The organism is Cryobacterium lyxosi (assembly GCF_004403345.1).
In the GTDB taxonomy this organism is placed as follows: domain Bacteria; phylum Actinomycetota; class Actinomycetes; order Actinomycetales; family Microbacteriaceae; genus Cryobacterium; species Cryobacterium lyxosi.
The window spans coordinates 1-57,671 of record NZ_SOGT01000018.1; the positions used below are offsets into that span (position 1 = coordinate 1).

Below are 57,671 nucleotides of genomic sequence, written 5' to 3' on the forward strand. Positions count from 1 at the left end.
GAGAGGGAAACGCCCGGTCACATTCCGAACCCGGAAGCTAAGACTCTCAGCGCCGATGGTACTGCAGGGGGGACCCTGTGGGAGAGTAGGACACCGCCGGACTTAACTTAGAAACACCAGAAAAGCCATCCCTCACGGGATGACTTTTCTGCGTTAACAACCACCCCGGGTGGTTGTTATGCGTTAACCGAACAGAAGAGGCCACGCACACTGTGCGTGGCCTCTTCTCGTTCAGGTACTAGCGGCGGCGGAGGCCGTCCAGGGCTACGGCAAGCACGTCGTCCGCGAGGTGACCGGCGTCTTCGGGGCCCTCGGGGCGATACCACTCGGCGATCGAATTGACCATGCCGAAGAGCAGGCGCGTGACGACGCGCGGGTCGATGTCGCTGCGCAATGAGCCCTCATCACGGGCTTCGATGACCAGGGCAGAGACCGCTCGGTCAAAGGCGCGGCGACGGGTGAGCGCCAAGCGCTCGACTTCCGTGTTACCACGCACACGCAGCAGGAGGGTGACATACGGTAGCCGAGATGTCAAAATGCGCACGGCCCCCCGAAGCACGTAGGCCAGGCGGTCAATCGCACTACCGGTCAGCGCGCCAGACTCGAGCAGCACGCCCTCGAGACCGTTGAGGGCTTCATCGAGGGCAAGCTGGAGCACTTCGTCCTTGGAGGTGAAGTGGTGATAGATAGCAGCCTTCGACAGGGCCAGCCGCGTCGCGAGCACTCCCATCGAGGTCGCGTCGTAACCGAATTCGTTGAACGCGGTCACGGCGATCTCAAGAATGGCGCGCTGGTCATAGCCGGGGCGGCCGCGTTTAGGTGGGTGTACGTCAGGCATAGGACTTGAGTCTCTCACGCAGGCGTACCGACCATGTCCGGCTAGCGCAGATCGTAGACGCGTTTGTGCTTTCCGGCACTGCGCGGCAGGGTGCCGGGTTCGACTATAAGCACGTTCACGCTCGATCCGATCCGATCCTTGATCAGGGCAATGAGCAACGCACGCGCAATGGCGGATGAGGCATCATTGGCATGCTCGTGTCGTTCGATGCGTACGGTGAGCTCGTCCATGCGCGACGGTCGCGTCAACTCGAGTACGAAGTGCGGGGAGAGGTGCTCGATTCCGAGAACGATCTCCTCGATCTGGGTCGGGAACAGGTTTACCCCGCGCAGAATGATCATGTCGTCGTTGCGGCCGGTGATCTTTTCCATCCGGCGCATTCCCGGCCGCGCGGTGCCGGGCAGTAATCGAGTCAGGTCGCGGGTGCGGTAGCGGATGACCGGAAAGGCCTCCTTGGTCAGCGACGTGAAGACGAGCTCGCCGGTTTCTCCATCGGGCAGGCTGTGTCCGGTGTCACCATTGATGATCTCGGGCAGAAAGTGATCTTCCCAAAGGTGTGGGCCGTCCTTGGACTCGATGCACTCATTGCCGACACCAGGCCCCATGACCTCGCTGAGGCCATAGATGTCGAGCGCATCGAAATCGAGGCGGTCCTCAAGTTCCAGACGCATTTGATTGGTCCACGGCTCTGCACCGAGCACGCCGGCCTTCAGGCTCGAGCGGCGTGGATCAAGACCGGCAGCAACCATGGCGTCGGTGATCGTGAGTAGGTAGCTGGGCGTTGACAGGATGACGTCGGGCTCGAAGTCGGTGATCATCTGGACCTGCTTGTTGGTCTGGCCGCCCGACATAGGAATGACGCAAGCGCCCAGCGCTTCAATGCCGGCATGGGCGCCGAGCCCGCCCGTGAACAAACCGTAGCCGTAGGCGTTGTGCACCTTCATTCCCGGGCGCACGCCAGACGCACGCAGGCTGCGGGCTACCAGACCAGCCCACATAGCGAGGTCGTTCTTGGTGTACCCGACCACGGTCGGCAGGCCGGTTGTCCCTGACGATGTGTGAATGCGCGCGACCCGGTCCATCGGTACCGCGAACATGCCGAAGGGGTAGGAGATCCGCAGGTCGTCTTTGGTGGTGAAGGGCAAGAGCGAGATATCTTCCAAGCTGCGAATGTCGCCGGGGTGCACACCGGCAGCATCAAATTTGCGCGTATAGAGGGGCACATTCTCGTAGGCGTGCCGCACGGTGTTCTGTAACCGAATCAGTTGCAGCGCGCGGATTTCGCCCTGGGACATCCGCTCGGCCGCGTCGAGTTCGTCGAGTGCCGGTGCGTGCAGACGGGTCTTAGTCAGCGTTGACATGGTGCCTTCCGGAAGGGTTAGAGGTGACTGCTGTCGGGAACGGGCAAGTTGGTGGTGCGGCTGTGACCGCGAAATTCGGCGATGGTCACGTCGTTGTCCACGGTGATCCGGACGTCATAGATGCCGCTGCGGCCGCTCTTCACGCGCAGCAGTGCGGTCGCGGTGAGATTCTGGCCGCTCGTGGTCGGCGCCAGAAATGTGATGTCAGCACCAGCGGCCAACGTGACGTGGTGCGAATCATTGCAGGCAATGGCGAACGCCGTGTCGGCGAGGGCGAACACGAAACCGCCGTGGGTCACATCAAACCCATTGAGCATGTCGTCACGTACGACCATGGATACCACCGAGTAGCCGGGTTCGTTTTGGTGCACGATCATTCCCAGAGAAGCGGATGCCCGGTCGCGCTTCATCATCGCCTGGCTGCCGACAGAGCGCGATTCCGTCATTCGGTTCTCCTCGTTGAGTGGCCGTTTCGGTCGGGGTTGCCCGGCCGATAATGTGACTATATACTAACTGAACGATCGGTCGGTAATAAATCGCGCATCCGTGCCCGACATTGCCAGCGTGCGCCACTTTAGCGCCGTCCGCTTGTGCACGAAACCAACCACGATCACCGCAGTCAACGCAGACCAGGAGCCGATGATGACAAGCACCATCACGCCCGATACGAGCGCAACCGCCGATATCAGCGTCGAAGAGCAGCAGTTCAACGACTTGATCGAAGCCGACTCGCGCATCGAACCGCGCGATTGGATGCCTGAGGGGTACCGTAAGTCACTCGTGCGCCAGATCTCGCAGCACGCACACTCGGAGATCATCGGCATGCAGCCCGAGTCGAACTGGATCACTCGCGCCCCGAGCCTCAAGCGCAAAGCCATTCTCATGGCCAAGGTGCAAGACGAAGCCGGCCACGGCCTCTACCTCTATTCCGCCGCGCAGACCCTCGGCGCCACCCGCGATGACATGACGGATGCCCTCATCGCCGGCAAGGCGCGTTACTCGTCGATCTTCAATTACCCGACGCCGACCTGGGCAGACATGGGCTCGATCGGATGGCTGGTCGACGGTGCCGCTATCTGCAACCAAGTGCCCCTCTGCCGTGCCTCGTATGGTCCCTACGGTCGTGCGATGGTGCGCATCTGCAAGGAAGAATCTTTCCACCAGCGTCAGGGCTTCGAAATTCTGCTTGAACTTATGGCCGGTACCCAGGAGCAGCGCCAGATGGCCCAGGAGTCGGTCAACCGGTGGTACTGGCCCGCGCTCATGATGTTCGGGCCGCCCGACGATGACTCGCCCAACTCCGCGCAGTCCATGGCGTGGAAGATCAAGCGTCACTCCAATGACGAACTGCGCCAGCGCTTCGTGAACATGCTCGTTCCCCAGGCGGCCGTGCTCGGCGTCACCCTGCCCGACCCCGACCTGCACTTCAACGAGCAAACCCAGCAGTGGGATCTTGGTGAGATCGACTGGACCGAGTTTCACGAGGTGCTCGCCGGTCGCGGCCCGAACAACGCCCAGCGTCTACAGCGTCGACGCGACGCCCACGATGACGGCGCGTGGGTGCGCGAAGCCGCCGCAGCCTATGCCATTAAACAAACCGCCCGCAAACAGTTTGCACGAACCGAAGAAATGGCATCCAAATGACCACTCCCGGCGATTCCGCTGCTGAAATCTGGCCCCTCTGGGAGGTCTTCGTTCGCTCCAACCGCGGCCTCAGCCACGTACACGTTGGCTCCCTGCACGCTCCCGACGAAACCCTCGCCGTGCGCAATGCCCGTGACCTGTACACCCGCCGCAATGAGGGCGTCTCGGTCTGGGTCGTTCCCGCCGCCGCCATCACCACGAGTGATCCAGACGCCAAGGGCGCCTTCTTCGAATCATCCGCCGGCAAGAACTACCGCCACGCGAGCTACTACTCCAAGAGTGAAGGCGTGAAGCACCTATGAACGACGACACTGTGAACATTGACAGCGCCGGAGCGGATGCCGACGACCACGGTCACGTCGCCGTCGCTGTCACCACCCTCGACGCTGAACTCATCGAGGGCACGTCGAACGCGACACCCGACATCGCGGAGTACGCCCTGTGGCTCGGCGATGACGCGCTGGTCCTGGCCCAGCAGCTTGGCGCCTGGATCTCCCGCGCACCCGAGCTTGAAGAAGACGTCGCCCTCGGCAACGTCGCCCTCGACCTGATCGGCCACGCCCGGTCCCTGCTGCACTACGCCGGAACGGCGACGAACCGTACCGAAGATGACCTCGCCTACTGGCGTACCGAGCCCGATTTTCGGTCGCTGCACATCGTCGAGCAGCCCAACGGTGACTTCGCACACACGATCGCACGCCAGTTCGTCGTGTCCCACTACTTGTTCGAGCTGTACAGCCGGCTGCGGGCATCCGCTGATGAAACGCTTGCCGCGATCGCCGCCAAGGCAGTGAAAGAGGTCGACTACCACCGCGACCACGCGACCCAGTGGGTGCTGCGCCTGGCGCAGGGCACCGACGAATCGCGTCGCCGAATGATCACCGCCCTGTCCGACCTGTGGCCCTACGTCGACGAGATCTTCCGGGACGAACCACTCATCGACCGCCTCGAAGGAATCGCGGTGCGCCCGTCGAGCCTGCGCCCCGCTTTCGACGCCGCCATCGCACCGGTGTTCGCCGAAGTCGAAGTCGAACTCCCCAGCGGATTCGTCGCCTCGGGCGGAGGCCGCATCGGGAAACATTCCGAACACCTCGCCTTTCTCCTCGCCGAGATGCAGGTACTCACCCGCGCCCACCCCGGAGCATCATGGTGACCGCTGCCGCGCACGAGGCGATCTCGCGCCCGCGTCCCATCGACGCGGCTTCGCTCGCCGCCTGGACGATCGCCGCGCAGGTCGTCGACCCCGAGATTCCGGTACTCACCATCGAAGACCTCGGTGTGCTGCGGTCGGTCAGGGTCACCCGCGATACTGTCGCGGTGACCCTGACGCCGACCTACAGCGGATGCCCCGCCATGGACGCCATGCGCGACGACGTCCTGGCGGTGCTTGTGAGCGCTGGCTACGAGAATGTGTCGGTGCGGCTCGTACTCAGCCCGGCCTGGACCACCGACTGGATGAGCGAGATCGGTATGAATAAACTCCGCGAATACGGCATCGCCGCCCCAACCGGGCACGCGACCGTGCGTGGTTCCGGCCCAGCCGGCCCCATTCGTCTGAAAATGGCCGTCAAGTGCCCGCGCTGCTCTTCACTCAACACCCGCGAGCTCGCGCACTTCGGTTCCACCTCCTGCAAGTCCCTCTACGAATGCCGAGACTGCCTCGAGCCGTTCGACTACTTCAAGGTGCTCTAATGGCCGCAACACGTCTCGAATCCACCACGCAGACTGCCACGACTCTGGCGCCGGTCAAGCACCGCGCCCGCTTTCACACCCTGACGGTGGCTGAAGTGCGCCCGCTCACGGCCGACAGCGTCGAAGTCACTTTCCTCGTCCCCCCCAAACTGCAGGGCGCGTTCAACTACCTGCCCGGCCAGCATCTCGCCCTGCGCGCCACGATTGACGGTAAGGAGCTGCGTCGCAGCTATTCGATCTGCCGACCGGAGACATCCGGCCAGATCAGTGTCGCGATCAAACGCGACCTTGGCGGCGCGTTCTCCACCTGGGCCAACAGCGAGCTGCATGCCGGAGACACACTCGACGTGATGAGCCCGCAGGGCAGCTTCGTTTCCACCCTGCAGGGCCGAAGCCATAAGCACATCGTCGGAGTGGCCGCTGGTTCGGGAATCACCCCGCTCATGGCGCTCGCGCACACCGTGCTCGCTGCCTCACCGACGTCGATGTTCACCCTCGTGTACACCAACCGCACCGCGCTCGACGTGATGTTCCTCGACGAACTTGCCGAGCTCAAGGACCGTTACCCAGCCCGTCTCGCGCTCTACCACGTGCTCTCTCGCGAGCAGCGCTCATCCTCGTTGCTCTCCGGCCGCATCGATGAGGAGAAATTTCGGCGCATGCTCGACACGATCCTGCGCCCCGCTACGGTCGATGAGTGGTTTCTGTGTGGTCCGTTCGAATTGGTGCAGCTCTGCCGCGACACGCTCGAGAGTACCGGCGTGGATCGGTCCCACGTGCGCTTCGAGCTGTTCACCACCGGCGAACCCTCGGCCGCACACGGTGACCGCGGTCGGCCGGTCATCATCGGCACGGGGGACAAGACTTACCAGATCGAGTTCACACTCGACGGCCAGAGCAACACGGTCACCACCCCGGTAAACGCGAACGAGAGCATTCTGAATGCTGCCCTGCGGGTGCGGCCCGACGTTCCCTTCGCCTGCGCCGGAGGTGTCTGCGGAACCTGCCGCGCCAAACTGGTCAGCGGCGACGTCACCATGACCGAGAACTACGCGCTCGAGCCAGAAGAACTCGCTCGCGGCTATGTCCTGACCTGCCAGTCGCATCCGACCACCGACACCGTCGTCGTCGACTATGACACGTGACAGCCCAGCATCTGACAGCCCAGCATCTGACAGCCCGACATTCAACAGCGTAGAAAGCGGATGCCGTGATTGAGCTCTCAATAGACAACGACGTCGCCCACATGGTGCTGAACGCGCCCGACAAACTCAACGCCCTCGATGAGGCCGCAATCGTCGAACTCGACGCGGCTTACCAGGAGGCTGAGCGGGCTGGCGTGCGCGCACTCGTACTGAGCGGCGTGGGCCGGGCCTTCTGCGCCGGCCGCGATATCGCGGCGGTCGACCCGGGCACCGATGACGTACTCGGCTACCTCGATGATCTGGTCACCCCGCTGCTGCAGCGCATGAGCAGGTTTCCGGCACCGACCTTCGCGGCCGCCCACGGCGCGTGTCTTGGAGTGGGCCTCGGCCTGCTCATCGCCACCGACGTCGTCTATGTCGCCGATACCGCCAAGATCGGGTCACCGTTCGCCAACCTCGGTGCCACCCTCGATTCGGGTGGACACGCCCTCTTCGTCGAACGCCTCGGCGCGCACCGCACACTCGATCTGATCTACAGCGGACGCCTTATGTCTGGAGCCGAGGCCGTCGCCGGCGGCCTGTTCAGCCAGGTTTTTGCAGCGGCGGAGCTGAACGCGGCGACCGAGCAGGCAGCCGCGCGCGCGGCATCCGGCGCCACTCAGGCTTTTCTTGCGAGCAAGGCGCTCGTGCAGTCGCTGCGCGACGAACGCCTTGGACTCTGGCAGAGCATGAGCGACGAGAGCGCCGCCCAGGCGGCGCTCTGCGCCACGGGCGATTATCGCGAGGGTTTCGCCGCGTTCCAACAAAAGCGCCAGCCCGCCTTCACCGGGCGCGCCTGTCCCTCCCCGCACTGAACCGAAAAATAATGCCGACGGCCCGCTCGATCCACGATGACTTGCCGACCGTGGTCGATCACTAGCTTCCACCAGTCTTTTTGCAAGGTCTGTCAGTTATTCTGAAAGAGGATGCTCGAAAAAAGTCACCCTGGACGATACCGGAGAGGGGCCGTCATGCACACACGCTGGGCCCGCTTCGCACGCGGCTGGATCGTTGCCGTGCTTTCGACCTTTGCCGCAGCCCTGTCGCACACACTCGGTGGTGACTCAGCACCCGGTCTGCTGGCGGTCGTCGTATCGCTCGCCTTCGCCGGCATGGTGTGCGTCGCTCTCTCGGGTCGTACCCTGTCATTCTGGCGTGGTGCCGCATCCGTGCTGATCAGCCAGCTCATCTTTCACGGACTGTTTTCACTCGGCGCACCCGGTGGCACGCTCGGCGCCGAGGCCCTCGCCGCGTCGGGTACCCACCAGCATGCGGCGCTGCCCGGTCTGATCGGCCCGCTCGCGCCGGGCGGGGGCGCTGATATCACGCATGACGGTGCGACCATGTGGGGCGCCCACCTCGGAGCCGCCATCATCACTATTCTGGTGCTGCGTTCTGGGGAGCGCGCGTTCTGGGGCCTCGTCGAAAGCGTTCGCGTGGGCGTGCGTACCCTGTACGTGCCCGCACCGTTGGTCGTGCCGGTCGCGGCACCGCTTCGCATCGGGCACGAGGCGCCGGTGTTCGCGCCGCGCGATCTGGTTCTCGTGTTATCGGCCATGCGGCATCGTGGCCCGCCGTCCAGCGCGTTCTTTGCCTGACACAGCCACGAACCAGACCATTTTCCCCGCCGCACCGAACGAATAACACGGTCCGCTCCGGCCCCGTTCGGTTGGCGCCGGGCACCCCACGCTAAAGGATAATCATGAAGTTCACGACCCCTCGCGGTGCCGCCCCCACACCGGCCGCCCCCACACCGGCCGCCACCGCCCAACGCAAGCAGTCGGTCTAGCACCGTGCGCGCCAACACGACGCCCGACGAAGCGACAGCCCCCCTCCATCGAACTGTGCACCAGAAGTCGACCCGCCGGCAGACTGCTTCGGCCACTCGCCGCGCGGCCCGAGCCGTGTTCGCGGTCGTCGTAGCTGCAGCGGCCCTGGGCTGGGGCGCGGCCCCGGCATCCGCTCACAACAGCGTCGTCGGTTCCTCACCGGCGGCCGACGCGGTGGTGACCGAGCAGCCCGGTGTGCTCTCGGTCACCACGAGTGACCAGTTGCTCGATCTCGGCGCATCCGGCTCAGGGGCCGCGATGGTCGTCACCGGGCCGGCCAGTGCGCCACTGTTCTACGGTGACGGGTGCGCAACGGTCTCCGGTGCCACGATCGAAACCGCGGCGCAGCTCGGTGCGGCCGGGCAATACACGGTGATCTGGCAGGCGGTCTCCACCGACGGCCACTCGATCTCAGACGAGTTCACTTTCGACTGGAAGCCAGCCCCGGGCCAGTCACTCGCCGACGGTGCGACCGCGGCTGCCTCGTGCGGGATCGAAGCGGATGCCGCCACAACGGACGTCACCGCGGACACCGGATCGAGTGCCTCCAGCGACAGCGCCCTCCCGACCATCGCCTGGATCGGCGGAGCCTTCGGCGCGGTCCTGCTCGCTGGCGCAGTGACCCTGCTCGTCCTGCGCCGCACACGCCGTAGCTGACCCACTAGGCAGCGGGTAAATGCGTGCTTCAGGTACCGCGAAGCACCCAGTTACCCGCTGTCGCGGATCGGATTGGCGCGGGGGAACGTGTCAGGGGGGCCGGGTAAAGTTATGCAGGTGAGTTGGAACGCTGAGCTGCCCGGAAACCCCGACGACGTTGAACCACCCAGTGACTTCGATGGCCCGAGCGACTTCAACGGCCCGAGCGACTTCGACGGCCCGAGCGACTCCGATGCCCCCGACGATTACGACGCTCCGCCGCCAGAGTCGGACCGGGAGTACGCTGGCAGCCAGTTTGTCGGGCGGCAGCCGGCCAAACCAGCCGTGGCACCCGCTTCGAGCCAACGCAGGGGGGCAGCGGCCACCCGGTCCGCCTTCCCGGTTCGCGCAGCGACTCGCAAGTTCGCCACCGCAGCCGAAGCCCTGCACACCGTGTTCGGCTACGACTCGTTTCGCGGCGACCAGGCCGAGATCATTGCACAGGTCGTCGACGGCAAGGACGCAGTCGTGCTCATGCCCACCGGCGGCGGCAAGAGCCTGTGTTACCAAATTCCCGCGCTCGTGCGACCCGGCACCGGCATCGTCGTCTCACCCCTCATCGCCCTGATGCAAGACCAGGTGGATGCCCTCACTGCCGTGGGTGTGCGCGCCGAGTTCCTCAATTCCAGCCAGGATTCGCAGACTCGCAACCAGGTCGAACGCGACTACCTGAATGGTGACCTCGACCTGCTCTACGTCGCCCCGGAGCGGCTGTCGAACGAGGCTACCAAGCAGCTGCTCGAGCGCGGTACCATCGCCCTGTTCGCCATCGACGAGGCCCACTGCGTGTCGCAGTGGGGACACGATTTTCGGCCGGACTACCTCGCGCTCAGCGAACTCGCCGACCGCTGGCCGGGCGTGCCGCGCATCGCCCTCACCGCCACCGCGACGGACGCCACGCACCAGGAAATCACGACCCGCCTGCAGATGGGCAACGCCAAGCATTTCGTGGCGAGCTTCGACCGGCCCAATATTCAGTACCGCATCGTCGGTAAGGCCGAGGTGCGCAAGCAACTGTTGTCCTTCCTCAAGACGGAGCACCCCGGCGACGCCGGAATCGTCTACGCGCTCAGCCGCAAGACGGTCGACCAGACCGCCGAGTTTCTGCGTCAGAACGGCGTCAATGCGCTGCCGTATCACGCCGGGCTCGACGCAGGACTGCGCGCCAGCACCCAGTCCCGGTTCCTTCGCGAAGAGGGCGTCGTCATCGTGGCCACGATCGCGTTCGGTATGGGGATCGACAAGCCCGACGTGCGCTTCGTCGCCCACATCGACCTGCCCAAATCGGTCGAGGGCTACTACCAGGAGACCGGTCGAGCCGGCCGCGACGGCGCCCCGGCCACGGCCTGGCTCGCCTACGGCCTGCAAGACGTCGTGCAACAGCGTCGCATGATCGACGAATCGCCGGGCGACCTCGGCCATCGGCGCAAACTCTCCGCCCACCTCGACGCCATGCTCGCCCTCTGCGAAACCGTGCACTGCCGCCGCGTCAACCTGCTGCGCTACTTCGGCCAGACCAGCGAACCCTGCGGCAACTGCGACACCTGCCTGGAACCGCCCGAAGCCTGGGACGGCACCATCCCCGCCCAGAAACTGCTTTCCACCATCGTTCGCCTGCACCGCGAACGCAACCAGAAGTTCGGCGCCGGCCACCTCATTGACATCCTCCGCGGCAAAGAAACCCCCCGCGCCACCCAATACCGGCATACCGAACTAAGTACCTGGGGCCTTGGCGCCGATCTCAGCGACCAGGCCTGGCGTGGCGTCGTGCGCCAAATGCTGGCCCAAGGGCTGCTCGCTACCTCCGGAGAATACGGAACCCTCGTGCTGACGGATGCCGCCGCCGAAGTTCTGGGGGGCAGTCGCGATGTGCGACTGCGGCGCGAACCCGACCGCCCCGCACGTTCCAGCGCCGCCCGCCGCCCGAGCGCAGCGAAAGTCGCGGCCGCCGACCTCAGCACGGCCCAGGAGACCCTGTTCGAGGCGCTGCGGGTGTGGCGTTCGGCCGAGTCAAAGGAGCAGGGCGTTCCCGCCTACATAGTCTTCGGTGACGCTACCCTCATCGCTGTGGCCGCAGCAGGCCCCACCACGCTCGCCGCGCTCGACGGCATCACCGGTATCGGTGCTAAGAAACTCGAAGCCTACGGCGCAGCCCTGCTCGAGGTCGTCGCGACTTCCGCGTGATCGTAACGGTGCGCTATTTGTGTGGGAGCGCAGGTGTGCGCGGCTCCATGTTGTAGTAAACCTACAAAACGGATGCCGAGGGCGGCAGCTCTCGTTGTTGCCCCCGCACCGCGCGTTTCACGACCACGACCATGCGGCCCTAACGTTGCGATCATCACTTTCGCGCGAACAGTTAGGACCACCCATGGTTGACACGAAACAGCGCTCCAGCACCCGATCGATGAGCCTCGATCCCAGCCTCGATCCCAGCGTCGACACGGGACCCATCAAGTCCATCGGTGATCCGACCGCCCCCGCAGTCAACGTCGAACAACTCGGGCGCCAGCTGCTCGGCACCTGGGCTGACGTGCGCCTCGCCGCCCGAGAAGTGACCGCGCGCCCCGATATGCAGCGCATCGAGGGCCTCTCCATGGCTGACCACCGACTGCGCGTTCTCGAGCAGCTCAAGGTACTCGCAGCCAACGGCCACGTACTGCGCGCCTTTCCCAAGCACCTGGGCGGTCAGGACGACCACGGTGGAAACATTGCGGGCTTTGAAGAACTCGTCATTGCCGACCCGAGTCTGCAGATCAAGGGCGGCGTTCAGTGGGGCCTGTTCGGCGCCGCTGTGCTGCACCTCGGCACCAAGCCGCATCACGATAAGTACCTTCCCGGCATCATGGACCTGAGCGTGCCGGGCGCGTTCGCCATGACCGAAATCGGTCACGGCTCCGACGTGGCGAGCATCGCGACCACCGCGACCTTCGACGCCGCCACCGGCGAGTTCGTGGTCAACACCCCGTTTCGCGCTGCCTGGAAGGATTACCTCGGCAACGCCGCGAAGGACGGCATCGCCGCCGTCTTGTTCGCGCAACTCATCACCCAGGGCGTCAACCACGGTGTGCACGCCTTTTATTTGCCGATTCGCGATGAAAACGGGGACTTTCTGCCCGGTGTCGGCGGTGAGGACGACGGTTTGAAGGGGGGCCTCAACGGCATCGACAATGGTCGCCTGCACTTTACCGACGTGCGTATCCCGCGTGAAAACCTGCTCAACCGGTACGGCGACGTCGCCCGGGACGGCACCTACTCCAGCCCGATATCAAGCCCCGGGCGTCGTTTCTTCACGATGCTGGGCACACTGGTGCAGGGTCGTGTATCGCTCGACGGGGCCGCCACCGCGGCATCCGCTCTGGCCCTGACCATCGCAATCACCTATGGAAGCCAGCGTCGGCAGTTCACCGCCGGCAGCGACACTGACGAGGAGGTCATCCTCGACTACCAGCGGCACCAGCGCCGGTTGTTTCCGCGCCTTGCCACGACGTACGCCCAGACCTTCGCACACGACGAATTTCTGGTGAAGTTCGACGACGTGTTCAGCGGCAAGGCCGACACCGACGATGACCGGCAAGACCTCGAGACCCTCGCTGCCGCGCTCAAGCCACTCTCCACCTGGCACGCGCTCGACACCCTGCAGGAAGCCCGTGAAGCCTGCGGCGGCGCCGGCTTCATGGCCGAGAACCGCCTCGTGGGGCTGCGCGCCGACCTCGACATCTTCGCGACCTTCGAGGGCGACAATAACGTGCTGCTGCAGCTCGTCGCCAAGCGTCTGCTCACCGATTACAGCCGTAAATTCGCCACAGCGGATGCCGGCGCCCTCGCCCGCTACGTCGTGCAGCACGCCGCTGGTCGCGCCTACCACGGCACAGGCCTCCGCACTCTCGGCCAGTCCGTTGCCGACCGTGGATCAACGGCCCGCTCGGTCGGCGCCCTCCGCGAGAGTGATGTGCAGCGCGAGCTGCTCACCGATCGGGTCGAGAGCATGATCGGTGAGGTCGCCGGCAAGCTGCGCGGTGCTACCAAACTACCAAAGAAGCAGGCCGCCGACCTGTTCAACGCACACCAGAACGAGCTCATCGAAGCAGCACGTGCCCATGGCGAACTACTGCAGTGGGAGTCGTTCACCCGGGCGCTCGACGCCACAGCGGATGCCGGCACCAAGCAGGTGCTCACCTGGCTGCGCGACCTGTTCGGCCTCGGCCTGGTCGAGAAGAATTTGGCCTGGTACCTCATTCACGGTCGTCTCTCTGCCCAGCGGGCCCAGGCCGTAACGGCCTACATCGACCGGCTGATCGCGCGCATCCGTCCGCATGCCCTCGATCTCGTCGACGCGTTCGGCTATTCGCCAGATCACCTGCGGGCTACGATCGCGAGCGGTATCGAGCGTGAACGCCAGAACGAGGCGCGCGACTACTACGCCGACCGGCGGGCGTCGGGGGCCGCTCCCGCACCCGAAAAGTCGGTCAAACGGTAGGGCAGGGCGCGTCGTACTCAGGTACGACACCGGTGGCGCAGAACCATCCCCACGGTTGATGCGCCACATAGGGGGTAAACCATACCGTTTGGTATGGGGGCTTCAACGCAGTGAATCGGGGCCTTATCCACCAACGGAATGAGGCAGTCGTGATCCAGGCACAGTCCCTGACCAAGCACTATGGAAGCAAGACCGCGGTCGACGCGATCGACTTCACGGTGCACCCCGGCAAGGTCACCGGGTTTCTCGGGCCGAACGGCGCAGGCAAGTCCACCACCATGCGCATGATCGTGGGCCTGGACCGACCCAGCGCCGGATCGGTCATCGTCAACGGTAAGCCGTACCACGAGCACAAGGCGCCGCTGCGTGAGGTCGGAGTGTTGCTCGACGCCAAGGCCGTGCACACCGGCCGAAGTGCGTTCAACCACCTGCGCGCCATGGCCGCAACGCATAACATCCCCACTAGCCGGGTGCACGAGGTCATCAACCTCACCGGCCTGGAGTCCGTCGCCCGTAAGCGCGTCGGCGGTTTCTCGCTCGGCATGGGCCAGCGTCTCGGCATCGCCGCCGCGTTGCTCGGCGACCCAGCCACTCTCATCCTGGACGAGCCGGTCAACGGCCTCGACCCCGAGGGTGTGCAGTGGGTGCGCAAGCTCACCAAACAGCTCGCCGCCGAGGGCCGCACCGTGCTGCTCTCCTCGCACCTGATGAGCGAGATGGCGCTCACCGCCGACCACATCATCGTGCTCGGCCGCGGCCGGGTGATAGCGGATGCCTCGGTCGCCGATATCATCGCCTCGGCCGCGCAGAACACGGTTCGCGTGCGCAGCCCGCATACGGCGGCACTCGCCGCCCTGCTGGCACAGGACGATGTCACCATCACCAACGTCGAGCAGGACGTGCTCGAGATCAGCGGACTAACCGTGACCGAGATCGGTGACCGCGCCGCTGCCGCCCAGATCTCCCTGCACGAGCTCTCGGCGGTCAATGCTTCCCTTGAGGACGCCTATATGAAACTCACGCAGAACGAAGTGGAGTATCGCACCGGCGATGCCTCTTCCCCCACCGAAGCGGAGGTCGCTCGATGAGCACCCAGACCCACCAGATAACGCAATCCGCTTTTTTGGTCCCCTTCGTTTCAACCGGCTCCGGGCTCAGCTTCAGCGGCCTGCTCAAGTCTGAATCGATCAAGCTCTGGAGCCTGCGCTCCACCTACTGGACCTTTTCCCTCGTCGTCGTGGCCGCGCTGGGGCTCGCCGTGGCGATGTCCTTCGCCTTGTCGCCGGAAACGGCCGGATTCGACCCGGCCACCGGTGCCGCCATGGCCGTCGATAACGCGCAGATGTTCGTCATCGTCTCCACCACCGGATTGGGCCTTGGCCAAATGATCGTCGCTGTTCTTGGCGTGCTCTCGATCAGCGGCGAATACTCCACTGGCATGATCAAATCGACGCTCACCGCGGTGCCGGACCGTTTGGCCGCGCTCTGGGCCAAGGTAATCGTGGTGTTCGGGTTCACCTTCCTGGTGGGCCTGTTCAGTGTGCTCGGCTCGTTCCTCGTAGCCACCCCCATCCTGGGGTCCCAGGACGTCACTGCAAGCCTGTTCGACGTCGACGTGATCATGCCATTGCTCGGCAACGTGCTGTTCCTCGCGCTCATCGCGGTGTTCTCGGTTGGTATCGGCACGATCGTGCGCAGCAGCGCTGGCGGCATCGCGACGGTGCTGGGCATCATCCTGCTCCTGCCGACGGTTGTGGCATTGTTTTCCCTACTCGTCGAGTGGGTTGCCGACATGATGCCGTTCATGTTCACCGTGGCCGGCTCCGAGATGATCGCCCCGACCATGGTGGAATCCTGGCAGGCGCTCCTGATCGTACTCGCGTGGGTGGCAGTGAGCCTCGGGATGGCCGCGTTGCTGCTCAAACGACGGGACGCCTAACCCGTACCATCGAAGAATGAGCACCAACACCTCTCTTCCCGTGCGCGACTTCGCGCCGGGGGGAGTGGTGGCATTGCCTACTCCATCCGGGGTGGTGCGGCGGTTTTGGAGCCTACATCCACACGTGGCCGACGCGCTGATCGCAGCGATCTACGTGGTACCGATGGGGCTCACCCTCGTGGGCAACGTCCTGGCTGTCGAGCCTGCTCCACTCGGCGATATCGTACTGAACGTTGCCATCGCGCTGGTTCTGGCCGTCGCCCTGATCTTTCGACGACGGATGCCCCGGCTCGTTTTGGTCATCACCTGGATCAGCCTGCTCACCTTCACCGACTATGGCGAAGCGAATCTCGTCGCCCAGCTCCTCGCGCTCTACGCGGTTGCGGTGTACTCCGATGCGCGCAGCGCGTGGATCGGGTCTGGGGCGTCAACGCTGCTGGCAAGTCTGGCCGCCTGGCAGACCGATAATCCGGCCGATTTACCGTGGATTCCGGTGGCCATCCAGATCGGGATCATGATGCTGGCAACGACCCTGGTTGGCGTCAATGTGGGAAACAGCAGACGTTACGTGATCTCGTTGGTCGACCTGGCCGCGCAGCTGACCCGTGAACGCGACCAGCAAGCTCAATTCTCACGCCTGTCCGAGCGAAACCGCATCGCTTCCGAAATGCACGACGTTGTCGCCCACAGCCTGTCCGTTATGGTGGCGCTCGCCGACGGTGCCCATGCCATCGCGCCCAAGAACGTCGAGCGCTCCCGTGCGGCGATGCTCGACATCGCCAGCACCGGGCGCCGATCGATGACCGAGATGCGGCGTCTGCTCGGCATACTCGATGTCGGTATCGAGCCGGCCCCGCGTTCGCCGCAGCCGGGAATCGACCAACTGGCTGATCTCGTCGAATCCTTCCGGTCGACCGGACTGCCCGTCGTCTTGGAACGCAGCGGCCGCGAACCGGCCAATCCGAGCGTGCAGCTGACGATTTTTCGACTGGTGCAAGAGTCGCTCACCAACGTGCTGCGATACGCGGATACACCCACACGGGTCGTAGTGGAGTTGCACTCGGCCCCCGGAACTATCGAGGTCACCATCAGCGATAACGGTCGGAAACGCCGGGAGGCGGGCGCGCGTGCGTTTGGCCGCGGCTTGATCGGCATGCAGGAACGGGTGTCCATTTATGGCGGCGACTTTGAAGCCGGAGCAGGAATCCACGACGGATGGCGCGTGCACGCCGCGATGGCCTTCGAGCACGAGTCACCATTAGTCGAGGAGCGCAGATGACCGTACCGGAATCAACCCCACCGCCTGAACCCACCCGCATTATGCTCGTCGACGACCAAGCGCTCCTGCGCGTGGGCTTTCGCATGGTGCTCGAGGCCGAAGACGATTTCAGCGTCGTCGCCGAAGCAGCCGACGGCGTGGAGGCGATCGCGCTCGCCACGAGTGCGCGCCCGCAGGTCATTCTGATGGACGTGCGCATGCCGGGGCTCGACGGCATCGAGGCTACGCGACAAATCATGGCGGCCCACCCGAACACCCGCATCATCATTCTCACCACCTTCGACCTCGACGAGTACGCCTTCGGCGGTCTGCGCGCCGGCGCGAGCGGCTTCCTGCTGAAAAACTCCGAACCGCGGGAGCTGATCAGTGCCATTCGCACGGTCGTCTCGGGGGAGGCATCCGTTTCACCACGGGTGACCCGCCGCCTGCTCGACCTCTTTGGTACCCACCTGCCACAGCCCGACGCCGAAAACGGATGCGCAGCCCAGGCCCTCGCGCAGCTCACCGAGCGGGAAACGGAGGTCTTTCTCGCTATCGCCGAGGGGCTGTCCAACCCGGAACTGGCCGAGCGGTTTTTTCTCTCCGAATCAACCGTGAAGACCCATGTCGGCCGAATCCTGCACAAACTCGGCCTTCGAGACCGGGTGCAAGCGGTCATCTTGGCCTACGAACGGGGCCTCGTCGGACAGTGACCGTCGGCCGGTTTCGTCACCGGCCGGTTTCGTCACCGACCGCGGCCTTCGATCAGTCTGGCGCAGTCGATGCACAGCTCCGCCGTCAACAGGGCGGACAGTCGGGCGGCCCCGATGGGCTTACCGCATCGGATGCAGGTGCCATAACTCCCGTCAGCGATTCGGGCAAGCGAACGATCGATTGCGGCGACTTTCTCATTGAACTCGCCGTGGACACCGACAATTCGCGACCACTCACCCGAGAGAGTCGGACCTTCTGGGTCGTGCTCGTCGTCGGCCGATCCGTCGCTGCGCGCCTCACGCACGCTCGTGAGCGATTCTGCCAGCCGGTTCAGCTCGGTCACCGTCAAGGCGCGCTGATCCCTGAGGGCCTGGTCGAAGCGCCGGAGCTCGGCGTCCGAGAGAGAGGTGCGCGCCATGATCTATCGTTGCACGCCCTGACCGCTTAGTCCCAACGGTGGATTTGTGAAATCTATCAACCTCCGATCGGGGGAATAGGCTCGTCGCATGCGTACCTTCTATCCCGAGATCGAACCCTACGAAACCGGCATGCTCGATGTCGGTGACAACCAGACCATCTACTGGGAAGCCTCCGGCAACCCAAACGGCAAGCCGGCGGTCTATCTGCACGGTGGCCCGGGCGGCGGGTCAGGTCCGAACCAGCGTCGGGCTTTTGACCCGGCGAAGTACCGCATCATCTTATTTGACCAGCGCGGTTGCGGTCTCAGCACCCCGCACGCGAGCGAGCCCGACGTTGACCTGGGCGTCAACACCACCTGGACCCTCGTGGCCGACCTCGAGAAACTGCGCGAGCACCTCGGCATTGACCGTTGGCTGGTGTGCGGCGGATCGTGGGGCAGCACTCTCGCCCTCGCCTACGCCGAGACCCACCCGGAGAAGGTGACCGAACTCGTCGTACGCGGCATCTTCACCCTGCGCCCGGTTGAACTCGACTGGTTCTACGAGGGCGGTGCCGCCGCGATCTACCCCGACCTGTGGGAGTCCTTCGTCGCGCCCGTTCCTGAAAACGAACGCGGCCACCTGATCGAGGCCTACGGCCGGCTGCTGCACGACCCCGATCAATTCGTGCGCGAACGTGCTGGCGTGGCGTGGGCCACCTGGGAATCCTCGACCATTACCCTGCTGCAGGAACCCGACAAGATCGTCCGCTTCTCTGACCCCGCTTTTGCGGTGGCCTTCGCCCGCATCGAGAACCATTTCTTCGCCAACAAAGGCTGGTTCACCCCCAACCAGCTCATCGACAACGCCTCCCGCCTCGCCGACATCCCCGGCGTCATCGTGCAGGGCCGTTACGACATGTGCACCCCAGCGTTCACCGCGTGGGACCTGCACAAGAACTGGCCGGAAGCCGAATTCTGCCTCATTCCCGATGCCGGCCACGCCTTCGACCAGCCCGGCATTCTCGATGCCATTATTGTGGCGACCGACCGCTTCGCAACCTAACCCAGTGAGAATTTGTCAGGCAGTCCTCGCGGATCTGCAATACTGACCGCATGACCGACTCGAACTTCGCTTCCCTCGCCGTGGTGGTGGTGAATTTCGGGTCGGCAGCGTTGCTCGAAGAGAACCTCCAACCGCTGTCCCGATCGGCACCGGGCCTGCACATCGTGGTCGTCGACAATTTCACCGACGTCGCGGAGCAGGCCAGGGTGGCGGTGATCGCCGAGCGCGAGGGCTGGCAGCACGTGCTGTCGCCGACCAACCGCGGCTTCGGTGGCGGGATGAACCTCGGCGTCGCGTGGGCGCAGCAGAATGGGCGCACCCATTTTCTCCTCTTGAATCCGGATGCCGCCATCCCCGCCGACCAGGTCGCCCGCCTGCTCGAGGCCGTCACCCTGCATCCGCTCACCCTGGTCTCGCCCCGCATCCTGCGGCCGGACGGTACGGTGTGGTTCGACGGTAGCGATCTGTACCTCGAAGACGGGCGCGTGCGCGCCACTCGCAAGCGCGGGGACCACCCGGGCATACGGGTCACTCCCTGGCTGAGCGGCGCGTGCCTGCTCATCAGTGATGACCTCTGGCGCCGGGTGGGCGGGTTCAGCGACGACTATTTTCTGTACTGGGAAGACGTCGAACTCTCACACCGGGTGCTGTTGGCCGGGGGAGAGGTCACGGTTTGCGCCGACGCATACGCTACTCACGCGCAGGGCGGTACTCAGGGCGCCGGCCAACACAGCGCCGGCCAGGCCAAGTCGTACTCCTATTACTACTACAACGTGCGCAACCGCCTGGTTTACGCGGCTCGCAACCTCACCGACGACGACCGCCGAAGATGGCGCCGACGCAGCGTGCCGGCGGCTTGGGAGGTCATTTCCCGCGGGGGACGACGGCAGCTGCTGACCTCGCTGCAGCCGCTTCTGGCTGCGGCCCGCGGGCTGCGCGACGGCCTCGCTTACCGGCCGGTACCTACCTCCACGCCGACGCCTGCCCCAACCAGAACGACCTAGCGCTTGCGCCGCCGAGTGAACCGCTTGGCGTACTCGAGCAGAGTCACGAAGTCAGTGCGCCGCACGCCGTAGAACTGCAGCGGGTTGATGTTGAATTTGCGATACATGAACCACAAATTCAGGTTGCTTGAAATGAGGTTGCCGGCCAGGGTCGCCAGCGCGGCTCCCATTGCGCCGAACGGTGGTGCCAAGACGATCAGCATGCTGATATTCACCAGGCAGGCGATCAGAAGCGACACGCTGCGCAGGCCTGGGCGACCGCGGGCGCTCAAGCCGGAGCCGCCGATCGACCCGGGGGTGCCGAGCACCACAGCAGCGAGCAGCACACCGGCCACCGGCAGTGCGGGGCGAAAATCCTCGCCGAACAGAAAAGGCAGCCACCACAACATGCTGATGCCGAGGAACGCGGCGGCCAGCCCGCACAGCATGGTGCTGATGCGAGCCGAGGAGGCGAGACGTGCGTCGACGGAATCAGCAGCATCGGTCACAAAAGTCACGTCCCGCACCGCCTGGTTGATGATCAGCGGTAGTTCACTCACGCTCACCGCGACCACGTACAACCCGAGCTGGTAGGTGCCGGCGAACGGTGTCATGAGCACCTGGTCGAGCCTGGACAGCAGAATTCCTGACAGCGAGCCGACCCAGATGCGCAGTCCATAGCTCAGTAGTCCGGCGGTGCGCGCCTCGCGCGGAACGTCAAAGGCTCGTGGGTCGAGGCTGCGCATGCGCCCGATGTAGACGAACAGCCCGGTCACCGGCATCGCGGCCACCGCGATCGTCGCCACGAGCGGCGTCAGGTTGCCGGTGAGCCAGAACGGAATGAGCACAGCGAGCCGCAGAGACGAGGTCACAATGCGCTCTATGGCAACCAGCCGCCAGCTTTGGGTAGCGGATGCTACTCCCCGGAATACGCCGACGAGCAAATTGGGCACAATGGCCAGGCAGGCCACCAGAATAAGTTGCTGCACCGTCGGGTCGCCACCGCTGAGCCAGGCCGCTGACAAAGCGACGGCGCCCATGGCGAGCAGCCCCGCGATAATCAGAATGAGCACGCCCCGGTTTGAGGCGTTGCGGGCCAGGGTGGGGTTACGGGCGATCGCCCAGGTGACGGCTTCGGGAACACCAAAGGTTGCTACCGTGACCACGAGGGCGAGAGGCGCGGTGGCAGCGGCCACAGCACCACGACCGTCGACCCCGAGCGCCTGGGCCAGGATCGGACCGGAAAACAGCGCGACAAGGGGGGGAAAAGCGTTTCCGATCAGCGCGATCGTCATGTTGCGCGACACCGAATTCGGGGCGGTGGTCCGGCCTGAGGTGGAGCCCGCTGAAGGCTCGACCGCACGGTCGATGGCCCGCTGGGCGGCCATCGGCCCTCGGGGTCGCCTAGGTGTCATCGCTGCTCACCACTCGAAGCGCGGGAATCGACCGCAACACGAGCGAATCACGGGGGTCATCGCGCAGTATCCGCTCTCGTTCTGCGTCGCCCACGCACGCCGCGAACTGGGCATCATTGCCGCCCTCGGTCACATTCTGTCGGTACAGGGTGCCCCGCTGCGAACCCGGAATGGCCGGATACTCGGCCTGAGCCTCACCCACCTGACGGGCGCGAATGCCGTGCCGAACAGCGACCGAATAGACCCACAAATCGTCCGCCCGCGGAGCGACCCGCAGAAAGGCATCACCTTCGGCGCGCAGCGCATCGAGCAGGCCGAGCGGGTAGTAGATCCCGGAGACGCCGGTGCAGAGCGTTCGATAACTCGCGGCGGTCCCGCGGGCCGCGACCCAGCGAGAGTAGAGCGCCACCCGATCGCCGTCAAAGGTGACCGTGTGGGCGCGCTGCCCGACGATCTCCAGCGGATGCCGGGCGGCCGCCTCGAGTAATTCGGCCAGCCAGGTGCGCGGGTATAAGACGTCGTCGTCGGCAGCAACCAGCGGGAGCGTCGGTGTGGAAGAGGCGTATGGAAACTGTTTTTTATGCGGTCCAAAGTCGGGGCAGGATTGAATTTCCAGGCCGCGCCGCTGCAAACGACGCAGTGTGGCCGGTGGGTGCGCGAGCGCCGCGGCGTCATCGAGCCAGAGGATGAGACGCCGGGGGCGGATTCGCCCGGCGGCGATGGTCTCGAGGGCATAGTGCACAAGGGCGATCCGATGGCCGAAGGAGGTCAGGTTTACCACCACGGCGCCCGATCCTGTCACTGATCGGCGGCTCAGCCGATTGGTCAGGCGCAGGCCCGCAAGGCGTAGCTTGACTTTGGCCCGCTGCGTGAGAGCAGCGGGGTCTCGGCGCAGATCGGTGACAAGCCGATGGATGGTGTTGATGACCACGTTATTGATGACCACGAGCTGCTTCCGGTTGCACAATGAATATCTCTCACGAAATCGCCACTATACAGGCCGTGCCACCCACACCCGCGCCCCCTTCTCGGGGGGATGATTTTCCCTTAGTTCGAGAGAGTTCGCCCTTGTCTCTTCCATACTGAGCCGTCTATTGTTATGCACGATGCGGCTGCGCAACAGGGGCTGGTGCCCGAATCGTCCCTGTGCGGCCCGGGTGGTGGTTGCTATTGATCTCTCAGGTGCGCTCCAATATCACCGCGATGCGACCTGCTCCGGTGCCGCTCAAGCGCACCCGCGCGGGACGTTCCGTGCACCAGGCCCCGCCCCTCGTCAATAAATTCATTGCCATTGTTGTTCTGGTCGTTGTCGCGTTGCGCATCGATATCGACCGAGGCGTCACTGTGGGCGCCGTGGTCTGCGTGGCACTGTTCCCTGTTTGGTTCCCAATCCTTCGCCAATATTGGGGCGCTCGGCTACTCCTGGTCGGCGGCCTGGTCGCGATCGGCTCGGGTATCTGGCTCACCGTCCTATCCGCGCCCACGCACCAGGCGAGTCTCGGTCAGGCGTTCGGGTCGATCGCCGGTCTCGTCGGGTTGATCGCCGGCGTCGGCTTCGTGCTCTGGGCGCGCACCGTCCTGCCCGACTCCCAAATCGCCATCTGGTACGGTGCCGGAATCCTGCTCGGTGTCTCGCCGTCGAGTGAGCTGTACGCGGCGAATCCCTGGCGTTTCGGCTATTCGGTAGCCCTGACGATTCTGCTGCTCGGAATCACGCTGCAGCTGCACCGCCGCTGGCTGGAGCTGGCCGTCGCGCTGGTACTCACCGTCGTGGCTACCTTGACGGATGCCCGCTCCGCGTTCGCGTTCATGCTGCTGACTGTGCTGCTCGTCGCCTGGCAAATGCGTCCGACCCGGCCCACGCGCGGCAAGTCGGCGCTGCGCGCCCTCCTCGGACTCGGAGTTCTTGGTCTCATCGTCTTCAACGTGATTCAGGCGCTCATCCTCGACGGCGCGCTCGGTGAAGCCACCCAGCAGCGTACCCTCGCGCAGCTCAACGAGACCGGTTCGCTCATCCTCGGCGGGCGCCCCGAACTCGCGGCGACGATCGCGCTCATGCAGCACCAGCCGTGGGGCTTCGGTGTTGGCACCGTGCCTAATCCAGTAGACATACTGGCCGCTAAGACCGGCATGGCTGCGATCAACTACGAGCCGAATAACGGCTATGTCGACAACTACATGTTTGGCGGCCACATCGAACTGCACTCGGTCATCGGTGACTTCTGGGCGGCCTTCGGCATTCCCGGCCTTACGCTCGCCCTTATCATCCTCGTGCTCATCGTGCGCAGTATCGGCGTACACGTGGCAGCCAACACCGCCAGTGCCGTGCTGCTGTACCTCGGCATCAAAGCCGTCTGGTTCATGTTCTTCGGCCCGTTTTTCAGCTCATCCGTGCTGCTCGTTCTTGTTCTCGGACTCCTCATCACCCGCAGGGTGCCGACCGAAAGGGATGCCGCGCTGCAGCGCCCCGGACCCCTTCGGCCCACGATGGCACAGCGTCGACGATGAGCGCCACCAAACCCGCGGCCGAACGCGTTGGCTGGGTGGATACCGGCCGGGGCATCGCTATCCTGCTCGTCGCCCTGTTCCACTCAGCGAACTGGCTGATTGGCGCTGGTTTCGATATTCCGTATTGGCGCGAAATCAACGAGTCACTGTCCTCGATGCGCATGCCCTTGTTCTTTGTTCTGTCGGGCCTGTTCGCCCCCAAATGGCTCCTCAAGCCGTGGCGCGATCTGTGGACGGTCAAGTTGCGCCTCTACCTCTGGGTCTTCCTGCTGTGGGAGGTGGTTGGTTCGATCGTGTTTCTGATCAACCAGACCGTGACAGGCGTAGGGTTCGGCGTGCGGCACGCCGTACTGGACCTCGTGGCTTCTCCCGTGTTGCCTCGGTTCGAACTCTGGTTCATCTGGGCCCTATCGATCTTTTTCATAGTGGCCAAGCTCTGTCGTCGCGTCAATCCACGGCTGCAACTCGTCGTTGCCGGCGCAGTTTCTGTCGTGGCACTCAGCGGACTCGATACGCCTAATGTCGGGTGGTCCGGGTCGCTCAAGTACTACTTCTTTTTTCTGGCCGGCATCTACCTGCGCAGCTGGATCATTCGCATCGGCACGGTCGATAATCGGCTGCTCGTGGGTGCCGCCATGTTCGTCTGGGTGGCCGTCACCACCACCGTCGCGCTGCTGGGGCTGCGCGATGTTTTCGGCCTGTACTTTCTGAACTGTCTGGTCGGTGTCGTCGGCGGGATTGCGTTCAGCCGCACCCTGCGCGGCGTACGCTGGCTTGGGATGATCGGGCGCACCACTTTGCCCATTTACCTGGCGCACACACCCATCGTCATCCTCATTTCCTCCGTGCTGTCGCTCCCGATCCTTTTGAGTGCGGTAGCCGTCATTGCCCCTGTGATGCCTCTCGTTCTTGCCGCGACGGCCGTGCTGTTCGCACTCGCGCTGAACCGGTTTGCATCGCGCAGCTGGCTGCGCTACGCCTATGAGCCGCCGCCGTTCGTCACTGAACTCGAGTGGCGCCACCGCCGCTCAGACCGCCCCGCACGATCGGCGGAGCCAACGTGATCTCAACGAATACGCAATGCTAATTTGACGTAATTTCATTTTTGGGTAACACTCTAGTAGCTATCGGCGACACCCTACAGTTGTCTCACCTGCATACCCGAACGTGCACCACCCGAAATGAATTCATGACCGACCACGTCTCACGTTCTCATCGCCGACCGCTCACCCTGACCCCGCAGTATTCTCGCGGCATGCACCAGCACCACCCCGCCGTGCATCGTTATGACCCATCTCGTCCAGACCTTGCCCGTGTCGATCTGACGAATGCAGTTCGTCTGCAACGCACTCGGATGCGGCGCAAGATCAGCACGCGACCCCCAGTTTTCGTGGCCGCAGCTACCCTCGCCGTTCTGATTCCGTTGGCCGGCTTGGCGGTCCCGGCCCAGGCGCAAACCGGAGGCGTCGTTCGGATCGCCACCGCGAGTGCCGGTAGTACCGGAGTCCCTTCCGGTACGACCCTGAGGGTGCACAACGGCGATCTCAATATCACCCAGGCCGGTACCGTCATCAGCGGCTTGGACATTCGCGGCCTGGTCAAGATCAACGCGATCAACGTGACGATCAAGAACTCGATCATTCGCGGACGAAGCGTTAGCGCTCCCGCTGCGCTGGTCAATAACCTCGGTGGGCGCTCGGGTCTGAAAATCATCGACTCGGAGTTGTATCCGTCACAGCCGTCCCCCGATATCAATGGCATCTACGGCTACAACTTCACGCTGACCCGCGTTGACATCCACGGCGTCATTGATGGTGCTCACGTGACCGGCAGTAACGTCACGATCGCGAATTCCTGGCTGCACGGCAACCTGCACTACACCAGTGATCCGAATCAGGGCGGAAAGCCCAGCCATGATGACTCCATCCAGATTCAAAAGGGCAGCAACATCAAGGTGTACGGAAGTACGCTGAGCGGTTCCCACAACGCCGGAGTGCAGATCACGCAGGACACCGGTGACGTCTCGAACTTCTCCTTCACGAACAACTTCGCCGACGGCGGCGCCTGCACCATCAACGTGGCCCAGAAGTCGTATGGTCCGATCTACGGCACCGTCATCACCGACAATAAGTTCGGACGCAATACCAGAGTGGCCAACTGCGCCATCATCTCGCCCAGCACGACCAAGATCAGCACCGCGCGCAACTACTACACGCCCGATAGCTTGACAGTCTCGGTGCATGCGGGCTAACCCCGGCAGACCAAAGCCAAAGCCCTCGCGTGCGGCCTACACAGCGCTCGCCTCAGGGTCTTCACACCTTCTCGTTTGACCGAACCGCATCGACACGGAATGCTGTACCAATGACAGGCGGCTCCCCTCAGCTGCCCCGCCCAACACGCCCCGAAGCGTGTGCAGGACACGAAATCACCTAAATGAAACTCAACCCGAAACTGACCCACGACTTACCCGCCGCACAGAGCACTCGTTCCCCGTTTCGCCGCGCACGCACGTCGGCAGTCGCCGCTGTGGTGCTCGGATTGACCGGTGCTCTGGTGGGAATCGCTCCCGTTCAAGCTGCGGAAGAGATAGCACCCGCCTATACAATCACTCCAGGGCGGGGCGAGACCGCAGCGCCCCCCTCGGCCGGCACTGCGTTCGGAATGGGCCTGACCCCGGCGCAGTTGCGCTGGCTGCTGGCTCAACTCTTCCCCACCACTCCCGAACCGATTGTGGCTCCGGTACCGAGTCCGGCTCCGGCACCGAGTCCTGCTCCGGCACCGAGTCCGGCTCCGGCACCGAGTCCTGCTCCGGCACCGAGTCCTGCTCCGGCACCGAGTCCTGCTCCGGTACCGAGTCCTGCTCCGGTACCGAGTCCGGCTCCGGCACCGAGTCCGGCTCCAGTGCCGGCACCTGCTCCAGTGCCGGCGCCGACACTTCCCTCCACGGGAGGCACGCCGAACGGCAGTAACACCGGCGTGCCAGCGGGCACCAGGTTGACGGTGCACAACGGCGACCTCACTATCACCGAGGAGGGCACCGCCATTGACGGATTGGACATTCGGGGCATGGTCAGGATCGCAGCCCCCAACGTCACAATCAAAAATTCGATCGTGCGCGGACGAGACCTGAGTGGTCCGATGGCCCTTATCAGCAATCTCGGCGGCTACGAAAATCTGCGCATCATCGACACGGAGCTGTTTCCCTCCACGCCGTCACCCGATGTCCAGGGAATCTACGGCTACAACTTTGAGGCAAAACGCCTCAACATTCATGGTGTCATCGACGGTATCCACCTCACTGGCGGAAACGTCGCGATCACGGACTCCTGGGTGCACGACAACCTGCACTACGACAGAGACCCAAATCAGGGAGGCACACCGAGCCACGACGATTCCATACAAATTCAGGAAGGATCAAATATTCGCATCGACGGCAACCGGTTGACCGGTGCCTGGAATGCTTCCGTGCAGGTCACTCAGGACCGCGGCGACGTGTCCAATCTCACCATCACAGATAATGTGGCCGATGGCGGCGGATGCTCGATCAACCTTGCCGAGAAATCCCGCGGCCCCCTGCATGGAGTGGTCATCACTGACAATATTTTTGGTCGCAACACTCGGGTCGACGATTGCGCGGTGATTGCGCGTGCGTCCACGAAGGTGAAGATGGAGGACAACTACTACACGCCGGATGACACCCTGGTCGTGATTCACCCCGGATAATCGGCGCATCCAGAAATCCAGAAAGGAGGGCGGGTTCCTCGTGCACTGCACGCGGAACCCGCCCTCCCGCCGTTCTGGGAGCCAATCGGCTCTAGGAGGTGCCCTCGATCGCTCGGGTCTGCCAGCGGGAAGCGGCGTCCGGTCGCGTCAACGCATCCAGGGCCCGGCGCAGTATCGTGCTCGAGGTGTTCACTGTGTATGGAAAATAGACCACATCAACACCGACAGCGGCGAACTCGCGCTCCAGGTGCATACCGCGAGGGGTGCCTCGCCAGTCGTCGCCCTTGAAGAAGACGTCGAAGCGCAGCTGGCGCCACGTCTCCAACTTGTCTTGCACGACTTCGGCAACGGCCTCATCGACGAATGAAATGTGCCGCACAATCTCGAGGCGCTCGAACAGGGGAACAACCGGGGTGACGCCCTTGGTCAGCTCCAGCATTTCATCGGACACGACGCCAGCGATCAAGTAGTCACACTGGCTTTTGGCGTGTTTAAGGATGTTGAGGTGGCCCACGTGAAAAAGGTCGAAAGCGCCTGCGGCATAGCCGATGCGAAGAGGCCTTGTGGAGTTGGTGCCTGCATCGGGGGAAAGGGATTGTCCTGCGGCCATACAATGCTCAGATTTCTCTCAGGCTACCCCGCGAGCGCGGCAGAATTCGAATAGAGGGAGTCAGGGGAGGTAGTGAGGAATCCTAACGTCTATTGACCGGTCTGACTAGGGCGCCGCGTGACACGTTCACGTTCGGGCTGCTGGCGATTGTGGCAACCTGCACTTTGCGGGTAGGAGGAAACGAGAAACTGAGTATGATTCACAAACTGCGGGGGTCGTCTCGAGGCCACCGAAGACTAGAAGATGAGGTTCCTTTATGTTATGGCGTTTCCGTTCCCCTGTGCCAGCCATTGTCGCCCTCGCCGTACTCTTCGGTGCGATCCTTACTGGGGCGGGAGCGGCTCAGGCCGACACCTCACCCCCCAGCGCCTCCACTCCCAAGACCGTCGCAGCGGATGCCCTGCCTACAGCGCAAATCAACGGCGTCGTGTGGTCGCAGGTCATCGTGGGAAACACGGTCTACGTTGGCGGAGAGTTCACCAGGGCCCGTCCCTCGGGAGCCCCTGCCGGAACGAGCGAGGTCTCCCGCAACAATCTCATGGCCTACAACTTGTCGACCGGGGTGATGACATCCTTCAATCCCAGTGTTAACGGTGTTGTGCGGGCGATTACCGCCTCCCCTGACGGATCCCGCATCTATGTCGGTGGCGGCTTCAGTACTGTCGGAGGCGTCGCCCGCTCGCGGCTCGCGGCCTTCAGCACAACAACCGGTGCGCTCTTGTCCGACTGGAAGCCCACGGCGAATGGAACCGTCCGTGCCCTCGATGCCTTCGGCGGCACGGTGTATGCCGGCGGAAGCTTCACATCGACCAGCGGCCAAAGCCGCCAGAGGGCCGCATCGTTCAATGGCCCGACCGGTGCTGTGGGGGCGTGGAAAGGCACCATTCCCAATGGTGCGGTCAACGCGCTGACGGTCTCACCCAACGGCGACCGGGTCGTCATCGGCGGGTCATTCACCTCATACAACGGGGCAACCACTCCCGGCTACGGGATGGCCGCCACGAACTCGAGCACGGGCGCCGGCGTGACCTGGAACATTGGCAAGCTGATCAAGAATGCCGGCCCCAACGGGGCCATCCTCTCGCTCACCTCTGACGCTGACGGCGTCTACGGTACCGGCTACGATTTCGGGGCCGGTGCTATGTTCGAGGGAACATTCCGGGCTAGCTGGAGCAGCGGCAACACCGTCTGGATCGAAGACTGCCATGGTGACACGTATTCGGCTGTACCGGTCGGCGACGTTGTCTACACCACCGCCCACGCCCATTTCTGCGGCAATATCGGCGGACCCCCCGAGACGACGCCGCGCAGCTACCACCGCACCCTGACGTTCACCAAGGCCGCCGGCTGCACGATTGCCCCCAATCAAACGGGCAGCAGTTACTTCAACTTCGGCGGCCGGCCGTGCCCCACCCTGCTGGCGTTCTTTCCCGACATCAATACCGGCACTTATACCGGGCAGGGTCAGGGACCGTGGAACCTCGCGGCGAACTCCCAGTACGTTCTCTACGGTGGCGAATTCACGATCGTCAATAACAAACGCCAACAGGGGCTCGTGCGCTTCGCTGTCTCATCGATCGCGCCAAACAAGGAAGGTCCTAAGGCCACGGGTTCCAACTTTCAGCCCACGCTCAGTACCCCCAGCGCGAACTCGGTGAAGGTGACCTGGAAATCCAACTACGACCGAGACAATGAACAGCTCACCTACCAGGTGCTCCGAAACGGTGTCGTGGTACGCACTCAAACCGGGCTGTCAGCAGACTGGATTCGGCCCAGCATTAGCTGGACCGACACTGGGCGATCGGGTGGCACGACCTATACCTACCAAGTGCGGGCGACCGATCCGTTCGGCAATACTGTGACCGGATCATCGGCAAGCATCCAGGCTACCGGCGCTGCCAATAAGACGGCTCCCGACCAGACCATCACGCCGGATGCGCCGGCGAATGCCCCCGACGCAACTCTGACTCCGGATGTGGCTCCGATGCCCGACGTAGTTCCCGACGTGGTTCCCGACGTGGTTCCCGCGCCGGATGTCGTGCCGGAACCTAGGGTGCAGCAGGACCCAGGAATCAAGCCGATGCCGAATGACGCGCCTGCGCCGCTGCCCGAGGTGCCAGCCGCCTAGAGCGGTGGACTCATCGCCCATCACCCCTGAAGGGGCCGCCCGCTAGTCGAGTGGTCCCTTTGGGTTTGCTCTGCATCGTCGCTAACTTCTGGTGATGACCCGGGCAATGAGGTCACGACGACGATCCAGCGAAAAAAGCCTGTTGACCGCGGCTGGATCTGGCAGCGAAGGGTGAGCTTTCAGTGTCACGGACAAGTCAAGGAGTGCGGCGGTAATGTCCCGGTCAGGGAAATCCGTGCGCGACACCCCAATGCCGCCGACGACCGGAAGGACTTCTCCCGCACCGCCGTCCGCGAAGCCAACCGACCGCAGGCCAACCCGCCAGGCTTCGATCGGTACCAACCCGAACGGCTCGGGTGTAGACGGAAAGCAGGCCACGGCATCGATCTCGCTGGCGATGGCCGCCACTGAGGCAGCTTCTCCGCGGTACTCGATGCGCGGGTCACGACTGACCAGCGCCAACACGTCCTGAAGAGCATCATCCTGTCCGGGGTACGGCGCACCGAAGAGCAGGAGCCGCCAATCCTGACCGGACAACGCCGTCGATTGGAATGCCGTGGCCACCTCCAGGTGCCCCTTGTGCCCATTGACGCGTCCGACGACGGCGAACGTCAGTGGGTCGTGCACACCACGCACCGGTACGGCCTCAACGGAGCTGAAAACCGGAGAGGTAACCGTCAGACGGTCCGACCCTACGCCTTGGGAGTGCAGCCACTCGGCAGTGGCCCTGCTGCATGCGCACACCGGAAAGGTGCCGGGTGCCAGCAATGTGCGCACAAGCAGGCCACCGACTCGTCCCAGGAGCAGTTCGTGCACCGAGACATAGAAGCGTCGGCGACGCAGACGGAGCACGGGAATGTAGGCGCTCAGGGCCAGGGTCCACAACACCACGACGTCGGCGAGCGCCACGTCGTGCCGCAGCGTGAGCGGATGTAGCAGGTCGGTCAACTTGCTTCGGCGCAGCACTACCAGCGACGGATCGATCACGACCGAAACCGCTGCGCCGAACCGGGCCAGGTCCGTGGACAACGGACCGGTGTGTGGAACAACGATGAGCACTTCGTGCCCGAGGCTGACCAGGCACTCTATTTCCTGGCAGAGCACCTTGCTGGCACCGTAGGCATCATTGCTGCCGTGCAGAATGGCAAATTTCATGTCTGTCACCTCGGTCGGGTGTTTGGTGTGTTACCGGGCAAGCGCCGGAATTCCACACTGTACAGCCTGAGCGGGTGCCCCCGTTCGGGGTTCAGCCGCCCCCTAGGAATGAGGGTGCGTCCCGTGTATTAATAGCTGCACCGCGTTATTAGCGCACGGTGTCAGCAGCTGCACCAAAGAATGCAACCCGATCGTCAGGCCAGCCGAGCAACCTGGAGTTTCACCATGGCAGTGCGCCACCCCGTCGATGACAACACAGGCCCCACCGTGGGTGGGAATTCGATTTCTCGGCGGCGTGTCTGGTGGATCGTTGCATCCGCTGCGCTGGCAGTACTCATCGTCGTCCTTGTGGTCGCCGGTGTCGCCGCATCGAACAATGGCGGCCCGAACCCGGCTGCACACAACAGCGACGCCCCTTCGCCGAACCCGCGGATGACTGCAACGCCCACCGCGGTGCCATCGCCCGACCCCTCACCCACAGCGGTTCCGACTGCTACGACGCCCGCGCCGACCGAGGCTGTCGCTGCCGAACCTGCTCCGCCCGTCGAACCTGCTCCGCCCGTCGAGCGGGCGCCGGTGCCGCTGACCGATTCCGCCGCAGCCGTTCCGGGTCTGGTGTTCAGCATCGGCACACTCGAAGCCGTCGACGGGGTCGCGCGCGGTCCGGGCGAGGTGGGTGGGCCTTCCCTGCGTTTTGCTGTGACCGTGCGCAATGACACGTCCGACGCTGTGGCATTGACCGCAACCGTGGTCAACCTGTTTTTCGGTGCTGAGCAAAGCCCGGCGACTGAATTGACGGCGTCGGGTGGAGCGCCGCTACCGGAATCGGTCGCTGCGGGGGCGACCCAGCAGGGGGTTTTCGTTTTCGCGGTGCCGAGTGACCAGCGCGACCAGGTGCGCATCGCCGTAGATTACTCCGCGGGCGTGCCGATCGTGCTGTTTGAGGGCGCAGCCCCGCGCTGAGTGGCTATGTGCTCGTGCCCCGGATAGGGGGCAGCCGTTTATGAAAGATTCTCACTATACTCCGAAGAATGCGGTGGCTACCCGACGGCCCGGCACCTCGTCTTGAGTAAGGAATCACCGTGCGACTTCTCCCGGCGTCTCGCTTGCACGTCAACGCGACCATGGCCACGGCCAGTGGCGCGATCCGACCGAGTGCCACTCGGTCGTTGAAACTGGGCTGGGCCAGTCTGGTGACCATCATCACGGTGCTCGCGAGCCTCGTGACGTTGCCTCTGGTGGCGCAGGCGGACACCCGCCCGGTGGATGCTGGCACACCGCTCACCGTCGCTGCCGATGCCCTGCCCACGACCCAGATCAACGGCGTCGTCTGGTCCCAGGTCATTGTCGGCAACACTGTCTATGCCGGAGGCGAGTTCACACGGGCTCGGCCGGCCGGCTCGGCAGCCGGTGTGAACGAAGTTGTCCGCAACAACCTGCTCGCCTACAATCTGTCGACCGGCGTTCTGGTCGAGAGCTTCAATCCAGACCTGAACGGAGCCGTTCGGTCTCTCGTAGCATCGACCGATGGTACCCGGCTGTACGCCGGAGGGTTCTTCACGACCGTCGGCGGAGTAGCCAGATATCGCCTGGCCGCGTTCGACACTGTCAGCGGCTCCCTTGTCTCCTCTTGGGCACCGACGGTGAATGCCTCGGTGAAGAGCTTGGCAACCTTCGGTGACACCGTGTACGTGGGCGGGGTGTTCACCACGGCCAGCGGCATCGCTCGTAATCAAATCGCTGCTTTCGCCGCCTCGAATGGCGCACTGCGTGTCTGGAGCGGAGAACCGGTGGGCGGGTCGGTCAACACCATGGCTGTTTCGCCGGACGGCACCAAAGTTCTTATCGGCGGGTCGTTCACCTCGTACAACGGCAGCGATGCCCCCGGCTATGGGATGGCCGCGACGGATGCCGTCACCGGCGCCTCCCTGCCCTGGGCCGTCAACGCCCTGATTCGCAATGCCGGAGTCAACGGGGCCATCACCAGCCTGACCTCTTCGGCCGCCGGTGCCTTCGGCACCGGCTACGACTACGGAAGCGGGGCAAACTTCGAGGGCACCTTCCGGGTGAGCTGGAGCGACGGCTCCCTCATCTGGATGGAAGACTGTCACGGCGACACCTATTCGGCGGTGCCATTCGGCAACGTCGTTTACACCACCGGTCACACGCACTACTGCGGCAACATGGGCGGCCCGGTCGAGACCACACCACGCTCCTACCACCGCACTCTCACCTTTTCCATGGCTGCGACCGGCACGCTCACTCCCAATGCCGTCGGTAGCTATGCCAGCTTTACCGGCAAGCCGAGTCCGAGCATCCTGACGTTCTACCCCGAGATCAACTCGGGCACGTTTACCGGTCAAGGCCAGGGGCCGTGGACCATCACCGGCGACGGGCGGTACCTGCTCTATGGCGGTGAATTCACCAACGTGAACAACAAGGGCCAGCAGGGCTTGGTGCGCTTCGCCAGCACGGCGATCGCGCCCAATAAGGAAGGCCCACGCGTGGCCAACGCGGCCTTCGCGTCATCCGCTTTCGTACCTACCGTGGACTCCCTTTCGGCGGGCACCGCCCGCATCGGATGGAAGGCCGCCTACGACCGGGACAACGAACAGCTCAGCTACGAGGTGCTGCGTGACGGTGTCTCCGTCGGCACTGTGACCGGCCTGTCGACCGACTGGTCCCGGCCGGCGATGGGCTTCACCGACACCGGACTCACATCCGGGCAGATCTACGTGTACCGCGTGCGTGTACGGGACGCCTTCGGCAATGTGAAAACCGGCGGTCCGACCAGCGTGACCGTATCGGGTTCGGGTGACTACAGCGCCTACGCCAAGACCGTGCAGAGCGATTCGCCCTCGTCATACTGGCCGCTCGGCGAATCCAGTGGTACGACAGCCTACGACTGGGCTGCGGCCTCAAACGAGACCGCAGGCACCGGCGTCATCCGCAGCGTACCGGGCGCGCTTGCTGCAGACTCGGGCACAGCCTCCCGTTTCAGTGGCACGACCGTGGGCACGGCGGCATCATCCGCATTCGAAACTCCTCGAGGTGCTTTCACCCTGGAAGCCTGGGTGAAGACCACCACCACGAAGGGCGGCAAAATCATCGGGCTGGGCAACAGTGCCACCGGCGCCTCGACCGCCTACGATCGCCAGATCTATATGGACAACGTCGGACGACTCTGGTTCGGTGTGAAGCCGGGCATCTTGCGCACGGTCAACACGACCGCGGCATACAACGACGGTCAATGGCATCACATCGTCGCGTCCGTCGGTGCTGCCGGAATGTCCCTCTACGTCGACGGCGCCCTCGCCGCCCAGCGCACCGACACGACGTCGGCGGCGCCGGTCCAGGGCTACTGGCGCATAGGCGGCGACAACCTCAGCGGCTGGACCAGCCGACCGGCCAGCGATTATATTGAGGCCGACATCGACGAAGTGGCCGTCTATAACACGGCCCTTGGCGCCAGCGCCATCGCCCGGCACCACTCGATCGGCCAATTCGGACCGCCCGCCAACGTGGCCCCGACTGCTTCATTCAGCAGTGCGATCACGTACCGCGACCTGAGCGTCGATGCCACCGGATCGACCGACTCCGACGGCACCATCGCGGGTTACGCCTGGGACTTCGGCGATAACAGCACCACAACCGGAGCCACCGCAACGCACTCCTACGCGGCCGCCGGCAGCTACGTGGTCACCCTCATCGTCACCGACAACTCGGGAGCGAGCACGGTTACCACCCGCACGGTCGATGCCACCGAACCGCCGGCGAACGCGCTGCCGACAGCCGCATTCAGCTATCAAGCCACGCCGCTTACCGTGGCGGTGGATGCCTCCACCTCCGGCGACAGCGACGGCACCATCACCGGCTACAGCTGGAACTTCGGTGACGGGACCTCCGGCAGCGGCGTGACCGCCTCGCACAGCTACGCGGTCGAGGGCGCCTACGACGTGACCCTCACCGTGACCGACAATTCCTTAGCCACCGCGCAAGCCAAGCAGACGGTTGTCGTTCCGGCAGCCGACCCGAACACACCGCTGGCTACCGACGCGTTCTCCCGCAGCCTGGCAACCGGCCTGGGCGCCGCCGACACGGGGGGAGCCTGGACGACGACCGGTACGGCATCGAATTACTCGGTCAGTGGTGGAGCCGGCCGCTTCAAAGCCGCCGCCGGAGCCACCGTCAATGCCTACCTGTCTGGCGTGTCCCTGCTCGACACCGACATGCTCGTCACAACGACCCTCCAACAGGATGCGACCGGTTCCGGCGCGTACACCTCGCTGATCGGCCGCCGGGTCGGCACGGACGATTATCGGGTGCGCATGAAGAATCTGTCGACCGGAGTTGTGCAACTGCAACTCATGCGCGGCGCTACCAGCCTGAAGGCCCAGAACATTTCCGGCCTCACCTACACAACCGGAAGCGCGCTGCAACTGCGCGTTCAGGTCATCGGCTCGGCTCCGACGACAATTCGTGCCAAAGTTTGGGCCCTCGGCACGCCGGAACCCTCGGCGTGGCAGACCACGGTGACGGATTCGACCGCTGCGCTGCAGACATCCGGTGCCGTTGGTCTGGCCTTCTATCTGGGGTCGACCGCCACAGTGACGCCCGTCACCGCGACCTTCGATGACCTGATCGTGAAGAGAGCCACTTGAACGGCGGCCCGGTCTCGAGCTCGCCAATCGCGCACGGCGCGCACAGCACTTTTCTCACCGCTACAGAAGGGATTGGCCATGTCACTTGCCAATCGATCCACAGGTGACCCGCGCGTAGTGATCGCGGTGCTGACCTATCGACGCCCCGCCGACCTCGAGGAGCTCCTGCCCGAACTGCTCGATCAGGCCGGCATGGTGCTGGCACCGGTGGAGATCATCGTCATCGACAACGACCCTGATGCCGGAGCGCGCACCCTCGTGACCGACACCAGGTGGGTAGAAACTGGGGAGCCCGCATCGACCGGGGGGACGCCCATCCGATACGTGCACGAACCCACCCCGGGTATCGCCTCGGCGCGCAATAGAGCACTGCAGGAAGGCCAGGGTGCCGACCTGCTTATCTTCATCGACGATGACGAACGACCCAGCAGCCACTGGCTCGTGCAGTTGCTCGATACCTATTCGACCTATCGGCCCGCGGCCGTCGTTGGCCCGGTACTGTCGCAGTACGACATCGAACCAGACCAGTGGATTCGGGCCGGTGGCTTCTTCGAGCGCCGCCGGTTCACTACGGGCACGCCGGTATCGCTCGCGGCAACGAATAATCTGCTGCTCGATCTGGCCCAGGTGCGTCGGTTGGAGCTCAGCTTTGACGAACGGTTCGGGCTGTCAGGCGGGTCGGACTCGTTGTTCACCCGGCAGCTGCACCAGCGCGGCGGGCAAATGATCTGGTGCGATGAAGCCATCGTCATCGATATAGTTCCGGCGGATCGTCTTACCCGGGAGTGGGTGCTGCAACGCGCATTTCGCATGGGTAACACCTGGAGTCGTATCAACCTCGACGACACTGACCGTGCCAAACGGGTGCTGGTGCGGATGAACCTGCAAGCGCGTGGCGCCGCACGGCTGTGCGGTGGGATCGTGCGATACATCGCTGGATCCCTCGTCGGGCAGGTCCCGTTGCGCGCCCGAGGGCTGCGCACAGCCGCCCGCGGTGCTGGGATGCTGGCAGGTTCCGTGGGCTCGGTCTACCACGAGTACAAGCGTGGCTAGCGGTCGAATTCTGACCGACCGGGCACGGCTGTACCGTACGCTGCGCAGCGCCCACCTGGAACGAGCACATGAGTTGCCGGCGGCCGCCATTCTGTTCCGAATCAAAAGGTATGACTTTCACGAGGAACTGGCGACGGGCCTCGTGCTTGTGCAGGCTCACCCCGTGCGCGCCGCGTGGTTGTTGGCTCACTCCACGGTCACGACGCTGGAAATTGGCGAACCGCTCATGCTCTCGAGCGTCTGGGCCAGCACGCTAGCGATCAGCGCCCTGCGCCTGCGTGCGCTGATCGGCGGTAGCCGAGCAAGCATCGTGTGTTACGCCCTGGAAAACGCGGATCCGTTCCAACGCCAACTCGCTATCCGGGCGCGACTGCGTCGCGGTCTCAACGGCGTTGCCGCTCGCTTCGTCTGGCGTCAAACTGACCGCATCGTTTTTGGAACGGATGCGGCCCGCGTCACGTACCGCACAGCCCTGCCCGAACCTGCCCGGGATGCCGTCTCGGTCGTTATTCCCGCGTTGCCAGCCACATGCACCTGCAGCGATGACGGTGACCCTGAGGTGAACCGGGTGGTTTTTCTGGGAGCATTCGCCCAGCGTAAAGGGTTGCCAAGCCTTCTCGCGGCTTGGCCTCTCGTGACCAAAGCGCTGCCCGAGGCCCGCCTCACCCTGATCGGTAAGGGTGCGCTGGAGAATCAGGCGCGGCAAGCCGTCGCCAGCGACCCAACGATCGAGCTTGTCATCGACCCGCCGCGCAGCGAGATTCACCGACAGTTGCGTCGTGCCAGCGTGCTGGCCCTGCCCAGCCAGCCGACCGCCACTTGGCGTGAGCAGGTCGGCCTGCCGATCGTCGAGGGTCTCGCGCACGACTGCTCGATTGTGACCACGACCGAAACTGGGCTTGCGTCCTGGCTTGAAGAGCACGACCACGAGGTGGTCGCGCCGGGCTGCACGCCGCAGCTGCTGGCGGATGCTGTCGTGCGCGCGCTGCAGGCACCTCGCCCCGCAGCTGAGGATCTGCCGGCCATCGATGGCCGGCTCGCCGCCGACGCCTGGCTATTTGTTGGCGCCTGAGCGCTCAGCAGCCGATCGTGGTCCAGTCGATATCGCTCGGTTCAGCGCGAGCGGACTGACTGAATGGCCCGGCCGTAGGCCTCGACGTGATCGGCGGCTCCGACCGACCACCGGCGGTGCGAGAGGTCGGGCGCGGGGGCGCTCCGAGGCCAACGAGCGCGCAAGAGCGCATCGGCCAGAACCTCTGCGCTTAGTGGCCCGGTGTAGGTGAGCACCCAATCAGTGCCGACCTCGTTGGCCAGCGCGGTGGTGACCGCGTTCTCTGGTACCAATACCGCCCGGTCGAGCGAGAGGGCCAGCAGCGCGGCGCCGGAGTTGTGCATCTCGGTGTAGGGCAACACGACCAGTTCGGCGGCGCGGATGGCATCGGCCAGTTCGGCATCACTGGCGTGGCGCAGCATAAACTCGACGCGCGGGTCGCCGGCCGACGTGCGCTGCAGCCGCTTTGCCAGGTCGCGTGTCTGGGGAGCACCGACAATATGCAGCGTCGGCAGGGGATCGTCCAGGGCCGCGGTGTCCAGTTGGCGAAAAGCGTGGACCAGGGTGTCCACACCCTTGTAGGGGCGAATGAGTCCGAAGTAGAGCAACCGACCTGGCATGGTCGCGCCCGACATCAGGTCACCGTACCAGTCTCGGTAATCACCGTGCGGGATGGTGTGTTCGAGCGCGTCAGCGGGCACCGGTGTGAATGAATTGAGCCTGATCCACAGGGTGGTGCGCTGGTCGAACCGCTCGAGTAAACGTTGGTCATGCTGGGGTGAGAGCTCATGACTCCGCACGTTGTGCAATGTTCGCACCACCGCGGTGCGACGCAGGCGCAGCCGCACCAGAAACAGGCGGAACAGCATGCGTCTGGCTAGCGCCCGGGCCGGTGTCCGACCCTGCACGAGAATCTCCGGCCAGTGTGCGTGGAACACGTCGTAACGGCTGGTGAGCGCCCGGCGCCAGGTGAAGCCGAGCACCTCGACGTGCGGGCTGAGCGAGCGGCTCAATTGCAGCAGGTAGGGATTCGTCGTCGTGCGACCCTCCGGAAAAGATTGGAGGACCCGCACTATGACGACCGTGTCGATTCCGACGCGCGAGAGTCGCGACGGCCCGTTTCATCGAAGGTGGTGCGAGGCGCTCGGGTAGCCGTGACCCGGTTGGTCGTTTCCGGAGTCAGCGCGGCAGTGCGAGTTGTTGGGGCGAGCGGTCCGTAGTACACCTCAGCGCGACGCTCCCGCACCTGGTTGAGTACGATGCCGAGAATGCGCGCATTGACGGCTTCAAGCGACTCCAGCGTGGTGGCCAGCTGTTGGCGGGTGGTCGCCTTGTAACGGGCGACCACGATGGCACCGTCGGTGAGATGTGACAGACCGAGGGCGTCGGTGGCCGGCAGCAGCGGCGGGGAATCGACGACGATGAAGTCGTACTCGAGCAGTAGGCGCTGCATCAGGGTCTTCATTGCGGCCGAACCGAGCAACTGTCCGGGGTTGGGCGGCACAGCGCCGGAGGGCAACACGTCGATGCCATTCGACCAGCGCACGATGGCGTCGTCGGGTTCGACATCGCCGAGCAGAACAGTTGTCAGCCCGACGTCGCCTTCGAGATCACACAGCTCGGCGATCGACGGGCGACGTAGGTCGGCATCAATCAGGAGCACGCGCGACGAGCGTTCCGCCATGGCGAGGGCAAGGTTGATCGCGGTCGTGGATTTGCCATCACGCGTCACCGCGGACGTGACCACGGCGCTGCGTGGCGGGCTATCCACGTCGATGAATTCCAGGTTGGCCCGCACCCGTCGATACGCTTCAGCCAGGGCACTGTGTGGCATCACCCGCATGACCAGGCCTGCTGGGTCGGTGCGCTTCTTGCGACCGACCTTTCCAAGCAGGGGATCGGAGGAGACCCGATCGAGGTCCTTCTCTGTGCTCACCCGGGTATCGAACACCTCGCGGGACAGGGCGTACAGCACGCCGAGAACGAGCCCGATCAGCAATCCGGTGATGACGATCAGCTGCGTATTCGGTGCAAACGGGCTGTCCGGCAGTTGAGCCGGAGAAACCGTCTCGACCGTGATCGACGGCAAGTTGTCGGGCCCTTTCGGCGCCAGATTTCCTACCGCAGTGGCGAGGGAATCGGAGACAGCATCAGCGAGGGCCACGGCCTGCGTCGCCGACAGGCTGGTAACGGTGATGTTGATAAACACCGTGTTGATGGGAATCTCCGCGGTGACACGGGAGGCCAGGGCCTGCGTGGAAATATTCAATCCGAGCTTGCTGATCACGGGCCCCAGAACGGTTGGTGTCGTGGCGAGTTGAGCGTAGGACTGCACAAGGTTTTGAGTGAAGGTTGACGACTGCAGCAGCTCACTGGTCGTCTCACCCCGGTCACTCGTCACGAAGACACTGTTGGTTGCCTGGTACTGCGCCGGAAGGGTGGCCGCGTAGCCCCACGCCACCGCGCCGCCGAGGAGGCCCACAATAGCGATGAGCAACCACCGCCTCGTGATGGTCCTCAGATAGTCGATTGGTTCCACAGCTTTCTCCATCCGGTTGCGCCTACACTACAATCAAGGTGATCAAAACTCACGTCTGAAAGTGTGAAAAAGCATCCCCAGAACGAGGCACACGGCAAAGTCGTTACGTTGTCACCGCAGATGTCAGCTACGGTCGGGCGACTTCCCGGCGTCCCAGCGCGGTCATATCTCGAAACCATTTACCCAGCGCCAAAGCGAGATAAAGCGCATTGGCTACGAAAAGCACGCTGTACACGCCGAAAAACGCCAACGGAGCGCCCAGCAGTACGAAGGCGAGACAAAGCACGCCGTAGTCGGTCGGCAGACCGAGAAATGACCGTAACGCGGAGCGGGGAGCGGTGGAAGGCGGCGCCGTCGGCGCGTGCTTGGCTTTGAGCAGGTCGTTCAGAATCATTGCGAAGAACGACACGGCAGCCACGGCCGCAAACCCGACGGGCACGAGCAGCCAAGTCGAGCTGGACAGTGGAAAGTGTGTGAACATCGTGATGAGCACCGCTAGATGCAAGGTTGAGATCTTGATGGAGTCAACGACGTGGTCGAGCCATTCCCCCGAGGGGGAACCGCCACCGCGCAACCTGGCGACCTGGCCGTCGGCCGAGTCGAAGGCATACCCGATGGCGAGCAGCAGCCACACGACGAGTCCGAGCCACCAGCTCGGCTCACCGATCGCCAGTAGTACGATCGCGCAGAATGTGAAGCCCGCGCTGACGGCGGTGACGTTGTTGGGGGTCAGGCCCAGACGAAACGCGCCCGCCGCGAGGTAGCGCCCGACGCGGCGGTTCACGTAGACGGAATAGGGCGGCGCGCCGCGCGCCGCCGTCTTCTGGGCGGAGGACAGACGCCGAACGGTGTCAGAGTACGTTTCGGTCGAACGAGCGATTCGGGCCGAGGTGCTGGTCATGAGCTGATCCCCCTGGAAAGTGCGGTTGACGGTTGCTTGCTCAGGCTGTCGGAAAGGCTCCACATCGACACTCCGGCCCTGCCGGTGCTTTGACGGTGGCTGCTGTAGCCGACGGCCACGCGCCTAGCGAGTTGTTCGTAACTGTCCGTGACGCTGTCCCAGTTGTAGAGTTCCTCGGCGCGTCGTTGCAGCGCCGCGGCAACTTCGGCCACGCGCTCGGGGTTCAGTTCGGCATCTTCGAGCAAGGCGCTCAGGGACTCCGCTCGTGCGAAGTAGGCACCGTCGACACCGAGGACCTCACGATTGAAGACGACGTCCCACGCGATGACCTTGGTGCCGGCACCCATTGCCCGCAACAGCGACGGGTTCGTTCCGCCGACCGAATGACCATGCAGGTAGGTGTTGGCATGAGTGTAGAGCTGGTCGAGCTGATCCTGGTCCCAGACACTGCCAAGCATGCGAATGCGGGAATCAGATGCGGCGAGGTCGCTGATACGGGTGATGTGGTTGGCGGCGTATGGCGCAGAGCCGACGACGACGAGTGGCAGGCGGGCAGCGCTGGCCCGATATCCTTCCACAATGACGTCGACGTGGTTTTCTGGTTCGAACCGGGCGACGACGAGATGATAGCCGCCGGGGCGAAGACCGAGTTCGGCGAGCCGATCGGTCGGGGTGTCCTGCAGGATTCGGGTGCCGTAGGAGATCAATTCGGTTGGAATGGAAAATTCGTCCCGGTAATAGTCGACGATGCCTTGTGCGTCAGCGATGAGGGCATCAGCTTCGCGCACCGATACTTCCTCGGCCCAGCGGTAGTACCGCCGTCCCGCGCCACCCCATTTGCCGCGCTTCCATTCCAGGCCGTCCACGTGCACGACGCTGGGGATTCCGCGGAGACGCAACAGCGGCACAAATGGGGCGTTGGCGGCGTTGAAGACGAACGCGACATCGGCCGGACGGTGCAGGGTGGCGTGCAAGACCGACATTCCGGTGTGGCTCAGGGTCTCGAGAATTTTGTGGCGCAGTGCCGGCAGCTCCACGAGTTTCATGCCGAGGTACTCTTTTGGCACCGGCTGGGCGGCGCGGCGGCAGTAGACGGTGACGTCGTGGCCTCGGTCGACGAGGCGGCGACCGATCTCCTCGATGGCGGTTTCAAATCCGCCGTAGGCGGCGGGCACTCCGCGGGTACCGATCATTGCGATGCTCAGACGCCGGTGGTTGGTGGGCGCAGTGTGTTCGATCCCCGCGGTCATGTCAATACGCCCCTACTGGTTGAATGACGGTCTTGAAGGTGCGCCAGATGATCATCAGGTCGCCGGTGAGGGACCAATTCTCGACGTAATACAAGTCGAGTCGTACGCTGTCTTCCCAGCTGAGATTCGACCGTCCGTTGACCTGCCACATGCCGGTCAGGCCGGGCTTGATGTACAGGCGGCGATGCACGTGGGTTTCGTAGACCTGAACCTCTTCGGGCAGTGGCGGGCGGGGTCCGACCAGGCTCATCTCGCCCACGAAAATGTTCCACAGCTGGGGCAGTTCGTCGAGCGAGTACTTGCGCAGCACACGACCGATCTTGGTGATCCGGGGGTCGTTGCGAATCTTGAACAGCACCCCGGAAGCTTCATTCTGGTCGAGCAGGCCGGCCAGATCGTCTTCCGCGGTCTGTACCATGGAGCGGAATTTGATCATGCGAAAGGTTTGTCCGTTGCGGCCGCAGCGTTCCTGCCGAAATAGTACGGGGCCGGCGCTGTCCAGCTTGATAAGCACGGCAATGACCGCGAGCACCGGCAGTAGGAACACCAGGGCACAGGACGTCGTGACGATGTCCAGGGTTCGCTTGAGGGCGTGGCGCCCCCCCTCGAATCGAGGAATTTCCACGTGGATCAGCGGGAGGCCTTCTACCGGGCGAAAGTGGATGCGGGGACCAGCAACATCCGTTAGTCGGCTGGAGAGAACCAGCTCCGCTGACGTTCCCTCGAGGTCCCAGCCGAGGTTGCGGATGTAGGAACTGCCGCCGCTGGGCTGCCCGGCCACGATGACCGTGTCGACGCCCATGGCGGCTGCCGCAGCGGCGACATGTTCGAAATCGGACACGATCGGCACCCTGCGTTCGCCGGCCGAGATCTCATCCCCGATGCCGTCTTCCAGGGCAGCGCCAACGATGTAGTAGGCAGCGCCGGACTTGTTGTCGATCTGGCTGACGACATATTCCACGTCGTCGCGGTTTCCTACGACGATCACGCGAGAGAGGTAGTGACCGAACTTGCGCTGGTGCAGCAGCCATTTGCGCCACAACCACCGTTCCAGAACCAACACGATAATGCCGAGGGGGAGCGCCAGAATAAAGTACAGCCGGGCGATGTCGATGTTGGAGATCAGAAAAACGATGGCGAGCATGCCGAAGGTCACCGCGCTGGCGTTGATGACCTGCTTGTATTCACTCGCGCCGACGCCGATGACGCGGGAATCCCTGGTATGAAAAAGTTCGAGGGTCATGAGCCAGGTCGCCACGATCAGTAGTGACAGGAGCCAGTAATTGGCGCTGAACGATCCCGGTACGGCCGGAATGCCATCGACGCCGAACCGAAACACCAGTGCCACAGCGACAGCGAAAACGATGACGGCGACGTCGGTCAGTCGAAGCTTGGTGCGGTACCGTCGCGCCCAGATCAACCCCGAGGAAGCGGTGTCGACGGCGATATCGGCGTGCGCCGACGTGGCCTGATCGACGAGCCGCAGTTTCGGGGTGTGCCCAAGCGGCAGGGACTCGGCAAAGGACGCGGGAGAATCTGATTCACTCATGCGTCGTTCCTCCTGCAGTCGAGCGTGGAAGCTGCGCCAGGAGTGGCCGGTACAGGGTTGAGTAAAGGGTCGCCGAGGGGGTTCGGCGGGTTACAAGTGAAAATCACTTTTTCATTCCCTGCAGTCGGGTTTACAGGAACAGGTGGTCAAGGTGACAAGGTGACGATGCTGGCACTTGTCGGTGGCGGAGCGCGGCGTAGGAAGATGATTCTTTCTCAGCAACTTACTGGCAGAGACTACCCCGATTCCAGTCGGTGGCGCTGTAACCTCAACTGGGGTCAAAACCCCCTGCTGGGGGGGAGTTGCAGCGGCGGGTGTCCCGGCCGCACGGAATTGCCGGACTTCAGCCCCGGTTTTGCGGGCAAAAATTCAAAACTGAGCGCCGCAGTGCCGGGCCGCCTGGGTGCACAAAGTGCTCGGTGGTGTGAGTCCTAGGCTGGCCTGAGCGCATCGATTGCCGGGAAGAGTTCACATGACCGTAAGAAGTCCGAAATTTGCTGTTATTGATGGCCACAACGATCTTGCCTGGGCCTGCCGCGAGCATCGCCACTACTCGGTTGCCGGGCTGGACGTCGAATACGATTCGGAGCGCAGTCAAGTTCAGACGGATGTCCCCAGGCTGCGCCTCGGCGGGGTGCAGGGCCAATTCTGGTCGGTGTGGGTGCATAGCGATTTCACGGGCGCCGATTCCGTGCAAGCCACCCTGGAGCAGATCGATTTCATCGACCGCCTGATTGCGGCCTATCCTGACGATTTCGAGCGGGCCGTGACCGCCGACGACGTTCAACGCGCACAACACGCCGGAAAGATTGCGTCGCTACTGGGGGTCGAGGGCGGCAATCAGATGAACAACTCGCTCGCGGTGCTTCGAGAGTATGCGCGGCTCGGCGTGCGCTACATGACCCTGACCTGGAACTCGACGACCGACTGGGCTGACGCGGCCGTCGATGTTGCGACTCACAACGGTCTCAACGATCGAGGCCGGGCCGTCATTGCCGAGATGAACCGCATCGGAATGATGGTCGATCTCTCGCACGTCTCCGCTGCCACCATGCAGGACGCCCTCGATGCCACAACGCTCCCCATTCTGTTCAGCCACTCCTCGTGCTTCGCCCTCAATCCGCACCCGCGCAACGTGCCCGACGCGATTCTCACCCAGCTCGCCGCCAACGATGGTGTGCAGATGATCACCTTTGTGCCGGCCTTCGTCTCCGCCGACTACCGCAACTGGGAAGACCATGGTTCGGTGGGGGAGAAGCCGCAGGTTACCGTGGCGCACGTGGCTGACCACGTTGAGCATGCCCGCAATGTGGCCGGCATCGATCACATCGGTCTCGGCGGAGACTTCGACGGCTGCCCCGACATGCCGGTCGGCCTCGCTGACGTGTCCAAATACCCCAACCTTTTTGCCGAGCTCGAACGGCGCGGCTGGAGCGACGCCGACCTCACCAAGCTTGGTTCCCAGAACGTTCTGCGTGTTCTTCGCGCAAACGACCCCGCCTACCGCGCCTTCGTAGGCTAGGGCCACGTGAATCGGGTCGCTGAACGTGGCCCCGGACAACGCAGGGCCGCTCTGGCTTGGACGGTATTTTGCTCGGAACGACGCAGCCAGCCTCAAGCTTTGTTTTCCCGAGTCCATCGGTAGTAGTCCGCCGTTTCATTACCCCTAATCTCCCCGAGCCTCCCCGAGTGGAGGCTGATCCGGGTACCCGCGAGGGCCTCACGTGTTATCCCACACGCTCTCTTCCCGTGCACTTTCTCCGCTTGGTCTCGATGCGAGGCTAAGACGATCACCGCGCTGATTTTTCATTACCGCGCATATTTCACAGAGAAAGCGACACCCCACCATGAAGATCACCACAAAAGTGAGCGTTGCCACCATGGTGGTCCTGGCGACTATCCTGCTGGCCGGCAGCTCCACAACCGCCTCAACCACCTCATCTACCAGCGTTCGCATAAGGAAATTCGGGCCACGTCACCATCCGGGTGGCGCGCTCGATCAGCAAAATAATCCCTCGGATGATTATTGTGCTGTGCGTCGCTCACACGAGTACGCGCCAGCCGCTGACCTAACTCCAGATACCAAGTCAGCACGCATTACGCCCCTGCCAGCGCAGACGCTGGAGGTGCTCCGCCGCCGTCGCGAAGTGCTGCGGGAGTTCAGCGGGCTGCTGAAGTGAGGGGACAGCGACTCGATGGCCTGATCCGAAAGTGCGGGGTCTATGCGGGGTGGATGACTGAAAACTTACGCACGAATGAAAAAATCCCCGTAAGCACAAGGCTTACGAGGATTCTGGTGGCCCCGACCGGCGTCGATCCGGTGACCTTTCAATTTTCAGTCGAACGCTCTACCAACTGAGCTACAGGGCCCCGAAGCTGCGCAATAAACGCCTCTTCTAAGAAAAAAGCCCTTCCTTTCGAAAGGGCTATTTTCTTTGCGACCCTGACCGGACTTGAACCGGCGACCTCCGCCGTGACAGGGCGGCGCGCTAACCAACTGCGCTACAGGGCCTCGATGTGAAAATGTGAATCTGTGTGCGAGGCACTTGATAAGACTATTCTATTTATTTTGCTACTTCGTGCACGTGCAGTTTGCGTAGCCCCAACGGGATTCGAACCCGTGTTAACGCCGTGAAAGGGCGCCGTCCTAGGCCGCTAAACGATGGGGCCGTGAGCCACAATGTTCATGGCTGCCGAAGAGTAAGCATACGGTCTTGTGGGGCGAAGGCCAAATCGGCACGCGCAGCATTTGGTTGAATGGCAACTAATTTTCGACACCAATTCGCAGCGCGCCCGCAAATGGACGGGCCAGCGCTTATTTCGCGAGTTAGATTCGCCGGTGAGACTGGGCGAATCCTGCCCACCTTGTTACGCTGAAGAGTCTGCCTCGGCGCACGTGGCAACTGCTATAAGCCTGTTGGGAAACAATGATTCGCATGAAAACCGTGGACGGCCGCGAGACTGACCTGCCCACCCGCCGCTTGCGAGCAACCAATCGGTGGCCCAGGCACACCCTGACATTGACCAGCATCATGGCCGCCATGACCCTGTTGGTCACCCTGGTGAGCCCGATAGCTCCAGCGAGCGCTGTCGATTACCCTTCCTGGCAGGACCTGCAAAACGCCAAGGCAAACACGGCCACGGCCACGGCGCAGGTGACCGCCATTGAGAATCTCATCGCCGGCCTACAGGTGCAGGTGCAAGAAACCCGGGCCGCTGCCGAAAAAAGCGCCAGCGAACTCGAGGTCGCGCAGCAGGAATTCGACGACGCCACCCGCCGTGCCAAAGATATCCAGGCACAGGCCGATGCGAGCAAGGCCACAGCGGATGCCGCCACCAAGCAGGCCGGCCAGCTCGCCGCCCAGCTTTACCGCACCGGCGGAACCGATCTCAGCGTGAACCTGTTCCTCGAGGGCGAAGGGGATGGAGCCGATGCTGACTTGCTGCTGGCAAAACTCGGCAACATGAGCAAGCTCGTTGAACGCAGCTCCGACGTCTACGAATCAGCACAATCGGCTACCAATAACGCACAATCGCTCGGCGACCAAGCCAAAGTCGCCCAAGCCGAACGTGAGACGCTGCGCGTCGCCGCAGAGGCTGCACTCGCCACGGCCCAGGCTGCGGCCGAAGCAGCAGCGAACGCCCTCGCCGACTCCGAAGCCAAGAGCGTCGAACTCGAACAGCAGCTGAAATTCATGCGCGACGCCCAGGCCACAACAACAGCGGGGTATGAAGCCGGAGTCGCCGAACGCGCCCGAATTGAAGCGGCCCGTGTTGCGGCTGCTGAAGAAGCGGTACGGGTAGCGGCAGCAGCAGCTGCAGCAGCGCGTGCCGGTAGCGGTGGTTCGGGTGGTTCCGGTGGTTCCGGTGGCTCGGTGAGCATGACCGGTTGGGCCGTTCCGGCCGGCGGCCGCATCACCGGTGGCTACGGCCCTCGGGCGGTCATCTGTAACGGTGGTGACTGCAGCGGAAGCTTTCACTACGCCACCGACCTCGGCACCGGCTGCGGAGCACCAATCTATGCCGCCCATGCTGGCGTCGTTACCTGGGCTGGTCGCCTCGGCACATACGGAAACTTCGTGAAGATCAGCCACGGCGACAACGTCTCCACCGGCTACGCCCACATTCGCAACGGGGGCTACAACGTGAGTGTTGGACAGTCAGTGTCGGCCGGGCAGGTCATCGCCAGTTCCGGCGACACTGGCGCAGCCAACGGCTGTCACCTGCACTTCGAAGTGTGGATTGGTGGAAACCGCATCAATCCCGTTCCATTCATGGCCGACCGGGGAGCATCACTTGGCTGAGAGCACCACCGCACAGGGCAACTCCGCACAGGGCAACTCCGCACAGAGCAACTCCGCACAGGGCAACTCCAGCACGCGCGCGCGCGTTCGCACCACGTCGAAACGACTCCTTTCCGCTGTGGCGATCGGCGCGGTCTCGGCTGTCACAGCATCCGTTGCCGCCGTCGGCGGGGCCGCCTTTGCCGTCCCGGACTATCCGAGCTGGAACGACGTTGAGAAGGCCAAGGCGAACGAGTCGACCAAGCTCGCCGAGATCGCGACTCTCGGTGAGCTGCTCGACGGTCTGGCGAGCCAGGCCGCGAAGGCCGTCACGACCGCGCAGATTGCGGCCGAGGCTTACCGTGTGACGCAGGACGCCCTCGACGCCGCCACCCTGCGCGAAACCAGCCTCAGCGGGCAGGCTGCTGCCGCCGAAGCCACCGCCGCAACATCGAAGATGCGTGCCGGCCTCATCGCCGCACACCTCGCCAAGTCAGGCGCCAGCGGTCTATCGCTCAATCTGTTCTTGAACGGCAGCAGCGCGGATGACCTACTCAGCCAGCTGGGAACGGCCAGCAAGCTGAGCGAACAGTCCGAGCAGATCTACACCGAGGCTGTGCAGGACAAAAATGCGGCGGAGTCTCTCGGCGAGCAGGCGGCATCAGCGACCGAGCAACGCGAACGGCTCACCGAAGAGTCCAAGACCACGTTTGACACGGCCACGTCGAGTTCGAACGCTGCCGAGGTCGCCTATGACTCCCAGCAGCGCAAGTCGAGTGAGCTATTCGAACAACTCGCCCTACTCAAAGACACCACGGCAGAGGCCGAGCGCAGCTTTCACGCCGGCGAAGACGCGGCCGCTGCGGCTCAAGCGTTCGCACAAGCGCAGGCATCCGCTGCTGCAATAGCGGATGCCGCACCCGCTCAACCCGCGCAACCCGCTCGCGGCGCCGGGGCAGCGGCGGGTTCAGGATCTGCTTCCGGGTCGACCACGCCGGTGACGCCCGCTGTACCGTTCACGCCGGCTACACCGTTCACGCCGGCCACGCCGGTGACGCCCGCTGCATCGGCCGCGCCAGCTGCGGTACCTAACGCAAGCGTCGTCGACGCAGCACTCGCGTTCGCCCGCGACCAGCTCGGTGACCGCTACGTCTTCGGAGGCTCTGGCCCCGACGCGTGGGACTGCTCCGGGCTGACCAAGGCCGCCTATGCAGCCGCCGGCGTTTATATCGGCACCCACTCAGCCACGAACCAGTACAACACCATGGCCCAGCAGGGCAATCTCGTCTCCTTCGCCCAGGTTCAGGTGGGCGACCTGGTGTTCTGGGGCAACCCGGGCAACTACTACCACGTGGCGATCTACGTCGGTAACGGCCAGGTCCTCGAAGCCCCCAACCCCTCGGCGCGCGTGCGCGTGCACAGTATCTGGTCGTCGTGGGCCGTCGCGCCGTACGTTGGCCGCCCCGCCGCCTAGCTCCGGTTTCTGACCGCCGGACGATGCGCGAGGGCGATTCGGGAGATCCGCGGAGGCCCCGAATCAGTGCGACAGCCACAAGCCGCCGGAAAAATTTGCTGAATTAGCCCCGTCGGCCTGGCCGCAGGCAGAACAAAGGCCCCCAGGGCAACCCGGGGGCCTTCATCGGGGGGTGAGGGTTAGTGGCCCTCGTCGGCCAGCTTCGCAATGCCGTCGACCACGATCTGGTTGGCTTCGGCAGCGTCGCCCCAGCCCTCCGTCTTGACCCACTTGTTGGGTTCAAGGTCCTTGTAGTGCTCGAAGAAGTGCTCGATTTCCTTGCGGGTATATTCCGGAATGTCGAGGACATCCTGAATGTGATCCCAGCGGGGGTCACCGGCCGGAACGGCGATGACCTTCGCGTCGGAGCCGCCGTCATCGGTCATGTTGAAGACGCCCACCGGACGCACGGAGACACCCACGCCTGGGAACAGCGGGTAGTCGAGCAGTACGAGAACGTCAACGGGGTCGCCGTCGAGGCCGAGCGTGTTCTCGAAGTAGCCGTAGTCGGTGGGGTACATGAAGCTCGTATAGAGCACACGGTCGAGGTACACGCGACCGGTTTCGTGGTCTACCTCGTACTTATTGCGGCTCCCGCGAGGGATTTCGATGACTGCGTCATATTCGGCCATGGCTGGTTTCTCCCTTGATCAAAGTCTGCCGCTAACGTTACTGGATGGAATCTGTCCACCGTCCGCGCCTGACTCCGGCCCGGGCTGATATTCGCCGGGCCGTGCGCGAGCTGCTGCCATCGAAGGGGCTCGTTCTGGTCGGCCTGAGCGGCGGCGCCGATTCGCTCGCGCTCGCTGCCGCGACTGCCTTTGAAGCCGGTCGGGCGGGCATCCGTGCCGGAGCGGTCATCGTCGATCACAATCTGCAAACCGGATCAGCGGATGTCGCGGAGCGGGCCGCCGTGGCCGCCCGACAGCTGGGCCTCGACCCGGTGCTGGTGTTGAGCGTTAAGGTCGACAGTGCAGGAACGGGCCCGGAGGCGGCCGCCCGCACCGCACGGTACGCGGCTTTCGACCTGGCCCTCGAACGCACCGGGGCGAGCAGCGTGCTGCTCGGCCACACCCTCGACGATCAGGCTGAAACCGTGCTGCTCGGGCTCTCCCGTGGTTCCGGACCAACCAGCCTGCGGGGCATGGCAGCGCGAACCGGGCCGATTCTGCGACCATTGCTCGGCATCCGTCGGGCCCAAACCCGCCAATTCTGCGCCGATGCGGGCCTTGAACCGTGGAGCGACCCGCAGAATTTCGACCCGCGTTACGCTCGGGTGCGGGTGCGCGAGACGGTGCTGCCGTTGCTCGAGAACGAGCTCGGCCCTGGCGTCGGGGTGGCGCTTGCCCGCACCGCCGATGCGCTGCGGGAGGACTCCGACGCTCTCGACGAGCTGGCGCGCACGATGCTGCAGGAACATTTTGCCAACGGCAAGATTGCAACGTCCGTGCTGGCCTCTGTTCCGGCGGCGGTCAGGCAGCGAGTGATTCGGTTCGGAGTCGAGGCGATGTGCGGGGTGTGGCTGAATCGAGTTCAGACCTTGACCGTGGCGGCGCTCGTGACGCATTGGCACGGACAGGGGGCGCTCAGCCTGCCAGGTATTAGAGTTATACGACAGGACGGCATTTTGATTTTCTCCGCACCTGGACTCACCTGAGACAAAGGAATGCTTTTTCCACATGGAACCTCGCGACATTGATGGCGACCTCACCGAGATCCTGATCAGCGAGGAGCAGATTCGGGCTCGCTTGGCGGAGATGTCACGCCAGATCGAAGTCGACTACGCCGGCACCGACCTGCTGCTGGTCGGAGTGCTCAAGGGCGCGGTCATGGTCATGGCCGATCTGGCTCGCGAACTGCATCACCCGGTGACCATGGACTGGATGGCTGTCAGCTCCTACGGCTCTGGCACGCAGTCCAGCGGCGTGGTGCGCATTCTCAAGGACCTCGACACCGACCTCTCCGGTCGTAACGTGCTCATCGTCGAGGACATCATCGACAGCGGGCTGACCCTGTCATGGTTGTTGGCGAACCTGAAAACTCGCGGTCCGGCATCCATAGAGATCTGCGCCTTACTGCGCAAGCCGGATGCCGCGCGCGTCGATATCGACGTGAAATACATCGGGTTCAACATTCCGAACAAGTTCGTGGTCGGCTACGGACTCGACTACGACGAGAAGTACCGCAACCTACGCTCGGTGGGTATTCTCGCCCCGCACGTCTACTCCACCGTCGCCGCGCCTGCGCTCTAATCACAGCCTGCGCACCTGTCGGAGTTTCCCCTAAAGCGAACACACGGCTTTCCCCTGTAATCGAGCGCTAGCCTGAGGTCACCATGAACGTCAAGAAGCTACTACGCGGCCCGATTCTCTACATTGTGCTCGCCGTCATCGCCGTCTGGGTGGGGTCAAGCCTCATCACCATGAGCGGATTCCGCGAGGTCAGCACGCAAGAGGGCCTCGACTACCTCAAATCGGGCAACGTCGCCGAAGTCACCATCGTCGACGGCGAACAACGCGTCGATCTCACGTTGACCAAGGCCAGCGGCGACCTCGGTACCCAGGTGCAGTTCTACTACGTCGCCCCGCGTGGCGAAGAGATCATCACCGCTGTCACTGCGTCCAACCCCAAGGACGGCTTCACCGACGAGGTGCCGCAGCCCAACTGGATTTTGGGCGTGCTCAGCTTCCTGCTTCCTGTCTTGCTCATCGGTGCCTTCTTCTGGCTCATGATCTCGATGCAGGGCGGTGGCAGCAAGGTCATGAAGTTTGGCAAGTCCAAGGCCAAGCTCGTCTCCAAGGAGAGCCCGCAGGTCACGTTCGCCGATGTCGCCGGTGCCGACGAAGCCATCGAAGAGCTCGAAGAGATCAAAGACTTCCTCAAGGAGCCAGCCAAGTTCCAGGCGGTCGGCGCGCGCATTCCGAAGGGCGTGCTGCTCTACGGCCCTCCCGGCACCGGTAAAACTTTGCTTGCCCGCGCGGTGGCCGGCGAGGCCAACGTGCCGTTCTACGCCATCAGCGGCTCGGACTTCGTCGAGATGTTCGTCGGAGTCGGTGCCAGCCGGGTGCGCGACCTGTTCAGCCAGGCCAAGGAAAACGCGCCCGCCATCATCTTCATCGACGAGATCGACGCAGTTGGCCGGCACCGTGGAGCCGGCATGGGCGGTGGACACGACGAACGCGAGCAGACCCTCAACCAGCTTCTGGTCGAGATGGACGGCTTCGACGTGAAGGCCAACGTCATTCTTATCGCTGCCACCAACCGCCCGGACATTCTCGACCCGGCGCTGCTGCGCCCTGGCCGGTTCGACCGCCAGATCGGCGTCGACGCACCCGACATGCTCGGCCGCAAGCGCATTCTCGAAGTGCACTCCAAGGGCAAGCCCATGGCAGAAGGCGTCAACCTCGAAGTGCTCGCCCGCAAGACGCCCGGCTTCACCGGCGCTGACCTCGCCAACGTGCTCAACGAAGCCGCGCTGCTCACTGCCCGGTCCAACGCCCAGCTCATCGACAATCGTGCTCTCGACGAGGCCGTCGACCGGGTGATGGCGGGACCGCAACGACGCACGCGTGTCATGCGCGACAAGGAAAAGCTCATCACCGCGTACCACGAGGGAGGACACGCCCTCGTCGCCACCGCGATGAACTTTACGGACCCGGTGACCAAGATCACGATTCTTCCGCGCGGCCGGGCCCTCGGCTACACGATGGTCATGCCGCTCGAAGACCGTTACTCGGTCACGCGTAACGAACTGCTCGACCAGTTGGCCTATGCCATGGGCGGCCGTGTCGCCGAAGAAATCATTTTTCACGACCCAACCAGTGGTGCCTCCAACGACATCGAGAAAGCCACGGCGACCGCCCGCAAGATGGTGACCGAGTTCGGCATGAGCAGCGTCGTCGGTCCGCTCAAGCTCGGTCAGGGCTCGGGCGAGGTTTTTCTCGGCCGCGACATGGGTCACCAACGCGACTACTCGGAGCGGGTCGCCGAGAGCGTCGACCGCGAGGTGCGCCAACTGCTCGAAGACGCTCACGACGAGGCCTATGAGGTGCTCATCAAGAATCGCGTAATCCTGGACGAGCTCGCTACAGCCCTGCTCGAGCATGAAACGCTCGACCAGAATGCCCTCGCCGAGATCTTCGCCAATGTCGAGCAGCTGGCGCCCCGCCCGCAGTGGCTCTCCAGCGACAAGCGCCCCGTCTCGGACGTGCCGCCGATCGCAATGCCCGCCCCGAAGGCCCCGATCGAAGGCGACGCCGTTGACGGCGGCATCTCCAGCGGCGACGCACCCCACGCCAAACCGAAACGCGCGCCGGCTCTCAACCCCCGCCCCGCGACCGCCTAGGCGCTCGTGGCAGTGGACAGGGCGCGCATCCGGGTGGCCGTCTCGGAGATTCTCGCCGCAATCGGTGAGGACCCCGAGCGGGCCGGGCTGGAGAGCACGCCACGACGCGTAGCGGATGCTTACGCCGAGTTCTTCGCCGGGCTCGATCAGAATCCGCAAGACCTGCTGAAGGACTTCGTCCCGGTCGAAGGGAGTACCGGCGAACTCGTGCTGCTGCGCGATATCGCCTTCCGCTCGATGTGTGAACACCACCTGCTGCCGTTTCTCGGCACCGCCCACGTGGCGTACTTACCACGGGATCGCGTCGTCGGCCTTGGACGGCTGCCCGCCGTGGTGGAGACCATCGCCGCCCGGCCACAGCTGCAGGAACGTCTGACCGAGGAGATCGCTGACGCCCTGCAGGAAGGGCTCGACCCGGTTGGCGTGTTGGTCGTGCTTGACGCCGTGCACGGCTGCGTCGGCACCCGTGGCTCGCGCCAAGCCGCGAGTTCTACCGTGACCATGGCCTCCCGCGGCACCCTGATGGAACCGACAGCCCGCGCCGAAATCATTGCGCTGATTTCGGCTGGCGGGTGACGCTCATCATGGGGGTGCTCAATGTCACCCCCGACTCCTTCAGCGATGGTGGCCAGTGGGCGTCAACGGATGCCGCCATCGAGCACGGGCTGCTGCTCCACGCCCAGGGCGCCGACCTGATCGATGTGGGCGGCGAGTCCACCCGGCCCGGCGCTACCCGTGTGGCGCCGGAACACGAGCAGCGCCGAATCCTTCCGGTGGTCACGGAGCTCGCCAGCCAGGGGCTGCGCCTGAGCATCGACACGCTCAATGCCGCCACAGCACTCGCCGCAGCGAAAGCGGGTGCGAGTATCATCAACGATGTGTCGGGCGGGCTCGCGGACCCCGGTATGGCTGCCGTCGCCGCCGACACCGGCCTGACCTATGTGGCCATGCACTGGCGCGCTCATGCCCAGCAGATGGACGCTCGTTCCGACTACGGTGATGTCGTCACCGATGTCATCACCGAACTGCGCGCCCGCGTCGACGCCTTGACCGCCGTCGGAGTGGCTCGGGAGAACATCGTGCTCGACCCCGGTCTTGGATTCTCCAAAACGACCGAACACAACTGGCAACTCATCAACCGGCTCGACGCCTTCGCCGAACTGGGTTTTCCGGTCATGGTCGGGGCATCGCGCAAACGCTTTCTCGCCGGTGTGCTGCCGGTCGACGCGCCCGTGCTGGATCGTGACCTGCCTACGGCGGTGATCAGCGTGCTGGCTGCCCAGGCGGGAGCCTGGGCCGTGCGCGTGCACGACGTCGCCGCAACGCGCACGGCCCTCAACGTGCTCGCCAGCATGCGCCAGCGGACGCCCCGGGGTACGGGGCAGGTGCCGGGCGCCGCGTCGCGTCCGTCACAATAGACCTATGACTGATTCGATCACCCTCACCGGCCTGCGGGTGAACGCCCACCACGGCGTCTACGATTTTGAGAAAGAAAACGGTCAGGACTTCGTCATCGACGTGACGGTCTGGCTCGACCTGCTCCAGGCGGCCGCCAGTGATGACGTGACCCAGACCATCCACTACGGCACCCTCGCGGAGGAGGTTGCCGCGGCGGCGGCGCACAACCCGGTCGACCTCATCGAGACCGTTGCCGAACGCATCGCGAAGGTCGTGCTGGCCCACCCGCCGGCGCTGCGCGTGCAGGTCACGGTGCACAAACCACAGGCTCCGATTTCGGTTCCGTTCACCGACGTTGCCGTGCAGATCACCCGGTCGCGGCCGTGACCGGTCGCAGCGAACGCGTCGTACTCGCCCTCGGCAGCAACCTCGGTGACCGGACGGCCACGCTGGCCGACGCCGTGCAGGATCTTGCCGGCCTGGCCGGTGCCACGCTGATTGGCATCTCACCCGTCTACGAATCCGCTGCGGTGAAACTCGATGGCGTGGACGAGACCGCTCCGCAGTACCTCAACGCGGTGCTGACCATCGACTACAGCGGTGACCCGTACACCCTGCTCGACGCTGTCAACGCCATCGAGGCGGAGCACGGCCGGGTGCGCACTGAACGCTGGGGCGACCGCACGCTCGATATCGACCTCATCGTGTTCGGAGAACTGAGGATCGACGACGACCGTCTGACCCTGCCGCACCCACGCGCGGCGGAACGTGATTTTGTACTCGCACCCTGGCTCGATCTCGATCCCGGAGCCGCCATCCCCGGCCGCGGGGTGGTGCGCGACCTGCTGGCCGCAACCGGCAACACGGTGCGACGAGCGCCGGATACCGCCGCCCTCGCATCGACTCTCGGAACACGGGAATGAAGCGCTCACAGGCGACCGGGCTGCTGGCCGTTCTACTCATCGGTCTCGTCGTCGGCTTTCTCGTCGAGATCGCCTTCGCGGCCTCCGGTGCCCCGATCGTGGTCCCGCCGGTCACCCTGCCGTTGACTCTGATTCTGCTGGGCGTCGTGATCGTCAGCCTGGCGTGGCAGGTGCGCCAGGGCAGCCGTCGTAAGGCGCTGCGCCGCATCGACCCGTTCTGGGCTATGCGGGTCGCCGTATTGTCGAAGGCGACATCGCTTTCGGCGTCGCTGCTTTTTGGCGCAGCCCTCGGCATCGTGCTGTACATTCTGACCCGATCGGTCGTTCCCGCCGTCACGTCATTGTGGCTCGCGGTCGGCACGGCCATTGGCGCGGCCCTCATGCTCACGGCCGGTCTCGTGGCCGAACACTTCTGCACCCTCCCCCCCGACGACGACACCGACGACTCGGGAGGTACCCGTGCCTGATCGCGAACCCAACCCGTGCGCCGGGCAGCAGGCTGAACCGGCACCTGAATCGTCCGATCGGCTCGAACTGGCCGAGACCGGCGAATGGAAGCGGGTTTCTCCGAAGTATGTGGTGGTGGAG

General features: G+C 64.0%; 53 protein-coding genes, 3 tRNA genes and 1 rRNA gene (1 of these 57 running past the window's edge). 39 read left to right on the top strand and 18 right to left on the bottom strand.

The window, feature by feature from the left end; all coding sequences use genetic code 11:
- Positions 1-102: ribosomal RNA gene (rrf, locus tag E3T27_RS15510) — 5S ribosomal RNA — on the top strand; the annotation flags it as partial.
- A gap of 136 nt (positions 103-238) precedes the next feature.
- On the opposite strand, the gene E3T27_RS15515 is transcribed toward rrf, so the two are convergent.
- Genes E3T27_RS15515 through paaI form a run of 3 tightly spaced genes read right to left on the bottom strand, consistent with a single transcriptional unit; the run spans position 239 to position 2,645 of the window.
- Positions 239-838 (bottom strand): TetR/AcrR family transcriptional regulator, encoded by a 600-nt coding sequence (locus E3T27_RS15515; protein ID WP_134573865.1) that lies wholly within the window; start codon positions 836-838, stop codon positions 239-241.
- Positions 839-879: 41 nt separating this feature from the next.
- Positions 880-2,199 carry a phenylacetate--CoA ligase PaaK gene (paaK, locus tag E3T27_RS15520; RefSeq protein WP_134573867.1) on the bottom strand — a complete coding sequence of 440 codons (1,320 nt, stop codon included), beginning with the start codon at positions 2,197-2,199 and terminating at the stop codon, positions 880-882.
- 17 nt (positions 2,200-2,216) lie between these two features.
- Complete coding sequence (gene paaI, locus E3T27_RS15525; RefSeq protein ID WP_104195903.1) at positions 2,217-2,645, bottom strand: hydroxyphenylacetyl-CoA thioesterase PaaI; 429 nt, start codon at positions 2,643-2,645, stop codon at positions 2,217-2,219.
- 196 nt (positions 2,646-2,841) lie between these two features.
- Between paaI and paaA the strand changes: the two genes are divergently transcribed.
- From paaA to E3T27_RS15595, 14 genes are all read left to right on the top strand, one after another.
- The gene (gene paaA, locus E3T27_RS15530) at positions 2,842-3,843 is read left to right on the top strand and encodes a 1,2-phenylacetyl-CoA epoxidase subunit PaaA (protein ID WP_420898077.1); all 1,002 of its coding nucleotides are present in this window, start codon (positions 2,842-2,844) and stop codon (positions 3,841-3,843) included.
- The gene (paaB, locus tag E3T27_RS15535) at positions 3,840-4,145 is read left to right on the top strand and encodes a 1,2-phenylacetyl-CoA epoxidase subunit PaaB (RefSeq protein ID WP_134573871.1); all 306 of its coding nucleotides are present in this window, start codon (positions 3,840-3,842) and stop codon (positions 4,143-4,145) included. The genes paaA and paaB overlap by 4 nt, the downstream gene beginning before the upstream one ends.
- A complete protein-coding gene (gene paaC, locus E3T27_RS15540; RefSeq protein ID WP_134573873.1) occupies positions 4,142-4,996 on the top strand; it encodes a 1,2-phenylacetyl-CoA epoxidase subunit PaaC in 855 nt (284 codons plus the stop codon). Before paaB ends, paaC begins: the two co-directional genes overlap by 4 nt.
- Complete coding sequence (gene paaD / locus E3T27_RS15545) at positions 4,990-5,535, top strand: 1,2-phenylacetyl-CoA epoxidase subunit PaaD (RefSeq protein WP_134573875.1); 546 nt, start codon at positions 4,990-4,992, stop codon at positions 5,533-5,535. Before paaC ends, paaD begins: the two co-directional genes overlap by 7 nt.
- Positions 5,535-6,680: a 1,2-phenylacetyl-CoA epoxidase subunit PaaE gene (gene paaE, locus E3T27_RS15550; protein ID WP_134573877.1), complete on the top strand. Its 1,146-nt coding sequence runs from the start codon at positions 5,535-5,537 to the stop codon at positions 6,678-6,680. Before paaD ends, paaE begins: the two co-directional genes overlap by 1 nt.
- A 65-nt stretch (positions 6,681-6,745) precedes the next feature.
- Positions 6,746-7,534 (top strand): enoyl-CoA hydratase/isomerase family protein, encoded by a 789-nt coding sequence (locus E3T27_RS15555; protein WP_134573879.1) that lies wholly within the window; start codon positions 6,746-6,748, stop codon positions 7,532-7,534.
- Between the two features lie 156 nt (positions 7,535-7,690).
- Positions 7,691-8,317 carry a hypothetical protein gene (locus E3T27_RS15560; protein WP_134573881.1) on the top strand — a complete coding sequence of 209 codons (627 nt, stop codon included), beginning with the start codon at positions 7,691-7,693 and terminating at the stop codon, positions 8,315-8,317.
- A 195-nt stretch (positions 8,318-8,512) separates the two neighbouring features.
- On the top strand, positions 8,513-9,205 hold the full coding sequence (locus tag E3T27_RS15565; RefSeq protein WP_166786242.1) for a copper resistance CopC family protein: 693 nt from the start codon (positions 8,513-8,515) through the stop codon (positions 9,203-9,205).
- Positions 9,206-9,322: 117 nt separating this feature from the next.
- Positions 9,323-11,428: a DNA helicase RecQ gene (gene recQ / locus E3T27_RS15570; RefSeq protein ID WP_420898078.1), complete on the top strand. Its 2,106-nt coding sequence runs from the start codon at positions 9,323-9,325 to the stop codon at positions 11,426-11,428.
- 184 nt (positions 11,429-11,612) lie between these two features.
- Positions 11,613-13,721 (top strand): acyl-CoA dehydrogenase family protein, encoded by a 2,109-nt coding sequence (locus tag E3T27_RS15575; RefSeq protein WP_134573887.1) that lies wholly within the window; start codon positions 11,613-11,615, stop codon positions 13,719-13,721.
- A gap of 149 nt (positions 13,722-13,870) precedes the next feature.
- Entirely contained in the window at positions 13,871-14,809 is a 939-nt protein-coding gene (locus E3T27_RS15580) for an ABC transporter ATP-binding protein (RefSeq protein WP_134573889.1), read from the top strand.
- Positions 14,806-15,660 (top strand): ABC transporter permease, encoded by an 855-nt coding sequence (locus E3T27_RS15585; protein ID WP_134573891.1) that lies wholly within the window; start codon positions 14,806-14,808, stop codon positions 15,658-15,660. Before E3T27_RS15580 ends, E3T27_RS15585 begins: the two co-directional genes overlap by 4 nt.
- A gap of 16 nt (positions 15,661-15,676) precedes the next feature.
- Complete coding sequence (locus E3T27_RS15590) at positions 15,677-16,939, top strand: sensor histidine kinase (protein WP_134573893.1); 1,263 nt, start codon at positions 15,677-15,679, stop codon at positions 16,937-16,939.
- Positions 16,936-17,631 (top strand): response regulator, encoded by a 696-nt coding sequence (locus E3T27_RS15595; protein WP_104195916.1) that lies wholly within the window; start codon positions 16,936-16,938, stop codon positions 17,629-17,631. Before E3T27_RS15590 ends, E3T27_RS15595 begins: the two co-directional genes overlap by 4 nt.
- A gap of 32 nt (positions 17,632-17,663) precedes the next feature.
- Here the strand turns inward: E3T27_RS15595 and E3T27_RS15600 are convergent, their stop codons facing one another.
- Positions 17,664-18,050: a TraR/DksA family transcriptional regulator gene (locus E3T27_RS15600; protein WP_134573895.1), complete on the bottom strand. Its 387-nt coding sequence runs from the start codon at positions 18,048-18,050 to the stop codon at positions 17,664-17,666.
- Between the two features lie 88 nt (positions 18,051-18,138).
- Between E3T27_RS15600 and pip the strand changes: the two genes are divergently transcribed.
- Together pip and E3T27_RS15610 are read left to right on the top strand one after the other, a co-directional pair.
- Positions 18,139-19,095: a prolyl aminopeptidase gene (gene pip / locus E3T27_RS15605; protein WP_134573897.1), complete on the top strand. Its 957-nt coding sequence runs from the start codon at positions 18,139-18,141 to the stop codon at positions 19,093-19,095.
- A gap of 50 nt (positions 19,096-19,145) precedes the next feature.
- A complete protein-coding gene (locus tag E3T27_RS15610) occupies positions 19,146-20,099 on the top strand; it encodes a glycosyltransferase family 2 protein (RefSeq protein ID WP_134573899.1) in 954 nt (317 codons plus the stop codon).
- On the opposite strand, the gene E3T27_RS15615 is transcribed toward E3T27_RS15610, so the two are convergent.
- Positions 20,096-21,466 (bottom strand): oligosaccharide flippase family protein, encoded by a 1,371-nt coding sequence (locus E3T27_RS15615; RefSeq protein ID WP_166786243.1) that lies wholly within the window; start codon positions 21,464-21,466, stop codon positions 20,096-20,098. The two genes, E3T27_RS15610 and E3T27_RS15615, sit on opposite strands and share 4 nt — an antisense overlap.
- Before the next feature lie 16 nt (positions 21,467-21,482).
- A complete protein-coding gene (locus E3T27_RS15620) occupies positions 21,483-22,439 on the bottom strand; it encodes a hypothetical protein (protein ID WP_134573903.1) in 957 nt (318 codons plus the stop codon).
- 236 nt (positions 22,440-22,675) lie between these two features.
- Here E3T27_RS15620 and E3T27_RS15625 point away from each other — a divergent pair, with 236 nt between their 5' ends.
- The 3 genes from E3T27_RS15625 (at position 22,676) to E3T27_RS15635 (ending at position 26,252) form a co-directional block, all read left to right on the top strand.
- The gene (locus tag E3T27_RS15625; protein ID WP_166786244.1) at positions 22,676-24,001 is read left to right on the top strand and encodes an O-antigen ligase family protein; all 1,326 of its coding nucleotides are present in this window, start codon (positions 22,676-22,678) and stop codon (positions 23,999-24,001) included.
- The gene (locus E3T27_RS15630; protein WP_134573907.1) at positions 23,998-25,065 is read left to right on the top strand and encodes an acyltransferase family protein; all 1,068 of its coding nucleotides are present in this window, start codon (positions 23,998-24,000) and stop codon (positions 25,063-25,065) included. The genes E3T27_RS15625 and E3T27_RS15630 overlap by 4 nt, the downstream gene beginning before the upstream one ends.
- Positions 25,066-25,190: 125 nt before the next feature.
- Positions 25,191-26,252 (top strand): right-handed parallel beta-helix repeat-containing protein, encoded by a 1,062-nt coding sequence (locus tag E3T27_RS15635; protein ID WP_134573909.1) that lies wholly within the window; start codon positions 25,191-25,193, stop codon positions 26,250-26,252.
- 448 nt (positions 26,253-26,700) lie between these two features.
- Here E3T27_RS15635 and E3T27_RS16745 read toward each other — a convergent pair whose 3' ends face one another.
- Complete coding sequence (locus tag E3T27_RS16745) at positions 26,701-27,009, bottom strand: hypothetical protein (protein ID WP_194087734.1); 309 nt, start codon at positions 27,007-27,009, stop codon at positions 26,701-26,703.
- Between E3T27_RS16745 and E3T27_RS16750 the strand changes: the two genes are divergently transcribed.
- On the top strand, positions 27,002-27,724 hold the full coding sequence (locus tag E3T27_RS16750) for a right-handed parallel beta-helix repeat-containing protein (protein WP_194087735.1): 723 nt from the start codon (positions 27,002-27,004) through the stop codon (positions 27,722-27,724). The two genes, E3T27_RS16745 and E3T27_RS16750, sit on opposite strands and share 8 nt — an antisense overlap.
- Before the next feature lie 91 nt (positions 27,725-27,815).
- On the opposite strand, the gene E3T27_RS15645 is transcribed toward E3T27_RS16750, so the two are convergent.
- On the bottom strand, positions 27,816-28,334 hold the full coding sequence (locus E3T27_RS15645) for an FAD synthase family protein (RefSeq protein WP_104195926.1): 519 nt from the start codon (positions 28,332-28,334) through the stop codon (positions 27,816-27,818).
- A 280-nt stretch (positions 28,335-28,614) separates the two neighbouring features.
- Here E3T27_RS15645 and E3T27_RS15650 point away from each other — a divergent pair, with 280 nt between their 5' ends.
- Positions 28,615-30,462 (top strand): WD40 repeat domain-containing protein, encoded by a 1,848-nt coding sequence (locus E3T27_RS15650; protein WP_104195927.1) that lies wholly within the window; start codon positions 28,615-28,617, stop codon positions 30,460-30,462.
- 81 nt (positions 30,463-30,543) lie between these two features.
- Here E3T27_RS15650 and E3T27_RS15655 read toward each other — a convergent pair whose 3' ends face one another.
- Positions 30,544-31,617, bottom strand: coding sequence for a glycosyltransferase family 4 protein (locus tag E3T27_RS15655; RefSeq protein WP_134573913.1), 1,074 nt, complete (start codon positions 31,615-31,617; stop codon positions 30,544-30,546).
- A gap of 225 nt (positions 31,618-31,842) precedes the next feature.
- Here E3T27_RS15655 and E3T27_RS15660 point away from each other — a divergent pair, with 225 nt between their 5' ends.
- From E3T27_RS15660 to E3T27_RS15675, 4 genes are all read left to right on the top strand, one after another.
- Positions 31,843-32,580, top strand: a complete 738-nt coding sequence (locus E3T27_RS15660) for a hypothetical protein (protein ID WP_134573915.1) — start codon at positions 31,843-31,845, stop codon at positions 32,578-32,580.
- Between the two features lie 119 nt (positions 32,581-32,699).
- On the top strand, positions 32,700-36,278 hold the full coding sequence (locus E3T27_RS15665) for a PKD domain-containing protein (protein WP_134573917.1): 3,579 nt from the start codon (positions 32,700-32,702) through the stop codon (positions 36,276-36,278).
- A gap of 78 nt (positions 36,279-36,356) precedes the next feature.
- A complete protein-coding gene (locus E3T27_RS15670; protein WP_104195931.1) occupies positions 36,357-37,331 on the top strand; it encodes a glycosyltransferase family 2 protein in 975 nt (324 codons plus the stop codon).
- Positions 37,324-38,403: a glycosyltransferase family 4 protein gene (locus E3T27_RS15675; RefSeq protein WP_134573918.1), complete on the top strand. Its 1,080-nt coding sequence runs from the start codon at positions 37,324-37,326 to the stop codon at positions 38,401-38,403. Before E3T27_RS15670 ends, E3T27_RS15675 begins: the two co-directional genes overlap by 8 nt.
- 41 nt (positions 38,404-38,444) lie before the next feature.
- Here E3T27_RS15675 and E3T27_RS15680 read toward each other — a convergent pair whose 3' ends face one another.
- From E3T27_RS15680 to E3T27_RS15700, 5 genes are all read right to left on the bottom strand, one after another.
- A complete protein-coding gene (locus E3T27_RS15680) occupies positions 38,445-39,455 on the bottom strand; it encodes a glycosyltransferase (protein WP_134573920.1) in 1,011 nt (336 codons plus the stop codon).
- On the bottom strand, positions 39,455-40,921 hold the full coding sequence (locus tag E3T27_RS15685; RefSeq protein WP_166786246.1) for a tyrosine-protein kinase domain-containing protein: 1,467 nt from the start codon (positions 40,919-40,921) through the stop codon (positions 39,455-39,457). The genes E3T27_RS15680 and E3T27_RS15685 overlap by 1 nt, the downstream gene beginning before the upstream one ends.
- 127 nt (positions 40,922-41,048) lie before the next feature.
- On the bottom strand, positions 41,049-41,822 hold the full coding sequence (locus tag E3T27_RS15690; RefSeq protein WP_104195935.1) for a CDP-alcohol phosphatidyltransferase family protein: 774 nt from the start codon (positions 41,820-41,822) through the stop codon (positions 41,049-41,051).
- On the bottom strand, positions 41,819-43,072 hold the full coding sequence (locus E3T27_RS15695) for a DUF1972 domain-containing protein (protein ID WP_134573924.1): 1,254 nt from the start codon (positions 43,070-43,072) through the stop codon (positions 41,819-41,821). The genes E3T27_RS15690 and E3T27_RS15695 overlap by 4 nt, the downstream gene beginning before the upstream one ends.
- Position 43,073: 1 nt before the next feature.
- Positions 43,074-44,621, bottom strand: coding sequence for a sugar transferase (locus E3T27_RS15700; protein WP_104195937.1), 1,548 nt, complete (start codon positions 44,619-44,621; stop codon positions 43,074-43,076).
- Positions 44,622-45,093: 472 nt separating this feature from the next.
- Here E3T27_RS15700 and E3T27_RS15705 point away from each other — a divergent pair, with 472 nt between their 5' ends.
- Together E3T27_RS15705 and E3T27_RS15710 are read left to right on the top strand one after the other, a co-directional pair.
- Positions 45,094-46,143, top strand: coding sequence for a dipeptidase (locus tag E3T27_RS15705; RefSeq protein ID WP_134573926.1), 1,050 nt, complete (start codon positions 45,094-45,096; stop codon positions 46,141-46,143).
- Between the two features lie 325 nt (positions 46,144-46,468).
- On the top strand, positions 46,469-46,801 hold the full coding sequence (locus tag E3T27_RS15710) for a hypothetical protein (protein WP_134573928.1): 333 nt from the start codon (positions 46,469-46,471) through the stop codon (positions 46,799-46,801).
- Positions 46,802-46,915: 114 nt separating this feature from the next.
- Here the strand turns inward: E3T27_RS15710 and E3T27_RS15715 are convergent.
- The 3 genes from E3T27_RS15715 to E3T27_RS15725 all read right to left on the bottom strand — a co-directional run bounded on the left by E3T27_RS15715 (position 46,916) and on the right by E3T27_RS15725 (position 47,291).
- A tRNA-Phe gene (locus E3T27_RS15715) sits at positions 46,916-46,991 on the bottom strand.
- 68 nt (positions 46,992-47,059) lie between these two features.
- Positions 47,060-47,133: transfer RNA gene (locus tag E3T27_RS15720), tRNA-Asp, on the bottom strand.
- A gap of 85 nt (positions 47,134-47,218) precedes the next feature.
- Positions 47,219-47,291, bottom strand: a tRNA-Glu gene (locus E3T27_RS15725).
- A 266-nt stretch (positions 47,292-47,557) separates the two neighbouring features.
- Between E3T27_RS15725 and E3T27_RS15730 the strand changes: the two genes are divergently transcribed.
- Complete coding sequence (locus tag E3T27_RS15730) at positions 47,558-48,925, top strand: M23 family metallopeptidase (protein ID WP_241992289.1); 1,368 nt, start codon at positions 47,558-47,560, stop codon at positions 48,923-48,925.
- Complete coding sequence (locus E3T27_RS15735) at positions 48,918-50,378, top strand: C40 family peptidase (RefSeq protein ID WP_241992290.1); 1,461 nt, start codon at positions 48,918-48,920, stop codon at positions 50,376-50,378. The genes E3T27_RS15730 and E3T27_RS15735 overlap by 8 nt, the downstream gene beginning before the upstream one ends.
- Before the next feature lie 179 nt (positions 50,379-50,557).
- On the opposite strand, the gene ppa is transcribed toward E3T27_RS15735, so the two are convergent.
- Positions 50,558-51,049, bottom strand: coding sequence for an inorganic diphosphatase (gene ppa, locus E3T27_RS15740; RefSeq protein WP_104126063.1), 492 nt, complete (start codon positions 51,047-51,049; stop codon positions 50,558-50,560).
- A 44-nt stretch (positions 51,050-51,093) separates the two neighbouring features.
- On the opposite strand from ppa, the gene tilS reads away from it, so the two are divergent.
- The 9 genes from tilS to E3T27_RS15785 all read left to right on the top strand — a co-directional run.
- Positions 51,094-52,074 carry a tRNA lysidine(34) synthetase TilS gene (gene tilS, locus E3T27_RS15745; RefSeq protein WP_134573930.1) on the top strand — a complete coding sequence of 327 codons (981 nt, stop codon included), beginning with the start codon at positions 51,094-51,096 and terminating at the stop codon, positions 52,072-52,074.
- A 22-nt stretch (positions 52,075-52,096) separates the two neighbouring features.
- A complete protein-coding gene (gene hpt, locus E3T27_RS15750) occupies positions 52,097-52,669 on the top strand; it encodes a hypoxanthine phosphoribosyltransferase (RefSeq protein ID WP_104195943.1) in 573 nt (190 codons plus the stop codon).
- Between the two features lie 83 nt (positions 52,670-52,752).
- Complete coding sequence (gene ftsH, locus E3T27_RS15755; RefSeq protein WP_104195944.1) at positions 52,753-54,762, top strand: ATP-dependent zinc metalloprotease FtsH; 2,010 nt, start codon at positions 52,753-52,755, stop codon at positions 54,760-54,762.
- A gap of 6 nt (positions 54,763-54,768) precedes the next feature.
- Positions 54,769-55,338, top strand: a complete 570-nt coding sequence (gene folE / locus E3T27_RS15760) for a GTP cyclohydrolase I FolE (protein ID WP_104195945.1) — start codon at positions 54,769-54,771, stop codon at positions 55,336-55,338.
- Positions 55,335-56,180, top strand: a complete 846-nt coding sequence (gene folP, locus E3T27_RS15765) for a dihydropteroate synthase (RefSeq protein ID WP_104195946.1) — start codon at positions 55,335-55,337, stop codon at positions 56,178-56,180. The genes folE and folP overlap by 4 nt, the downstream gene beginning before the upstream one ends.
- 4 nt (positions 56,181-56,184) lie before the next feature.
- The gene (folB, locus tag E3T27_RS15770) at positions 56,185-56,547 is read left to right on the top strand and encodes a dihydroneopterin aldolase (protein WP_134573932.1); all 363 of its coding nucleotides are present in this window, start codon (positions 56,185-56,187) and stop codon (positions 56,545-56,547) included.
- Complete coding sequence (gene folK, locus E3T27_RS15775) at positions 56,544-57,083, top strand: 2-amino-4-hydroxy-6-hydroxymethyldihydropteridine diphosphokinase (protein ID WP_134573934.1); 540 nt, start codon at positions 56,544-56,546, stop codon at positions 57,081-57,083. The genes folB and folK overlap by 4 nt, the downstream gene beginning before the upstream one ends.
- Complete coding sequence (locus tag E3T27_RS15780; protein WP_104195949.1) at positions 57,080-57,550, top strand: DUF3180 domain-containing protein; 471 nt, start codon at positions 57,080-57,082, stop codon at positions 57,548-57,550. Before folK ends, E3T27_RS15780 begins: the two co-directional genes overlap by 4 nt.
- A protein-coding gene (locus E3T27_RS15785) for a PH domain-containing protein (protein ID WP_134545489.1) crosses the window boundary here: on the top strand, positions 57,543-57,671 show its 5' portion. It continues 417 nt past the right edge of the window; 129 of the gene's 546 nt are visible here — the first part of the coding sequence; the start codon lies at positions 57,543-57,545; its stop codon lies beyond the right edge, outside the window. Before E3T27_RS15780 ends, E3T27_RS15785 begins: the two co-directional genes overlap by 8 nt.

Coding starts and splice junctions, on each gene's coding strand:
- paaD (WP_134573875.1), top strand. CDS start 4,990: ATGGTGACCGCTGCCGCGCACGAGGCGATCTCGCGCCCGCGTCCCATC.
- E3T27_RS15645 (WP_104195926.1), bottom strand. CDS start 28,334: ATGGCCGCAGGACAATCCCTTTCCCCCGATGCAGGCACCAACTCCACA.
- folB (WP_134573932.1), top strand. CDS start 56,185: ATGACTGATTCGATCACCCTCACCGGCCTGCGGGTGAACGCCCACCAC.
- E3T27_RS15660 (WP_134573915.1), top strand. CDS start 31,843: ATGGCAGTGCGCCACCCCGTCGATGACAACACAGGCCCCACCGTGGGT.
- E3T27_RS15670 (WP_104195931.1), top strand. CDS start 36,357: ATGTCACTTGCCAATCGATCCACAGGTGACCCGCGCGTAGTGATCGCG.
- E3T27_RS15705 (WP_134573926.1), top strand. CDS start 45,094: ATGACCGTAAGAAGTCCGAAATTTGCTGTTATTGATGGCCACAACGAT.
- E3T27_RS15600 (WP_134573895.1), bottom strand. CDS start 18,050: ATGGCGCGCACCTCTCTCTCGGACGCCGAGCTCCGGCGCTTCGACCAG.
- E3T27_RS15515 (WP_134573865.1), bottom strand. CDS start 838: ATGCCTGACGTACACCCACCTAAACGCGGCCGCCCCGGCTATGACCAG.
- E3T27_RS15635 (WP_134573909.1), top strand. CDS start 25,191: ATGACCGACCACGTCTCACGTTCTCATCGCCGACCGCTCACCCTGACC.
- E3T27_RS15615 (WP_166786243.1), bottom strand. CDS start 21,466: ATGGCCGCCCAGCGGGCCATCGACCGTGCGGTCGAGCCTTCAGCGGGC.
- E3T27_RS15630 (WP_134573907.1), top strand. CDS start 23,998: ATGAGCGCCACCAAACCCGCGGCCGAACGCGTTGGCTGGGTGGATACC.
- pip (WP_134573897.1), top strand. CDS start 18,139: ATGCGTACCTTCTATCCCGAGATCGAACCCTACGAAACCGGCATGCTC.
- paaC (WP_134573873.1), top strand. CDS start 4,142: ATGAACGACGACACTGTGAACATTGACAGCGCCGGAGCGGATGCCGAC.
- hpt (WP_104195943.1), top strand. CDS start 52,097: ATGGAACCTCGCGACATTGATGGCGACCTCACCGAGATCCTGATCAGC.
- E3T27_RS15730 (WP_241992289.1), top strand. CDS start 47,558: ATGAAAACCGTGGACGGCCGCGAGACTGACCTGCCCACCCGCCGCTTG.
- E3T27_RS15690 (WP_104195935.1), bottom strand. CDS start 41,822: ATGACCAGCACCTCGGCCCGAATCGCTCGTTCGACCGAAACGTACTCT.
- E3T27_RS15590 (WP_134573893.1), top strand. CDS start 15,677: ATGAGCACCAACACCTCTCTTCCCGTGCGCGACTTCGCGCCGGGGGGA.
- E3T27_RS15700 (WP_104195937.1), bottom strand. CDS start 44,621: ATGAGTGAATCAGATTCTCCCGCGTCCTTTGCCGAGTCCCTGCCGCTT.
- E3T27_RS15575 (WP_134573887.1), top strand. CDS start 11,613: ATGGTTGACACGAAACAGCGCTCCAGCACCCGATCGATGAGCCTCGAT.
- E3T27_RS15780 (WP_104195949.1), top strand. CDS start 57,080: ATGAAGCGCTCACAGGCGACCGGGCTGCTGGCCGTTCTACTCATCGGT.
- paaB (WP_134573871.1), top strand. CDS start 3,840: ATGACCACTCCCGGCGATTCCGCTGCTGAAATCTGGCCCCTCTGGGAG.
- ppa (WP_104126063.1), bottom strand. CDS start 51,049: ATGGCCGAATATGACGCAGTCATCGAAATCCCTCGCGGGAGCCGCAAT.
- E3T27_RS15655 (WP_134573913.1), bottom strand. CDS start 31,617: ATGAAATTTGCCATTCTGCACGGCAGCAATGATGCCTACGGTGCCAGC.
- tilS (WP_134573930.1), top strand. CDS start 51,094: ATGGAATCTGTCCACCGTCCGCGCCTGACTCCGGCCCGGGCTGATATT.
- E3T27_RS15560 (WP_134573881.1), top strand. CDS start 7,691: ATGCACACACGCTGGGCCCGCTTCGCACGCGGCTGGATCGTTGCCGTG.
- ftsH (WP_104195944.1), top strand. CDS start 52,753: ATGAACGTCAAGAAGCTACTACGCGGCCCGATTCTCTACATTGTGCTC.
- paaK (WP_134573867.1), bottom strand. CDS start 2,199: ATGTCAACGCTGACTAAGACCCGTCTGCACGCACCGGCACTCGACGAA.
- E3T27_RS15710 (WP_134573928.1), top strand. CDS start 46,469: ATGAAGATCACCACAAAAGTGAGCGTTGCCACCATGGTGGTCCTGGCG.
- E3T27_RS15595 (WP_104195916.1), top strand. CDS start 16,936: ATGACCGTACCGGAATCAACCCCACCGCCTGAACCCACCCGCATTATG.
- paaI (WP_104195903.1), bottom strand. CDS start 2,645: ATGACGGAATCGCGCTCTGTCGGCAGCCAGGCGATGATGAAGCGCGAC.
- paaE (WP_134573877.1), top strand. CDS start 5,535: ATGGCCGCAACACGTCTCGAATCCACCACGCAGACTGCCACGACTCTG.
- E3T27_RS15610 (WP_134573899.1), top strand. CDS start 19,146: ATGACCGACTCGAACTTCGCTTCCCTCGCCGTGGTGGTGGTGAATTTC.
- E3T27_RS15585 (WP_134573891.1), top strand. CDS start 14,806: ATGAGCACCCAGACCCACCAGATAACGCAATCCGCTTTTTTGGTCCCC.
- E3T27_RS15695 (WP_134573924.1), bottom strand. CDS start 43,072: ATGACCGCGGGGATCGAACACACTGCGCCCACCAACCACCGGCGTCTG.
- paaA (WP_420898077.1), top strand. CDS start 2,842: ATGACAAGCACCATCACGCCCGATACGAGCGCAACCGCCGATATCAGC.